51 protein-coding genes and 1 riboswitch are annotated in these 50,605 nt (G+C 69.0%); of the genes, 18 read left to right on the forward strand and 33 right to left on the reverse strand.

Annotated features, from left to right (window positions below; all coding sequences use genetic code 11):
• Positions 1-315: SAF domain-containing protein (locus tag H5T77_RS13740; protein WP_292650105.1), on the forward strand; the 315-nt coding region annotated here is incomplete at its 5' end.
• Positions 316-396: 81 nt separating this feature from the next.
• Here the strand turns inward: H5T77_RS13740 and H5T77_RS13745 are convergent.
• The 3 genes from H5T77_RS13745 to H5T77_RS13755 all read right to left on the reverse strand — a co-directional run bounded on the left by H5T77_RS13745 (position 397) and on the right by H5T77_RS13755 (position 3,063).
• Positions 397-990, reverse strand: coding sequence for a PIN domain-containing protein (locus H5T77_RS13745; RefSeq protein ID WP_292650107.1), 594 nt, complete (start codon positions 988-990; stop codon positions 397-399).
• 40 nt (positions 991-1,030) lie between these two features.
• The gene (locus tag H5T77_RS13750; protein WP_292650109.1) at positions 1,031-1,450 is read right to left on the reverse strand and encodes a helix-turn-helix domain-containing protein; all 420 of its coding nucleotides are present in this window, start codon (positions 1,448-1,450) and stop codon (positions 1,031-1,033) included.
• A 539-nt stretch (positions 1,451-1,989) separates the two neighbouring features.
• Positions 1,990-3,063, reverse strand: coding sequence for a PseG/SpsG family protein (locus H5T77_RS13755; protein WP_292650111.1), 1,074 nt, complete (start codon positions 3,061-3,063; stop codon positions 1,990-1,992).
• 115 nt (positions 3,064-3,178) lie between these two features.
• Here H5T77_RS13755 and pseB point away from each other — a divergent pair, with 115 nt between their 5' ends.
• The 4 genes from pseB to H5T77_RS13775 are packed head-to-tail and all read left to right on the forward strand — an operon-like array spanning position 3,179 to position 7,271.
• Positions 3,179-4,213 carry a UDP-N-acetylglucosamine 4,6-dehydratase (inverting) gene (gene pseB / locus H5T77_RS13760; RefSeq protein WP_292650112.1) on the forward strand — a complete coding sequence of 345 codons (1,035 nt, stop codon included), beginning with the start codon at positions 3,179-3,181 and terminating at the stop codon, positions 4,211-4,213.
• A gap of 2 nt (positions 4,214-4,215) precedes the next feature.
• Positions 4,216-5,337, forward strand: coding sequence for a DegT/DnrJ/EryC1/StrS family aminotransferase (locus tag H5T77_RS13765; protein WP_292650114.1), 1,122 nt, complete (start codon positions 4,216-4,218; stop codon positions 5,335-5,337).
• On the forward strand, positions 5,334-6,056 hold the full coding sequence (locus tag H5T77_RS13770) for a cytidylyltransferase domain-containing protein (RefSeq protein ID WP_292650115.1): 723 nt from the start codon (positions 5,334-5,336) through the stop codon (positions 6,054-6,056). Before H5T77_RS13765 ends, H5T77_RS13770 begins: the two co-directional genes overlap by 4 nt.
• 60 nt (positions 6,057-6,116) lie before the next feature.
• Entirely contained in the window at positions 6,117-7,271 is a 1,155-nt protein-coding gene (locus H5T77_RS13775) for a hypothetical protein (RefSeq protein ID WP_292650116.1), read from the forward strand.
• A gap of 24 nt (positions 7,272-7,295) precedes the next feature.
• Here the strand turns inward: H5T77_RS13775 and H5T77_RS13780 are convergent, their stop codons facing one another.
• Positions 7,296-9,611: a hypothetical protein gene (locus H5T77_RS13780; protein WP_292650117.1), complete on the reverse strand. Its 2,316-nt coding sequence runs from the start codon at positions 9,609-9,611 to the stop codon at positions 7,296-7,298.
• A 73-nt stretch (positions 9,612-9,684) separates the two neighbouring features.
• Here H5T77_RS13780 and H5T77_RS13785 point away from each other — a divergent pair, with 73 nt between their 5' ends.
• The 5 genes from H5T77_RS13785 (at position 9,685) to H5T77_RS13805 (ending at position 15,009) form a co-directional block, all read left to right on the forward strand.
• Positions 9,685-10,683 carry a glycosyltransferase gene (locus tag H5T77_RS13785; RefSeq protein WP_292650118.1) on the forward strand — a complete coding sequence of 333 codons (999 nt, stop codon included), beginning with the start codon at positions 9,685-9,687 and terminating at the stop codon, positions 10,681-10,683.
• Positions 10,680-11,696: an NAD-dependent epimerase/dehydratase family protein gene (locus tag H5T77_RS13790; protein ID WP_292650119.1), complete on the forward strand. Its 1,017-nt coding sequence runs from the start codon at positions 10,680-10,682 to the stop codon at positions 11,694-11,696. The genes H5T77_RS13785 and H5T77_RS13790 overlap by 4 nt, the downstream gene beginning before the upstream one ends.
• Before the next feature lie 14 nt (positions 11,697-11,710).
• The gene (locus H5T77_RS13795; protein ID WP_292650120.1) at positions 11,711-12,460 is read left to right on the forward strand and encodes a class I SAM-dependent methyltransferase; all 750 of its coding nucleotides are present in this window, start codon (positions 11,711-11,713) and stop codon (positions 12,458-12,460) included.
• A gap of 81 nt (positions 12,461-12,541) precedes the next feature.
• On the forward strand, positions 12,542-13,381 hold the full coding sequence (locus tag H5T77_RS13800; protein ID WP_292650122.1) for a hypothetical protein: 840 nt from the start codon (positions 12,542-12,544) through the stop codon (positions 13,379-13,381).
• Entirely contained in the window at positions 13,378-15,009 is a 1,632-nt protein-coding gene (locus H5T77_RS13805; RefSeq protein ID WP_292650124.1) for a hypothetical protein, read from the forward strand. Before H5T77_RS13800 ends, H5T77_RS13805 begins: the two co-directional genes overlap by 4 nt.
• A gap of 13 nt (positions 15,010-15,022) precedes the next feature.
• On the opposite strand, the gene H5T77_RS13810 is transcribed toward H5T77_RS13805, so the two are convergent.
• The 14 genes from H5T77_RS13810 to dacB form a co-directional block, all read right to left on the reverse strand.
• Positions 15,023-17,395, reverse strand: a complete 2,373-nt coding sequence (locus H5T77_RS13810) for a glycosyltransferase family 2 protein (protein WP_292650126.1) — start codon at positions 17,393-17,395, stop codon at positions 15,023-15,025.
• Entirely contained in the window at positions 17,322-17,696 is a 375-nt protein-coding gene (locus H5T77_RS13815) for a hypothetical protein (RefSeq protein ID WP_292650128.1), read from the reverse strand. The genes H5T77_RS13810 and H5T77_RS13815 overlap by 74 nt, the downstream gene beginning before the upstream one ends.
• Positions 17,687-18,367: a hypothetical protein gene (locus H5T77_RS13820; RefSeq protein WP_292650129.1), complete on the reverse strand. Its 681-nt coding sequence runs from the start codon at positions 18,365-18,367 to the stop codon at positions 17,687-17,689. Before H5T77_RS13820 ends, H5T77_RS13815 begins: the two co-directional genes overlap by 10 nt.
• Positions 18,368-18,592: 225 nt before the next feature.
• Positions 18,593-19,186 carry a hypothetical protein gene (locus tag H5T77_RS13825; RefSeq protein WP_292650131.1) on the reverse strand — a complete coding sequence of 198 codons (594 nt, stop codon included), beginning with the start codon at positions 19,184-19,186 and terminating at the stop codon, positions 18,593-18,595.
• 15 nt (positions 19,187-19,201) lie between these two features.
• Positions 19,202-19,639 (reverse strand): DUF3180 domain-containing protein, encoded by a 438-nt coding sequence (locus H5T77_RS13830; protein WP_292650133.1) that lies wholly within the window; start codon positions 19,637-19,639, stop codon positions 19,202-19,204.
• Positions 19,640-19,721: 82 nt separating this feature from the next.
• A complete protein-coding gene (gene folK / locus H5T77_RS13835; protein WP_292650134.1) occupies positions 19,722-20,288 on the reverse strand; it encodes a 2-amino-4-hydroxy-6-hydroxymethyldihydropteridine diphosphokinase in 567 nt (188 codons plus the stop codon).
• A complete protein-coding gene (folB, locus tag H5T77_RS13840) occupies positions 20,285-20,665 on the reverse strand; it encodes a dihydroneopterin aldolase (protein ID WP_292650135.1) in 381 nt (126 codons plus the stop codon). Before folB ends, folK begins: the two co-directional genes overlap by 4 nt.
• Positions 20,662-21,486 carry a dihydropteroate synthase gene (gene folP / locus H5T77_RS13845; protein WP_292650184.1) on the reverse strand — a complete coding sequence of 275 codons (825 nt, stop codon included), beginning with the start codon at positions 21,484-21,486 and terminating at the stop codon, positions 20,662-20,664. The genes folB and folP overlap by 4 nt, the downstream gene beginning before the upstream one ends.
• A gap of 31 nt (positions 21,487-21,517) precedes the next feature.
• Positions 21,518-22,156, reverse strand: coding sequence for a GTP cyclohydrolase I FolE (gene folE, locus H5T77_RS13850; protein ID WP_292650137.1), 639 nt, complete (start codon positions 22,154-22,156; stop codon positions 21,518-21,520).
• A gap of 19 nt (positions 22,157-22,175) precedes the next feature.
• Positions 22,176-24,239, reverse strand: a complete 2,064-nt coding sequence (gene ftsH / locus H5T77_RS13855) for an ATP-dependent zinc metalloprotease FtsH (protein WP_292650138.1) — start codon at positions 24,237-24,239, stop codon at positions 22,176-22,178.
• Positions 24,240-24,376: 137 nt separating this feature from the next.
• Complete coding sequence (hpt, locus tag H5T77_RS13860) at positions 24,377-24,928, reverse strand: hypoxanthine phosphoribosyltransferase (RefSeq protein WP_183547195.1); 552 nt, start codon at positions 24,926-24,928, stop codon at positions 24,377-24,379.
• A gap of 10 nt (positions 24,929-24,938) precedes the next feature.
• On the reverse strand, positions 24,939-25,922 hold the full coding sequence (gene tilS, locus H5T77_RS13865; RefSeq protein WP_292650141.1) for a tRNA lysidine(34) synthetase TilS: 984 nt from the start codon (positions 25,920-25,922) through the stop codon (positions 24,939-24,941).
• Positions 25,919-26,968, reverse strand: coding sequence for a zinc-dependent metalloprotease (locus tag H5T77_RS13870; RefSeq protein ID WP_292650142.1), 1,050 nt, complete (start codon positions 26,966-26,968; stop codon positions 25,919-25,921). Before H5T77_RS13870 ends, tilS begins: the two co-directional genes overlap by 4 nt.
• 24 nt (positions 26,969-26,992) lie before the next feature.
• On the reverse strand, positions 26,993-28,369 hold the full coding sequence (gene dacB / locus H5T77_RS13875; RefSeq protein ID WP_292650144.1) for a D-alanyl-D-alanine carboxypeptidase/D-alanyl-D-alanine endopeptidase: 1,377 nt from the start codon (positions 28,367-28,369) through the stop codon (positions 26,993-26,995).
• Between the two features lie 86 nt (positions 28,370-28,455).
• Between dacB and H5T77_RS13880 the strand changes: the two genes are divergently transcribed.
• The gene (locus H5T77_RS13880; RefSeq protein ID WP_179660198.1) at positions 28,456-28,947 is read left to right on the forward strand and encodes an inorganic diphosphatase; all 492 of its coding nucleotides are present in this window, start codon (positions 28,456-28,458) and stop codon (positions 28,945-28,947) included.
• A 126-nt stretch (positions 28,948-29,073) separates the two neighbouring features.
• Here H5T77_RS13880 and H5T77_RS13885 read toward each other — a convergent pair whose 3' ends face one another.
• The 7 genes from H5T77_RS13885 to H5T77_RS13915 form a co-directional block, all read right to left on the reverse strand.
• Positions 29,074-29,625: an AAA family ATPase gene (locus H5T77_RS13885; protein WP_292650147.1), complete on the reverse strand. Its 552-nt coding sequence runs from the start codon at positions 29,623-29,625 to the stop codon at positions 29,074-29,076.
• Between the two features lie 26 nt (positions 29,626-29,651).
• Positions 29,652-30,593, reverse strand: coding sequence for a type IV toxin-antitoxin system AbiEi family antitoxin domain-containing protein (locus H5T77_RS13890; RefSeq protein ID WP_292650148.1), 942 nt, complete (start codon positions 30,591-30,593; stop codon positions 29,652-29,654).
• A gap of 220 nt (positions 30,594-30,813) precedes the next feature.
• The gene (locus tag H5T77_RS13895; protein ID WP_292650151.1) at positions 30,814-32,727 is read right to left on the reverse strand and encodes an acyl-CoA dehydrogenase family protein; all 1,914 of its coding nucleotides are present in this window, start codon (positions 32,725-32,727) and stop codon (positions 30,814-30,816) included.
• Positions 32,728-32,758: 31 nt separating this feature from the next.
• Entirely contained in the window at positions 32,759-33,826 is a 1,068-nt protein-coding gene (locus tag H5T77_RS13900; RefSeq protein ID WP_292650152.1) for a phosphatase PAP2 family protein, read from the reverse strand.
• A gap of 61 nt (positions 33,827-33,887) precedes the next feature.
• Positions 33,888-34,868 (reverse strand): ABC transporter ATP-binding protein, encoded by a 981-nt coding sequence (locus tag H5T77_RS13905; RefSeq protein ID WP_292650153.1) that lies wholly within the window; start codon positions 34,866-34,868, stop codon positions 33,888-33,890.
• A 213-nt stretch (positions 34,869-35,081) separates the two neighbouring features.
• Positions 35,082-36,740, reverse strand: a complete 1,659-nt coding sequence (locus H5T77_RS13910; protein ID WP_292650155.1) for an ABC transporter permease — start codon at positions 36,738-36,740, stop codon at positions 35,082-35,084.
• Complete coding sequence (locus tag H5T77_RS13915; RefSeq protein ID WP_292650157.1) at positions 36,737-37,798, reverse strand: thiamine ABC transporter substrate-binding protein; 1,062 nt, start codon at positions 37,796-37,798, stop codon at positions 36,737-36,739. Before H5T77_RS13915 ends, H5T77_RS13910 begins: the two co-directional genes overlap by 4 nt.
• Positions 37,795-37,903: riboswitch (TPP riboswitch) on the reverse strand. Its footprint overlaps the gene before it by 4 nt.
• Before the next feature lie 31 nt (positions 37,904-37,934).
• On the opposite strand from H5T77_RS13915, the gene H5T77_RS13920 reads away from it, so the two are divergent.
• The gene (locus H5T77_RS13920) at positions 37,935-38,366 is read left to right on the forward strand and encodes a GNAT family N-acetyltransferase (RefSeq protein WP_292650158.1); all 432 of its coding nucleotides are present in this window, start codon (positions 37,935-37,937) and stop codon (positions 38,364-38,366) included.
• Here the strand turns inward: H5T77_RS13920 and H5T77_RS13925 are convergent.
• The 3 genes from H5T77_RS13925 to H5T77_RS13935 are packed head-to-tail and all read right to left on the reverse strand — an operon-like array spanning position 38,356 to position 40,176.
• The gene (locus H5T77_RS13925) at positions 38,356-39,405 is read right to left on the reverse strand and encodes an MBL fold metallo-hydrolase (RefSeq protein WP_292650160.1); all 1,050 of its coding nucleotides are present in this window, start codon (positions 39,403-39,405) and stop codon (positions 38,356-38,358) included. The genes H5T77_RS13920 and H5T77_RS13925 overlap by 11 nt on opposite strands.
• On the reverse strand, positions 39,371-39,823 hold the full coding sequence (locus H5T77_RS13930) for a hypothetical protein (RefSeq protein WP_292650162.1): 453 nt from the start codon (positions 39,821-39,823) through the stop codon (positions 39,371-39,373). Before H5T77_RS13930 ends, H5T77_RS13925 begins: the two co-directional genes overlap by 35 nt.
• On the reverse strand, positions 39,820-40,176 hold the full coding sequence (locus tag H5T77_RS13935) for a hypothetical protein (RefSeq protein ID WP_292650164.1): 357 nt from the start codon (positions 40,174-40,176) through the stop codon (positions 39,820-39,822). The genes H5T77_RS13930 and H5T77_RS13935 overlap by 4 nt, the downstream gene beginning before the upstream one ends.
• 16 nt (positions 40,177-40,192) lie before the next feature.
• Between H5T77_RS13935 and H5T77_RS13940 the strand changes: the two genes are divergently transcribed.
• Together H5T77_RS13940 and H5T77_RS13945 are read left to right on the forward strand one after the other, a co-directional pair.
• Positions 40,193-41,029: a putative protein N(5)-glutamine methyltransferase gene (locus H5T77_RS13940; RefSeq protein WP_292650166.1), complete on the forward strand. Its 837-nt coding sequence runs from the start codon at positions 40,193-40,195 to the stop codon at positions 41,027-41,029.
• A gap of 212 nt (positions 41,030-41,241) precedes the next feature.
• A complete protein-coding gene (locus H5T77_RS13945; RefSeq protein ID WP_292650168.1) occupies positions 41,242-41,940 on the forward strand; it encodes a YwaF family protein in 699 nt (232 codons plus the stop codon).
• Here H5T77_RS13945 and cds1 read toward each other — a convergent pair.
• Positions 41,904-43,004: an L-cysteine desulfhydrase Cds1 gene (gene cds1 / locus H5T77_RS13950; protein ID WP_292650169.1), complete on the reverse strand. Its 1,101-nt coding sequence runs from the start codon at positions 43,002-43,004 to the stop codon at positions 41,904-41,906. The two genes, H5T77_RS13945 and cds1, sit on opposite strands and share 37 nt — an antisense overlap.
• A gap of 161 nt (positions 43,005-43,165) precedes the next feature.
• Here cds1 and mqo point away from each other — a divergent pair, with 161 nt between their 5' ends.
• Positions 43,166-44,629 (forward strand): malate dehydrogenase (quinone), encoded by a 1,464-nt coding sequence (gene mqo / locus H5T77_RS13955; protein WP_292650171.1) that lies wholly within the window; start codon positions 43,166-43,168, stop codon positions 44,627-44,629.
• Between the two features lie 135 nt (positions 44,630-44,764).
• Here the strand turns inward: mqo and H5T77_RS13960 are convergent, their stop codons facing one another.
• Together H5T77_RS13960 and H5T77_RS13965 are read right to left on the reverse strand one after the other, a co-directional pair.
• Positions 44,765-46,120, reverse strand: coding sequence for an FAD/NAD(P)-binding protein (locus tag H5T77_RS13960; RefSeq protein ID WP_292650173.1), 1,356 nt, complete (start codon positions 46,118-46,120; stop codon positions 44,765-44,767).
• A 49-nt stretch (positions 46,121-46,169) separates the two neighbouring features.
• A complete protein-coding gene (locus H5T77_RS13965; protein WP_292650175.1) occupies positions 46,170-46,547 on the reverse strand; it encodes a hypothetical protein in 378 nt (125 codons plus the stop codon).
• 169 nt (positions 46,548-46,716) lie between these two features.
• Here H5T77_RS13965 and H5T77_RS13970 point away from each other — a divergent pair, with 169 nt between their 5' ends.
• Positions 46,717-47,745: a hypothetical protein gene (locus H5T77_RS13970; RefSeq protein WP_292650176.1), complete on the forward strand. Its 1,029-nt coding sequence runs from the start codon at positions 46,717-46,719 to the stop codon at positions 47,743-47,745.
• 11 nt (positions 47,746-47,756) lie between these two features.
• Here H5T77_RS13970 and H5T77_RS13975 read toward each other — a convergent pair whose 3' ends face one another.
• Both H5T77_RS13975 and H5T77_RS13980 read right to left on the reverse strand, forming a co-directional pair.
• Positions 47,757-48,107 carry an HNH endonuclease family protein gene (locus H5T77_RS13975; protein WP_292650177.1) on the reverse strand — a complete coding sequence of 117 codons (351 nt, stop codon included), beginning with the start codon at positions 48,105-48,107 and terminating at the stop codon, positions 47,757-47,759.
• Entirely contained in the window at positions 48,065-48,490 is a 426-nt protein-coding gene (locus H5T77_RS13980) for a hypothetical protein (protein WP_292650178.1), read from the reverse strand. The genes H5T77_RS13975 and H5T77_RS13980 overlap by 43 nt, the downstream gene beginning before the upstream one ends.
• Before the next feature lie 114 nt (positions 48,491-48,604).
• Between H5T77_RS13980 and H5T77_RS13985 the strand changes: the two genes are divergently transcribed.
• Complete coding sequence (locus tag H5T77_RS13985) at positions 48,605-49,420, forward strand: S-methyl-5'-thioadenosine phosphorylase (protein WP_292650179.1); 816 nt, start codon at positions 48,605-48,607, stop codon at positions 49,418-49,420.
• On the forward strand, positions 49,417-50,466 hold the full coding sequence (locus tag H5T77_RS13990; protein ID WP_292650181.1) for an NAD-dependent epimerase/dehydratase family protein: 1,050 nt from the start codon (positions 49,417-49,419) through the stop codon (positions 50,464-50,466). Before H5T77_RS13985 ends, H5T77_RS13990 begins: the two co-directional genes overlap by 4 nt.
• The last annotated feature ends 139 nt before the right edge of the window (positions 50,467-50,605 follow it).

Here is a 50,605-nt window from a genome sequence, read left to right on the forward strand (position 1 = left end):
GACGGCGCCGTCGACTCCGACTTCTCCCTGGAGCCACACGAGTTCGCCTCGCTCGTCCGCGAGACCAAGATCGCCTGGCAGGCTCTCGGCGAGGCCCGGATCGGCCCGAAGACTGTCGAGCGCGAGGGCCTCCGCTTCCGCCGCTCGCTCTTCGTCACCCGCGACGTACGCGCCGGGGAGAAGGTCGACCCGGACAACGTACGCTCCGTCCGCCCCGCCGACGGGCTGCCACCAGCCGACATCGACATCGTCCTCGGCCGCACCTTCACCAAGGACACCCCGGCCGGAACCCCGCTCAGCTGGGACCTCGTCTGATCCCCTTCGCTTCCTCCAGCTCATGCGGGATTCGGCGTGCCCTGTCTCAGGGATTAGGTCTCCCAACCAACCTGACGGATATCACGCACCAAGGAAGGAGCAATCGAGGGTCTGCAGGTGGATGCGGACGCGGTCGGCGAATTCGGGGCACTGGGCCGCGCGAAGGCGGGCGGGAAGGTCGACTTCGCCGTTGCGATCGAACCAGTACTTCAACTGACTCGCAATCACCGTACGAACGGCCGAGGGGCTGCTGGTGTCGACCAGGCAGAAGAAGTGGTCGGGATGTTGGGCCTCGTAAGGGAGGAGATCGAGTTCTTCGGGTGCGAGGTTCTCCCAGCCCTTGTCACAGGTGAGGACGGTGTCGATCCCGCCGTCCTTGGCTGCGGCGTGGACATGGGCATCCTCCTCGTCGGTGCCGCTCCAGGACCCATCAACGGTGTAGCGGTCGATGCGCTCGTCGACGCTGGCCAGAATCCGGTCGTGGATCAGGGTGATCTGCTCGCCAGCAGCGCTCGGGTTGGAGTCGCGGTAGCGGGCGATCGTCTCGGCGAGTATGTCGACGGTCGTGGACACGGTGAACATGCTGCCGCCGGATTCGAGCTTTAGCAGGAACAACCAGTCGCGCAACGTTCGTGAGTACAGGACGTTTGCATCTGGCAGAACCCGGGTGACCACGCGATGGAGGCTACCCGGGTTCTGCGTCGGATTGTCTGACTCAGCTCTGTTCGAGCTGCTCGGTCAGCTCGGTCAACTCGGTGAAAGCGCGACGCTGCTCCTCGAGCCGGGCGCGCTTGAACGCCTTGACGTCGGCCAGCTTCACGCGGTGGTGACTGCCAACGCGGTGGGCCGGCAGCTTGCCCTCGGCGATCAGTTTCATCAACGTCGGCCGGGAGACGCCTAGCTGCTCGGCGGCCACGGTCGTGGTCAGCTCCTCGGGCAGAGACCCGATGGTGACCGTGCCTCCGCGGGCGACGATCTCGAGCACCTGGGCGATCACCTTGGCGAGATCGACCGGCATGTCGGCACCGGTTGCGACATCGTGAACGGTCAGTCGTTCGGGGTGGCCAGCCAGTGCCTGAACGATCTCACCGGCCTGGCGCCGCTGCGTCGCGTCGACGATGAGGTTCTTAGTCATCGTGGTCATCCTCAACCCTCCAAAGTGTTTACACGTGCAAGTGTCACCAACTTCAGTTGTAAGTGCAAGTGCTTTCGGGTTCGGGCGCAGCATCACGCTCTCGCGCCAGGACTGTGCCGTCGACTCCGACTTCTCCCTGGAGCCGCACGAGTTCGCCTCGCTCGTCCGCGAGACCAAGATCGGCCGGCAGGCGCTCGGCGAGGCCCGGATCGGCCCGAAGACTGTCGAGCGGGAGGGCCTCCGCTCTCCGCCGCTCGCTCTTCATCACCCGCGACGTACGCGCCGGGGAGAAGGTCGGCCCGGACAACGTACGCTCCGTGCGACCGCATCGACACCGACGGTGCACACAGTTGGCATCGAGACCAGCCCCGCTCAGCCGGTGAGTCGGATGCGGCCTTGTCCAACTGTGTGCGCCGATGCACACAGTTGAGCCCCTGACTCCAGGACCTCGCGCAGCACATCGCCCCCGCCATGAGTGAACTGTGTGTCAGGCAGCGGCATTGACCACGCGGCCCCCAGTCACCGGAGCGGTGACACTGCTATGACCGCGACGTTGGGCCGCGCTGGAGCCGTTCGCGGTCGAGGGCGAGCAACGCGTCAGCAACCCGCGCGGCGCCGCGGCCGTCGACCTTGGCCCAGCAGGCGGCGCGCAACCGCTCCCGCAGGCGTACGTCGCCCAAGAGGACACGCAGGCGAGCGACGACGCCCTCGGGGTCGTCGCCTAGCTCGGCCAGGGTGGCGATTCCGACGGCCAGCGCGTCCTGGTCCATCCGGACGTACGCGTCCTGCTGGTTGTCGGCGACGCAGACGAACCCGACCGCCGCACCGAGGCAGAAGAGCTCCCAGGCCGAGGTGCCGGCGGCGCTGAGCACCACGTCGGCGTCGGCGACGAGCTCGGCCAGGTTGTCGGTCGGCCCGATCACCTCGATGACCTGCCCCGGCGCCGGGGTGATGTCGGCGGCCTCCGCGGCCAGCTCCGGGGTGGCCGCGATGGCGGTCAGCTCCACGGCGACCCCGGCTCGCGCGACCAGGCGGGCTACCCGGGGCGCGACCCCGAGGGCGTCCGTCCCACCGAAGAACGCCAGCACTCGCAGGGGCGCGTGCTCGTCGGCTGCGGACCTAGGCGCGCTCGGCCGCTGCCGGACGATGTCACGTCGCTGCTGGGCGTAGTCGAGCCCGCCAAGATGGGTGGCCCCCTCGGGAAGCGCCCGCACCGAGGCCTCCGCGCCCAGGTTCTGGTCGAGGTAGAGGTCGGCGGCCCGCCCGCGCAGGTCGCCGTCGACGAGAGCGAGCAGCGGCCACCGTTCCCGCAGGTCGGCGTAGACCGACGCCGGGAGGAGGTAGGAGTCGACGACCACCGACGACGGCTCGAGGCGGAGGAGAGTGGTGAGGAGGTCACCAGGCCCCGCGATCTCGATCCCCCGGCGCCGTACCTGCTCCGCGGCCCACGGCACCCCGGCCAGGTCCGCGACCATCACCACCCGCGCTCCGCGGTCGACGAGCTCCTCGCCGAGGGCCAGACAGCGCATGACGTGGCCGATCCCGACATCGGGCCCGGCGTCGCAGACCATCGCCACCCGAAGGTGTCCACTCTCGAGCACACCGATGGGCACGACTGCGCAACCTCCAGGTTTCGTCCGTTTCTGGCGAGGACAGCGTGTTTCATCCCTTGCGCACCGTATCGTTGGCGCGCGAGCCAAACCGAGGACCAGAGTAGAGAGCATCCCTGTGACCGTGCCGAATCCGGAAGCCCGAGAGTCCGCCGACCCGAACGCCCATCCCCTCGATGGCGCAAGCATCCTGGTCACCGGCGGGACGGGCTCCTTCGGGAAGGCGTTCATCCGCCATGTCCTGGACAACCACAACCCGAAGCGCGTCGTCATCTACTCCCGTGACGAGCTGAAGCAGTTCGAGTGCCGCCAGCTGTTCGGCAACGACCCGAGGCTTCGCTGGTTCATCGGAGACGTCCGCGATCGCGACCGCCTGTACCGGGCGCTGCACGGCGTCGACTACGTCGTCCACGCCGCCGCGCTCAAGCAGGTCGACACCGGGGAGTACAACCCGTTCGAGTTCATCAAGACCAACGTGCTGGGATCGCAGAACGTCGTCGAGGCCGCGATCGACTCCGGCGTCAAGAAGGTCGTCGCGCTCTCGACCGACAAGGCCTCCTCGCCGATCAACCTCTACGGCGCGACCAAGCTGACCGCCGACAAGATCTTCATCCTCGGCAACAACTACGCCGCCTCGTACGAGACCCGGTTCGCCGTGGTCCGCTACGGCAACGTGACCGGTTCGCGCGGCTCGATCATCCCGAAGTGGAAGGCGATGGCCGAGCGCGGCGAGGCGCTCGGGATCACCGACATGCGGTGCACCCGGTTCTTGATCACGCTGCCGCAGGCGGTGCAGATGGTGATCGACACCTTCGACCTCATGCAGGGCGGCGAGCTCCTCGTCCCGCACATCCCCTCCCACAAGGTCGTCGACCTCGCGAAGGCGGTCGCCCCCGACGCGAAGCTCGTCGACATCGGGCTCCGCCCCGGCGAGAAGCTCCACGAGGAGATGATCAGCCCGGAGGAGGGCCGCCGCGCGGTCAGCATCCGCGACGGCAAGTACTACGTGATCGAGCCGGAGAACCCGCAGTGGGGCTACAAGCCGATCATGGACGCCGTCCCGGTTCCCGACGGCTTCCACTGCGCCTCCGACAAGAACGACATCTGGTACGACGCCGAGGACCTCCGCACGGTTCTGGGGTCGGGGATCTGAGCATGCTGCCGTACGGCCGCCAGTCGGTCTCCGAGGAGGACATCGAGGCCGTCACCGCGATCCTGCGCGGGGACTGGCTCACCACGGGCCCGACGGTCGCCGCGTTCGAGCAGGCGCTCTCCGACCTCGTCGGCGGGCATCGCGCGGTCTCGTGCACCTCCGGCACGGCCGCTCTCCACATCGCCTACGCCGCGGCCGGCGTCAGCTCCGGTGACCAGGTGGTCACCACGCCGATGACGTTCGTCGCCACCGCATCGGGTGCCTCGCTGCTCGGCGCAGAGGTGCTCTTCGCCGACGTCGAGGAGGACACCGCCCTCATCGACCCGGCGGCGGTGGACGCCCTGGTGACCGACCGCACCAAGGTCATCGCCGCGGTCGACTACGCCGGCCATCCGGCCGACTACGCCGCGCTGCAGCCGATCGCCGACCGGGTGGGCGCGCTGACGCTCGACGACGCGGCCCACTCGATCGGCGGGTTCTCCCAGGGACGCCCGATCGGCGACCTCGCCGACCTGACCACGCTCTCGTTCTTCCCGACCAAGAACCTCACCACCGCCGAGGGCGGCGCGGTCGTCGCCAAGGACGCAGACCTGGCCCAGCGGGCCCACGAGTTCCACTTCGTCGGCCTGGTGCGCGACGCCGACCGGTTCCGCATCGCCGACGAGGGGCCGTGGCACCAGGAAGTCCACGAGTTCGGTCTCAACTACCGACTCACCGACCTGCAGTGCGCCTTCGGCCTCTCCCAGCTCCAGCGGCTGGCCGGGTTCAAGCAGCGGCGCGCCGAGATCACCGCCCGCTACAACGCCGCGCTCGCCGACGTCGACGGGCTGCGCGTCCCGGCCCAGCGCGAGGGCGTCGACCCGGCGTGGCACCTCTATCCGGTGCGCATCCTCGACGGCCGCCGCCGCGAGGTGTTCGAGAAGATGCGAGCAGCCGGCATCGGCGTACAGGTCAACTACATCCCGGTCTACTGGCACCCGGTCTACGCCGACCTGGGCTACCGCCGGGGGATGTGCCCGAACGCCGAGGCGTTCTACGCCGAGGAGCTCTCCCTGCCGCTGTTCCCCGACCTGACCGACGACCAGGTCGACGAGGTCATCGAGACGCTGATCGGATTCCTGTGAAGACCGCCGTCATCACCCAGGCACGCATGACCAGCACCCGTCTGCCGGGCAAGGTGCTCGAGGAGGCGGCGGGGATCACGATGCTCGAGCACCACCTCGCCCGTCTCACGGCGGCCGGCCTTCCGGTGATCGTCGCGACGACCACCAACCTCGACGACGACCCGGTCGCCGTTCTGGCCGACAAGCTCGGGGCCGGGGTCGTCCGCGGCAGCGAGCACGACGTGCTGTCGCGCTTCGCGCTGGCGGTGCGGGAGTTCGAGCCCGATGTCGTCGTCCGGGTGACCAGCGACTGTCCCTTGATCGACGGCGAGGTCGTACGCCGCGGCATCGACGCCTGGGCGGCCGCCGGCGATCCCGCGCTCTATGCCAGCAACGCCCTGGAGCGCACCTACCCGCGAGGCCTCGACTTCGAGGTCTTCTCCGCCGCGGCGCTGCTGGAGGCCGACCGGCTCGCCACCGAGCAGCCCCATCGCGAGCACGTCACCCCGTGGCTCTACGGCGACGACGCCCGGCCCAGGCTCAACCTGCCGTGGGAGCGGGACGCCTCGGCGTACCGGATCACCCTCGACACCCCCGAGGACCTGCGGCTGCTGCGGATCCTCATCGAGGAGCACGACGCCCATCATCTCGACACCTCTGGTCTCGTCGCCCTCCTGGACGCCCATCCCGAGCTGGTCGCGATCAATGCCCAGATCGAACAGAAGAAGGTCGGCGATTAGGATCCCTGGACACGCGGGACGTCGCGCCCTCCCTCTCAGCTGCGGCACTTGGAGCACCACATGCAGAAGACTCTGATCGTCCACTCCGGCACGTTCAAGACCGGGAGCACGGCGATCCAGACCTTCCTCGCCCGCGCAAGCCGCGAGGGGAACCTCCCTCCCGAGGTGGCCTACCCCACGATCGGCCGCGGCGAGCACAGCATCCAGCACCAGAACCTCTACTCCCAGCTCCTCGGCGAGGTGCTCTTCTCGCCCGCCCTCGGCACCTGGGAGCAGCTCGTCGAGTCGATCGCCTCCGGCAGCGCCGAGACCACGGTGATCTCGTGCGAGGCCTTCTCGATGCTCGAGCCCGAGCACATCAGGGCGATCGGCGAGTACGCGCGCGAAGCGGGCGCGAAGGTCCGTTGGGTCCACTACGTCCGCGACCAGGCGACGTTCTACAACGCCTTCTACGTCGAGCGGTTGATGGTGATGCGTCCTGAGCACGCCGAGCTGGTCGACCTCCCCTTCGAGGACTTCCGCGAGTGGTCACCGCTCGACATGAGCTTCCTCCACTACGGAGAGTTCGCGGACACCATCACCAGCGCCATCCCGGACGTCGACATCCGGCTTCGTCCGTTCATCCGCAAGGAGCTCCGCAACGGCAACGCCGTCGCGGACTTCCTCGACACGTGCGAGCTCCCGATCCAGGGTGATGGAGCTGGGACCAGCAACGTGGGATCCGGCTGGCGGACCGTCGAGACCGCCCGGCATCTGGCCCCGATCGTGGCTGCGGCACCGATGCGTGGTCGGCTCCGAGGTGCCGACTCGTGGAAGGCCACCCGGCTGAGGTGGATCCAGATCCTCCGTGGCGAGTACGTCACCTTGACCACCCAGCTGGGTTGGAACGACTCCAGCGCGGTCTACATGACCCCGGAGTTCCGCCAGGAGCTGCTCGCCGACTATCGCGAGGACAATCTCCTCATCGGCAAGCTCGGCGGCTTCTCCTTCACCGACATGATCGAGCAGAGCAGCTTCCCCGAATACAACATCGGCGACTACGCGACCATCCCTGGCGACGAGGTGATGCAGGTCGTCAAGCTGGTCATGCAGGGTCTGCACACGATTCCGGAGGAGATCCAGCAGGAGGTCGAGGCCGGCCGCGCTCGCCGGCGGGAACGGGAAGCCGAGAAGACCTCACAGCGGGGGCGGCTCCGTGGCCTCCTGCGCCGTTGACGTGGGCGTGATCGGGCCTCGGCGCTAGCGCAGGTCGAACACGGAGTAAAGCCCGCGCTTGAAACGCGGCTGGCCGAGCTCGCGGCGCAGGCCCGGGAGGTCGGCCCGATAACGACGGTCGACGACGATCCAGTCGACGTCGTGGTCGTCGCGCAGCGTGGCGATCGTCGCCGGTGACGGGTCCGTGATGGCCGCGTCGTTGGCCTCGAGCAGCTCCGGGTCCCAGAAGGGCAGGTACGCCGAGTTGTTGAGGTCCGTGGACGGCTGCCCGACGACCAACGGGTCGATGTAGGCCCACCCCTCCACCAGGACCCGGCGCTCGGCGTACGCCGCGATCCAGAAGTTCCGGCGGTCGCAGTCGGGCACGGGCAGACCGATGCAGTGGGCGTTGGTCGCGATCAGCTCGTCCGGCTGCGAGTGCCCGCGGACGAAGCGGGCGGCGGCGACTCCACCGGGGCCGATGATGTCCGTGTCGGGTGCCCGGGGAAGCGCGGGGCCGGCCACAGCGAGAGCGACGGTCTGCGGTGCCCCGGCGAGCATGACCCCCAGCACCAGCGCCACGATCGCCGGGAGCGTCGCGATCGTCGAGCGCTTGGCGTACATGAGCACGATGACGACCGCAACAGCCAGCACCAGCAGCCCGATGGCGAGCTGGGTCAGCAACGTCGAGGTGAAGACCGAGCCGTCTGCCGGCATGTCACCACCCACCAACAGTCTCGCGGTCACGAGGGCAAGCCCGCCGAGAGCGGCGCAGCCGACGAACCGGACGCCGTCGCGGAACGACAGGTCGACGGGGACGATGTCCGAGAGCGCGACTGCGGTGGCAACAGCGATGAACCCGCTGGCGCCCAGGAGAAAGTACGCCTGGCTCAGAGCCGGATGGCTCAGCACCATGAGCGCGCCGGCGCCGGCGGCCCAGGTGCCCGCCAGGAACACCCGATCGGGCCGTCGCCAGGCGCCGCGCACCAGGCCCACGATCAACGGGATGGCGACGAGGACGAACCCGACGGTGAAGCTGATCCAGATGGAGAACGGCGCCGAGCCGGGCAACGTCTCCCCCTCCGGCAGCATCAGCACGCCCAGCCGCTGGACCGTGCTTCCGTTGAGATCGATCGACGTCGCCCGGGTGCCGCCTCCGTAGAACACCTGCTGTGCGACCAGGAAGACGACGACAGCCGACCCGAGCGCCGCGGCCACGGTGAGGGCCGTCCGCCTGCGGCGCAGCACTGCCGAGATCACGAGCGCCAGGAACAGGCCGGCGATGATCGTCGGCAGCGCAGACGACTTCGCGCCGGCCACCGCGACCATGACGACCACGGTCAGCAGCCACGGCCCCCAGCGCCACCGATCGCTTCGGATCATCTCGACGACCAGCACCATCAGGACCATCTGGAGCGGCATCACGAGAGCGTGCGTCGGACTGTCGAACGCACGTGTGACGGAGTCGAAGGCCAGCTGCGCGGGGCTGACCAGGCTCGTCCAGCCGAAGAAGTCCGGAGTGGCACCCATGGCGAAGACGAGGGCAGCGACGAACCCAGGCCAGCTCCGTCCCGTGAGGCGGGTGGCCGCTGCGTACGCTCCACCGACCGCGAGCAGGACGAGCAACGCGATCGACAGGCTGCGCATCAGCACGATGAGCTCGATGTGGGTGACCGTCGCTGCCGACGCCAGGTGGACGTAGACCAGCCAGTGGTAGAAGAGCGGCGTGCCCTCCACCCACGGCATCTGGGCGGGAAAGTGGTGCAGCAGATCGCCGGCGATCGCCAGATGGAAGGGCTCGTCGACATACGGCGCCCGCAGCGCGTCGATCGGTCTGTGTGACCACATCTGGTTCGTGACCAGAAGAACTTGTACGCCTGCCACCGCCGCACCGGCCCACGACCACAGGCTCTCCCTGCCGATCACCACGGGCCCAAACCATCGGCGGCGCCGCCAGACGACGACCAGCGCGACGACGAGCACGGCGACGGGATAGCCGTAGATCAGCGGGGTGAGATCGAACAGCCGCAGCAGGAGGTAGAGCGGGATCTCCAGGACGAGCCCGAGGATGGTGCCGAGGATCAGGTCGTTCCCGAGGTTCGGCCCCGGCTTCGCGACCGCCCGCCACACCACGGTGCCCGGGAAGGTGAGGAACGCCAGCACATAACCGGCGAAGAGCAGCGCCTCGCCGATGCCGACACCGGCGATGCGCACCGCGAGCACGAGCGTCGCGACGACGACCAGCACCCCCGGCAGGAGACCGGACCAGGACCGGCCCGAGACGGTGCCGTCCGAGAACGTGCGGTCCGAGGGAGGCTTCGCGTCGGGTTCGGCGCCTACGGTTGCCGGGTCTGCAGTCACCCGCGCGATCATGCCAACAAAACACCTACACCGAGTACACCGAAACCACTCCGGATGCGCTATTTTCCTAGCGATGTCCCTCACCCACACCGTCTCTGTCGTCATCCCGGTCTACCGCGGTGCCGAGACGCTTCCTGGTGTGGTGAGCGAGATCGTCGACCTCGTCGAACCGTTCACCACCACGAACGGTCACGAGGGGCGCGTCACCGAGATCCTCCTGGTCCACGACCACGGCCCGGACAGCTCGGACATCGCCATCCGTCAGCTCGCGGAGAAGTACGACATCGTTCGTCCGATCTGGCTGAGCCGCAACTTCGGCCAGCACGCCGCCACCCTTGCCGGCCTGGCCTCGTCCGGCTCGGACTGGATCGTCACGATGGACGAGGACGGGCAGCACGACCCGGCGTACATCCTGCCGATGCTCGACACCGCGCTCGGCGAGCAGGCCGCGCTCGTCTACGCCCGCCCCACCAACCCGCCACCTCACGGGCCGCTGCGCAACCTGGCCTCGCGCGGATCGAAGGTCCTCATCGACCGCGTCATGCCCGGTGGCCGCGCCCGGCAGTTCAACAGCTTCCGCCTCATCCTGGGTGAGTACGGCCGCAGCGTGTCCGCCTACGCGGCCAACGGGGTCTACCTCGACGTCGCGCTGAGCTGGGTCATCTCCGACGTGGTGACGTGCCCGGTGGAGCTGCGCGAGGAGGGCGAGCGGCCCTCCGGCTACAGCTATCGCTCGCTGATGTCCCACTTCTGGCGGATGGTGCTCACCGGCGGCACCCGCCTGCTGCGTACGGTCAGCGTCTGCGGGGCCCTGCTCGCGACCTCCGGCATCGTCCTCGCGGTCGCTCTCGTCGTCGCGCGTCTGGCCGGCGGCGTCGACGTCCAGGGCTGGACCTCGCTGATGGCGGCCATCCTGGTCTGCTCCGGCGCGATCATGCTCACTCTCGGCGTGATCGCCGAATACCTCGGCATGGCCGTCAACATGGCGATGGGCAAGCCGCTCTACGTGGTCGTCAGCGACCCGGCGAACGGTCCGCTCCGCCACGGGCCCGGTCCCGGCCGGCCCGAATGATCGGGACCGGCGACGCGAGCAGACCCCCGACGCTCGTCGTCGGCAGTGGCGGTCTGCTCGGTCGCCACGTACGCCTCTCGCTGGAGCGCTCCGAGTCGCCCGTGAGCACGGTGAGCGTGCCGTGGCACGACCCGATCGCCGCCCGTGACGTCCTGAGGTCCGAGCTCACCTCGTTCCTCGGCTCGGCGTCTGCGTCGAGGGCGGGCGGACGCGTGAACATCGCCTGGTGTGCCGGTGCCGGCATCGTCGCCACGCCGGCGGACGAGCTCGAGACCGAGGTGTCGCTCTTCCGCGACGTGCTCGACGACCTGGGGGCAGCGCTGCCGCCCGACATCCGCCTCGCCTTCTTCTTCGCCTCCTCCGCCGGCGGCGTCTACGCAGGCTCGGCCGATCCCCCGTTCACGGAGCACTCCGAGCCTCGCCCGCTGGTGGCGTACGGCAGGGCCAAGCTGGCGATGGAGGAGGCGCTGACCGAGTTCTGCGCCGAGACCGGATCCGTCGCGCTGCTCGGCCGGATCACCAACCTCTACGGCCCGGGTCAAGCGCTCTCCAAGCCCCAGGGCCTCGTCTCCCAGCTGTGCCTGGCCCACCTGCGCGGCACCCCGCTGCCGGTCTGGGTCTCCTTCGACACCATCCGGGACTACCTCTACGTCGGCGACTGCGCCGAGATGGTCGTCGCGGCCCTCGACGGGCTCCACGAGCACGCCCGGAGCTCCGGCACGAACGCCGTCGTCAAGATCCTGGCCACCGGCACCGGCGTGACCCTCTCAGCCGTCATCGGAGAGACCAACCGGATCTTCAGACGACGGGCGAGGCTACGACTCCCGGGGGCCGGCACCCCCAGCCACACCCGCGACCTGCGGGTCCGCAGCGTCGTCTGGCCGGAGCTCGGGCAAAGGTCTCAGACACCTTTCTCCGTCGGCGTGCGTCGCACCGCCGACGAGATCGCATTGGCCTACGCTGCTGGGACGTCCGCACTCCCGACCCAAGTGAGCGAGATCTCCATCCGATGACCCAGCTTCATCCGATGCCCCAGACGGACATGCTGGTGGGCAAGGCCGGCGGATCTCCTTCGATCGCCCAGAGCGACTACTGGTGGTATCGAGCGCGCACCCGGATCCTCGAGACCGTCATGAAGCCGTACGTGGGCACCCCACGCCGATTGCTCGACGTCGGCAGCGCCGACGGACCCAGCGTCACCTGGCTCGAAGGCACCGCCGAGCATCACGTCTCCCTCGACGTCGACCCGCGCGGGCTGACAGCCGGTGGCGTGTGCGGCTCCGTGACCGGGCTTCCCTTCGCCGACGGCTCCTTCGACGTGGTCTCGGCCTTCGACGTCATCGAGCACTGCGATCGTGAGGACACCGCCCTCGCCGAGATCGAGCGCGTTCTGGCTCCCGGCGGCCGCTTCCTCATGTCCGTGCCGGCGTACAACTGGGCCTGGACCAGCCACGACATCCACAACCACCATCACCGGCGCTACACCCGGCGGCGGGCGGTCGAGGCGATCGAGGCCGCTGGGCTGTCACCCGTGCGAGCGACGTACGGCTTCACCGGGACGTTCCCGATGTTCGCCGCCCAGCGTCTGGTCACCCGGTTCAAGGAGCGTGGTCTGACCGACGCTCTCCCCGAGGGCGCCGTCGCTCCGCTCCCCACGGTCTCGCCTGCGACGGAGAGACTCCTGCTCGGCGCGACCCGCATCGACGAGCGGCTGCTGGGCAGGCTGGATCTGCCGTTCGGTTCCTCGGTGCTCGTGGCGGCGGTCAAACCACACTGAAAAACGCGCATACACTCTGACAAGCCTCGGCGTGCGACCTGAGCCGCCCGAGTCTGTTCGCTAGATCTCGGAGACTGACATTTGGACACGAGCAATCACTGGTACGGACATGCACACATCCTGTCCGAGTACTGCGGACTCCCCTTTGAGGAGCCGCGGCCGATCTGGGGCGTGCTCCAACACGGCTGGAACCTCCTTCACGGCTTCGGTCCGGGTCACGCGCCGCCCTACGGTTTCCCGAAGTTCGTCTGGTCTCACGCGAACCTGCGCCGCGGTCAGGCGATCGGCTGGCGCGACTACGCGGTGATCGGCGCGCCGTGGAACTACCTGCTCGACCTCAAGAAGGACACCGAGCCCGTGCCACCGGCTGATGAGCGCGAAGGAACGATCTTCTACCCGTTCCACACCTGGGACCACGGCCAGGTCAGCGGCGATCACGACCGACTGATCTCGCAGATCAGAGACACCGAGGACGGTCCGGTGACCGTCTGTCTCTACTGGATCGAGTACGAGATGCCGGAGGTCCGGCGCCGCTACGAGGACGCCGGGTTCCGGGTCATCTGCCACGGCAAGCGAGGCACCTTGCGGCAGGGCACGGACACCCGCTTCCTCCACAAGCAGTACGCAGAGCAGATCCGTCACCGTCGGGTCGCCTCGAACCGACTGACCACGGCGATCTTCTACGGAGCCTCGGTCGGCTCCGAGGTCGCGGTCTACGGTGACCCGATGACCTTCTCCGACGTCAGGGACGCCAGCGTGCGGGACGGGAACGAGCAGGCCAAACGCCTGTTCCCGGAGTTCCACGGAGTAGAGACCGATGCAGAGGAAGTACGCGCCACGACCGTGCGCGAGCTCGGGCTGGACGCCATGGCGTCTCCTGCCGAGCTTCGCGCGCTCTTCGGATGGGAGCCCACTGGATGAACGACATCGACACCGTCTCGAAGAGCGACGCCTACGAGATCGTCTCGGGAGACATGTACGACTGGTCTGATCTGACCAGCGCTGACCCGTGCCCTCGCGGACCGGTCCTGACCCGCGTCGCGGTTGCCACGGCGAGCGATGCCGCTCACCTCCTCGTCGTCGGTCCGCACGACCTCGGGCTGCTCGATGCCGTGGTCGGCCTCGCCTCGAGGACCACCCTCGTCCTCCGGACACACACCGACGCGCAGGTCGTGTCCGAGCGGTACGCCGACAGGTCTGTCGACGTCGTCTGCGGTGACCTTCGCTCCTGGACCCCCGATCAGCCGGCCGACGCCGTGATCGCGCTGGACGGGTTCGGGCGGGTCTCGTCGATCGATGCGGCCCCTGCGGACTGGCACACGATCTCCGTGCACCTCGCCCGCCTGGCGACACGCGACTCTCGTCTGGCAGTGGTTGTCTCCAACCCAGGATCCCCGCTCGAACAGCTCAGGGCCGTCGCCCCGGAAGCATCCAACGAGGATGCCGACTGGTCGTTCCCGATCCATGATCGTGCACACCCCCGGAGCCTCGTCGATGCGAGCGCACGGCTCGGAGGCCACGGATACGCCCTGTGGCCCGACGCCGCTTCTCCCACCTTGGCCGCAGCTCCCGACGCGTGCTCGGCTGCGCTCGCCATCGCTCATGGCCGACCCGCCGAAACCACCACGCTGCGCGAGCTGCAGCCCGCGCTGGCCCAGACGCTGGACACCTTGGGAGTCACGGCAGCCGCCGGCGGCTGGCTGGTCACCCGGGGCCTCACGATCGGGTCGGTCCTCGGGGTCGACCGGAGCGGCAACGAGACGTCATGGACCGCTCCCGACCGCTCCTGGCTGGTCGAAGCCATGCGCGACTCGGCACGACGGGACGCCTCGGGCCTGCGCAGCCGCGTACGCCGGCTGCGCGAGGCGGTGGAAAGCGACCCTGAGCGCTGGCGCGGTCTCCAGGTCGACGAGATCGGCCTCGACGCCGACCGTCTCGTGCCGGTCCACGACTCGGCGGTGAGACTCGGCGACTCCGCCGAAGAGATCCTGCTGGGGCTGCTGGACGAGCTCGCCGCGTTCATCTGCGTCGCCGGATGGCGGCACCCCTGGCCCGCCGGGTGCGGGCGGGACGAGCTCGCCGTCCTTCTCGCAGCGACCGTCGACACCGTGGTGACCCCTGCGGACGTACGCCGGGTGCGCGAGCGGAGGGAGTCCGCGCTCTCGTCGAACGGGATGGCTCCTGTGTTCGCCCGCCGGACGTCGCCGGCCGAGGCCGACACGAGCGAGCTGCGGAAGCTGATGGACGAGAACGAAGCGCTTCGTGGTCAGGTGACCTGGTTCAAGCAGCAGATGCGTCAGCGGCAGACGATGACCCACGAGGTCCGCACCGCAGCCCGACGCGACGTCGCTGCCCTCAACAGTCGGATCAAGGACCTGGAGGATCAGCTGAGCGCTCAGCAGGCCACCTCCATCACCCGGGCCGCCAAACGCGCCTCGAGCGTCCCGTCGCGGACCCGGGACCGCCTCGGACGCATTCCCGGCGCCCGACGCGCGGCTCGCCTGCTCAGAAGGGCTCTCGGCGCGCTCCGGCGCGCGGTCAGGCGCTAGTGGCGCGTGCCGGTCACGCCTCGATGGGCGTGACCGGCGCGAGCCGCAGGTGGATCTCGTCGGACCAGCCGAACTCGAGCTTCGCTGCCTCGCTCGCGACAGGCTGGGGCACCCGTTCCCCGAGCTCACGGGCCACGACGATCGGCTTGTGCTCGCGGCCGTCCAGCAACGACCACGACGATGTCGCACAGACATCGTGCTCGACGGCGGCGTCGCGCACCGCGCCCACCGGGACGGTGATCAGGAAGACCCCGTCACGATCGACCACGTCCAGCGGGATGTCGAGGGGTCTCTCCGGGGTCGGCCAGGTCCGGAGCAGCGCACCGGTGGATGCCAGCCGCGGACCGTCCGGACCGCGCAGGATCAGCTTCTGGCCCTGCCACCACGCATCATGAACGACCGGACGGTCGTGGGCCGCGGTGATGACGAAGCACCCGTTCGGATCGCGGGTGGCGTTCACCGCGCGCCCCTTCATCAGCGATCGAGAACCGAGGAAGTCCGGGTGCACCGGCAGCGGGGACGTACGCCCGTTCCGGACCAGCTTCACCCGGGTCGGCACGATCTCCTCCATGGGCATGTCCATCCCGGACTTCTCGAGGATGGCGTCGACGGGCACCGTCAACCGCCACGGGGTGATGCCTCGGTCGCCTCGTTCCCCGATGGTCAGCGGGTGAGTCACCACCGCACCGCTGCGGTCGGTGAGGGTCAGCTCTGCGTGCGCAGGAGGCTTGCAACGGAAGGCGCCCCGGATCTCGATCTCGTCGCCGAGGTCCGTGGTGTGGTCCACCCACGCGTCCGGAAGGTCGCGGACGGTGACGCCGAAGCCCCCCGGAAGGCGTCCTGGGCGACACCAGCGGTTGCCGATACGCCGCCAGCCCTGCCACCGCTCGCGGCCGTCTCCCGAGGTCGACACCTGGATCACGTCGCGTACATCGCGGTTGCGGATGCTGATCATGAGGCGCCATTGGCGATCGCCCGCCAGTCGCGATGGATCGATGCTCAGCTCGAGCGTGGACCTGTCGGACTGACCGAACGCGATCGCCCGCGGCCTGACAACGTGATCCACCGGGATCTTGGTGCCCGCGGGACTCTGCAGCCACACCTTGAAGCGCGTCCGTCGCGCGAGCGCGAGGGTGTTGACGCCGACGTTGACCCGGACCGCGATCCGGGACCCGCTCCACCAGGCCTCCGTGGCCACGGCCTTGGGCTTCAGGTAGGCGGGGGCCAGGCGGAAGACCGAGTCGGGGGCGCCGACGGTGGCGTCCTCGAAGGCCGGGAGCTTCGCGTACCAGCCGTCCTTTCGTCGGGCCAGCGGCGCCAGGGTCCCGTTCTCGGCTCGATACCGGGTCAACGAGATCAGCGCATCGCGTTGGCGGCGCTTCAGCAGGTCGAACACGAGTCGCTCGAACGGCCCTTGTCGATCGAGGATCTTGTCGTCGATCCGCGCCAGGTAGCGCGCGGCGAGGTCGAAGATGCGTCCGGACTCGTCGGCCGGGTGGTCCTCGATCGATCGGGCGAGCACCTGGACGTCCGTCGCGGTGAGATGCGACTTCACCAGGTCGGCGAGGTAGGGAGCCTGCTCCTCGACCATCTCGAACAGCATCTCGGCCGAACGTACGCGGTCCTCGATGTTGTCGAGGTGCCAGTGGCTCTGCGTGATCGATGCCTCGCCACCGTCGCGGTGACGCCAGTAGTAGACCGGCTCGGCGAGGACGTCGACCTGGCGGGCGCGGATGTGCGCGGCAAGGGCGACCGGGTAGTCCTCGTACAGCATGTCCGGGTAGCTGAGGCCCGCGGAGTCCCAGAAGTCGCGCCGGTAGACCTTGTTCCAGATGTAGCGGTCGATGCCCAGGATGTGGGTTCGTTTGCAGTGCGTCGCCATGCGGGTGGTGACGAACGGCCGCCGATGAGACCACGACTGCCAGACCGACACCGAGTCGAAGCGACGAGCGTTGCCCGCCACGAAGTCGGAGCCCGTCTTGGCCAACGTGTCCGTCATCAGCTCGTAGGCATACTCCGGCACGTAGTCGTCGGCATCGACGAACGCCAGGAGATCGCCCCGGCTGTTCTCGACGCCGATGTTCCGGGCGACCCCGACACCGACCTTCGCCGAGGAGACCAGCCGGAATCGCGGATCCACCGAAGCGAACCGATCGGCGATCTCGGCGGATCCATCGGTGGACGCATCGTCGACCATGACCACTTCGAAGTCGGAGAAGGTCTGGGTCCGAAGCGACTCCAGGCAGGTCTGAAAGTAGGGCTCTACGTTGTGGAACGGTATGACGACACTAAGTGCGGCCTGCGACCTGAGCTCACCCAACGCGGTTGCCGTCCTCGAGTCGTCGCAACCGCTCCTCGAAGCGCATGGCTGCGGTGATGCGGGCACGTACCTGCTCCTGCTGACGCTGGATCTCGGCCCAGATCGAGGCGGTGTCGACGTTGCCGCCCGCCGCGGCGCCGGTGGCGATGTTGCCCCGCTCGACGGTCTCGCGCAGACTCTCCAGGCGCGCTTCGAGGGCCGCGACCTGCGGGCTGACCCGAGCGAGCTCGCGCTCGAGGTCAGCGATGCGGACCCGCTGCCGGTCCGTGATCGCCCGCAGCTCCTCGATGATGGCCCGAGACTCCTCGGCGTCGGCAGCGGATCTGACTTTCCTGATGACCTCGCCGCGCAGTCGGTTCAACGCCATAGAGACACCCGTTCCTCCTTGAGCCAGTCGGTCATCACACGCGCCTCCGCCTCGATCCGATGTTCCCGTGCCACCGGCGAGGATCCGCCGACCTGGTAGGTCCACTCCGTCTGCCCCGGGTCGTCGACGAACGAGAACCCGGACATCCGGATGTCGGCCTCAGGGAACAGGCTGACCGCCAGCCACGCGGCGGTGAAGCCCGTGGTCGGCGCCAGCTTCTCGGTCCGCCAGGGGATGTCGAGCTCGTCGCCGATCCGCGGGAGCACCTCCGCGTTGGGGAGGGGTACGAAGCCCAGATCGGGCGGCCACGACATCGGCCACACCTCGGGACGGCCGTGGAAGCGCATCGGCTCGGCGAGGAGGTAGAGACGCTCCCGGTAGCGGTCGAAGGTGTGCCGCGTCGGGCGGGTGATCCGGTTCCAGACCACGACGTCTGTTCGCGACCCCTGAGCGCGCGGGCCACCGGGTTCGTCGAGCACGAAGCTGTTGACCCGGATGACCAGGTCTGAGTCGTCGATCGCCTGCGCACGCTCATCGCTGGGCCCCAGCGGAGCATTGCCGAGCACGGCGACCGAGGTGACCGGTGTCCTCCTGGCGTACGTCGCCATCAGGTCGCGCAGGTAGACGAGGCCTTCAGTGATCGTGACTGCCCTTTCGGCGATCAACGTCACCGGTTTCCCCCTTCCAACGACTCTCGTCGCAGCGTCACCACAGTTCGCTGGGACGCGACAGATGCGTCACCCGTTCCGGAAAATCCTAACGAGCCAGTCGTCCGGCAGTTACCCGCCCGAGTACCTGTTTGGGCATCGGGGCGTCATTTCGTGCGCTTCGGATCCGAATGCGGCGACGCTGTAGGGATCCCGTCACCATTCATACATCTGTGTGTCGGTCGCCGGTCAGGCGGACTGAGCCCCGCTCCAGCTGGTGCGCTCGGCCTCCAGCTCGGCGCGTACGGCGTCCAGCTCGGACTCCAGCTCGGCGACCCGGATGGCCGCCTCCGCGGCATCCGCTTCGACGGCCTGGAGCCTCACCTCGAGCTGCTCTCCGCGCATCTCGGCCTGGGCGGCCCGACGAGCTTCCTCGCCGCGGCGGCGGACCGCCTCGGCTGCGCGCTGGTGAGCAGCGGCCAGGGCTGCCTCGAGCTCCTCGACAGCCTGGACGCGGTCGGCGAGCTTGGCGTCCATGTGCTCGCGGAACTCGGCGTTCTCCTCGGCCCGCTTCTCGGACTCGACGCGGAAGGCCTGAGCCTGCTCGGCACGGTCGCGCGCCCAGTCGCGGCGGGTCTGGAGAAGCTCGGAGTGGGTGATCTTGGTTGCGGCTGCGCCACAGGCGAGCCCGAGAACGGCCGCGAGCACGACGACCAGCCATGACCCGGAGGCCACCGCAGCGGTGATCGTGATGGCGGCCAGCGCCAGCAGGGCTACAGCAACCGTCAGGCGTGTGCTGCGCTGACGCCTGCGTGTGACTGAAGTTGCGGATGGGGAAGGCATGCTTCCACGGTACGGCTAGTTTTCATCGGGTTTGCGGACCCGGCAGGCGTGTTCGAGGAGTCGAGCGGCGATGACGATCGTGGCCCCGGCGACCGCTGCCACGGCCGAACGCACCAGCCGATCCCCCGCGGTCGTGCTCATGTCGTAGCCCAGCCAGCTGATCGCGTAGCCCAGGTAACCGCCGGCAAGGAGCGCTCCGACCAAGGCGCAGGCACGGGCGAGCACGAGCCGGTTGACCGCCTGATGAGCCTCGATCCGCTCACCGCGTACCTGTAGCTGGCGGTGGGTGACCCAGGCCGTGACGCCCAGCGTTGCCGCGATCAGCAGCAGCAGCATCGGCTGCGCCCAGGTGATCACCGGCGCGACCCCGCGCCAGGCCTCCAGCACGGGATGAGTCAGCCAGCCGCCGACGATCCCGATGACGGCCCACGCCGTGATGGCTCCGCCCGACATCGGGCGGAGCCGGCGCTCGTCGTCGGCGGGATCCTTCTCAGGACCCTGGTCGGGGTCCTCGGGTGTCGCGCTCAGGTCCGGCTCAGAGCTCGAGAACGAGGTCGTCGCGGCGAGTGATGCCGCTCTGCCCGGACTTCTCCAGCAGCTCGGCGATCGGACCCACACCCGGCAGATCAGCGTTCGGCTCCAGGTCGAGCCACGGCTTGAGCACGAAGGCGCGCTCGTGTGCACGCGGGTGCGGCAGCGTCAGCGACTCCTCCTCGAGGATCTTGTCGCCGACCGAGATGACGTCGATGTCGAGCGTGCGCGGCTCGTTGAAGATACCGCTGCGCGAGCGACCGTAGGCGTCCTCGATGGTGAGCGAGCGCTCGAGCAGACGCGTCGGCGTGAGGGTGGTGTCGGCGAGGACGATCGCGTTGAGGTAGAGCTCAGCGCCCTCCGGCGAGTCGACCGGCTCGGTCTCGTAGACCGGTGAGACCGTGGTCACCCAGACGTCCGGGGTCTCGGCGAGAGTGTTCAACGCGTCCTGCAGATTTGCCAACCGGTCCCCGAGATTGGAGCCCAACGACAGCACCGCCCGTCGAATCGGCCGCATCTCCCCGGTGAGCGTGTCGGCGTCGATGATGTACGGGTTGGGTACCTCTGTCACGTGCTCTGCCTCCGGGTGATCGTCAGGGTGACGTCTTTGAACGTCGCTTCGATAGGCGCCCCCGGTTTGTGAACCGTAACACGTACCCAAAGCGCGCGGATGTCTGCAAGGCAAATGTCCGCGATCCGCTGGGCAAGCGTTTCGATGAGGTCCACCGGGTCGCGCTCAACATTGGTTTTGACCGCCATTGCGAGACTTCCGTAATCGACGGTGTCATGCAAGTCGTCCGTCTCCGCGGCCCTGCGGGAGTCGGTGCCGATGACCAGGTCGATGATGAACTTCTGCCCCTCACGGCGCTCGAAGTCGAAGACTCCGTGGTGGCCGAAGCACTCCAGACCGAGGATCTGAATTTCGTCCGCAGGTTCTGCGATGTTCATCGAACGGTCTCTCTCGCTTCGGTCGTCTCGAGTTTCGCTGTCGCCGCGAGGGCGTCCTTGGCGGCGCGTACGTCATGAACACGCGTGGCCCAGACGCCGCGTTGCGCAAGGAAGACGGTGATCGCATCGTGGGCGCTCTCCCGCTCGGTCACCGGGCGCGGCGTGCCGTCGGGTGCGGCCAGCAGGCGGCCGAGGAACGCCTTGCGGCTGGCGCCGATGAGCAGCGGGAAGCCGAGCTTGTGGAACTCCTCCACCCCCGCCAGGAGACGCCAGTTGTCATCGGCCGTCTTGGAGAAGCCGAGCCCGGGGTCGATCACGATGTTGTCGTCCTGGATCCCCGCCGACCGCGCCGCCTCGATCCGCTGCTCCAGCTCCTGCTTGACCGTGGCGACCACTCCGTCGGCGTAGACGAGATGGTCCTCGTGCTGCATCTCCGCGCCGTGGGCGCGCCAGTGCATCACGACGTACGTCGCGCCGTGGTCGGCGGCCACCTTCAAGATCCCCGGGTCGGCCAGGCCGCCCGAGACGTCGTTGATGATCTTGGCCCCGGCCTTCAGCGCGGCCTCGGCGACCTCGGGCCGCATGGTGTCGACCGAGAGGGTCGCCCCCTCGTGGGACAGCGTCTCGATGACCGGCACCACCCGAGCCAGCTCATCGGCGACCAGAGGCCTGGTCGCCCCCGGCCGGGTCGACTCGCCACCGATGTCGAGCAGGTCCGCGCCCTGCGCCAGGAGTGCGTGGCCATGAGCCACCGCATCGTCGGTCGCCAAGAACCGCCCACCGTCGCTGAACGAGTCGGGCGTGACGTTGACGATCCCCATGACCTGCACAGTTCGACCCTATCCGGCAGGGTCAGCGCGTTCCGCCCCGGATCAGGGCCATCGCCTCGGCCCGGGTGGTGGCGTTGGAGCGCATCGTGCCGCGTACGGCGCTGGTGATCGTGCGCGCGCCGGCCTTCTTGACGCCGCGCATCGTCATGCAGAGATGCTCGGCCTCGACGACCACGATGACGCCTCGCGCGTCGAGGAGGTCCATGAGCGCGTCGGCCACCTGGGTGGTGAGTCGCTCCTGGACCTGCGGCCGCTTGGCATAGACGTCGACCAACCGGGCGAGCTTGGACAGCCCGGTGATCTTGCCGGAGGTCGCCGGGATGTAGCCGACGTGGGCGACACCCGTGAACGGGACCAGGTGGTGCTCGCACATCGACCACAGCTCGATGTCACGGACCAGGACCATCTCGTCGTGGCCGAGATCAAAGGTCGTGGTGAGGACCTCCTCGGGCGTCTGGTGCAGCCCGCGGGTCACCTCCTGGTAGGCCCGGGCGACCCTAGCGGGGGTCTCGATCAGCCCCTCGCGGTCGGGATCCTCCCCGATCGCGTAGAGCAGCTCGCGCACTGCCGCTTCGGCCCGCTTCTGGTCGAAGGTAGGAACGTCCGCCACGTCCCGCTCGGGGACGTGGACGGGCGCTACCTCGTCGAAGGTCTCAGACATCTGATCGTCTTCTGATCGTTCAGGCGGGCGGGGTGCCCTCGGACGAGCCGGCCTCGGACGGCTTGGCGAGGTCGACACCGTTGGCGGGCTGGTTCCCGGACTGGACACCGGACTGTCGACCGGCGGCACGGATCGCCTTGGCGAGGTTCTCCTTGTCACGCTCGACGATCCACCGCGGGATCTCGACCGCGGGGCGGTCGGAGGGACGACGGGTGTCGGAACCGGTCCAAGCCGGGCGCGGGTCGCGGCGACGCAGCGGCACGAAGATCTCGGCGACCTCGTGCTTGGAGAGGGTCTCCTTCTCGAGGAGCTCCAGGACCAGGCTGTCGAGGACGTCCCGGTTCTCCTCGAGGATGTCGAAGGCCTCCTGGTGAGCGGTCGCGAGGAGCTTCTTGGTCTCGTCATCGACGATGGCCGCGACCTCCTCGGAGTAGTTCCGCTGGTGACCGATGTCGCGGCCCAGGAACGGCTCGCCGTTGGACTCACCGAGCTTGATCGCCCCCAGGCGCTCGGTCATGCCGAACTGGGTGACCATCGCGCGGGCGAGGCTGGTCGCCTTCTCGATGTCGTTGCCGGCGCCCGTGGTCGGGTCATGGAAGATGAGCTCCTCCGCGGCGCGACCACCGAGCATGTAGGAGAGCTTGTTGAGCATCGCCGAGCGCGTCTGGCTGTACTGGTCGTCGTCGGGCATCACCAGGTTGTAGCCCAGCGCCTTGCCGCGCGGCAGGATCGTGATCTTCTGGACCACGTCCGGGCCCGGAAGGGCTGCGGCGACCAGCGCGTGGCCACCCTCGTGATAGGCCGTGATGAGCTTCTCCTGCTCGCTCATCAGGCGGGTGCGCTTCTGCGGGCCGGCGATGACCCGGTCGATGGCCTCGTCCAGCGCCTTGTTGGTGATCAGCTTCTCGTCGCTGCGAGCGGTCAGCAGCGCGGCCTCGTTGAGCACGTTGGCCAGGTCGGCACCGGAGAACCCGGGGGTCCGTCGGGCGACGCCGTCGAGGTCGATGTCACCGGCCAGCGGCTTGCCGCGGGCGTGGACCTGCAGGATCTTCTCGCGACCGGCGAGGTCGGGAGCGTCCACCTGGATCTGGCGGTCGAAGCGGCCCGGGCGCAGCAGCGCCGGGTCGAGCACGTCGGGACGGTTGGTGGCCGCGATCAGGATGACCCCGCCGCGTACGTCGAAGCCGTCCATCTCCACGAGGAGCTGGTTGAGCGTCTGCTCGCGCTCGTCGTGGCCACCGCCCATGCCGGCACCGCGGTGACGACCGACGGCGTCGATCTCGTCGATGAAGACGATGGCGGGGGCGTTCTCCTTCGCCTGCTCGAACAGGTCGCGGACACGGCTCGCACCGACACCGACGAACATCTCGACGAAGTCCGAACCGGAGATCGAGTAGAACGGCACGCCGGCCTCGCCCGCGACGGCACGCGCGAGCAGGGTCTTACCGGTGCCGGGCTGGCCGTAGAGCAGCACGCCCTTGGGGATCTTGGCGCCGACCGCCTGGAACTTCGCCGGCTCCTGCAGGAACTCCTTGATCTCCTGGAGCTCCTCGACCGCCTCGTCAGCACCGGCGACGTCGGCGAAGGTCGTCTTCGGCATGTCCTTGGTGATCAGCTTCGCCTTGGACTTGGCGAACTGCATGACCCCGCGGCCGCCGCCACCCTGCATCGAGTTCATGATGAACAGGAACAGGATGATGATCAGCGCGAACGGCAGTACGAAGCTCAGGATCGAGCCGAGCACGGAGGGCTTGGCCACCTCGGAGTTGAACTTCTCGAGGTTGTCGCCCTCGGCCTGGGTCTTGCGCACCATCTCGATGAGCGTTTCCTGGTCACCGTCGACCCACGAGGTCGTGACCTCGGCGCTGCCCTTGCGGGCGTCCTTGACCAGGGTCGCCTTGATCTCCTGGTCGCCGTCGACGAACGTGATCTCCTTGACCTGGTCCTTCTGGATGAACGACGTCAACTGATTCGTGGTGATCTCGTCGCCACCGTTGCGAGGTGCCAGATACTGCAGCGCCAGGATCACACCGAGCACTGCCAGGACGATCCACAGCCAGGGACCTTTGAATATGCGCTTCACAGGCTTCTTTCAACCGTTACGGGGTCAGACATGCACGCAGGTCCGCGTGCCTGCCATATAGAACGACGGTACACGCCAAATCGTGCCCGCCCCATCTGTGCGGTTCCGCTGTCCGCGTAACAGGATGGCTCCGGGTGTCAGGAGTAGACGTGCGGAGCGAGGGTCGAGATGTCGCGCAGGTTGCGGTATTTCTCGTTGAAGTCGAGGCCGTAGCCGACCACGAACTCGTCGGGGATGTCCCAACCGACGTACTTCACGTCGACGGGCATGCTGACCGCCTCGGGCTTGCGCAGCAGGGTGGCGATCTCGATGCTCGCCGGGCCGCGGCTGGTCAGGTTGGAGGTCAGCCAGGTCAGGGTCAGGCCGGAGTCGATGATCTCGTCCACGACGAGCACGTGCTTGCCGGTGACGTCGGTGTCGAGGTCCTTCAGGATCCTCACCACGCCGGACGACTTGGTGCCGGAGCCGTAGGAGGAGACGGCCATCCAGTCCATCTCGACGTGGCGGTTCAAGGCTCGGGCGAGGTCGGCCATGATCATCACCGCGCCTCGCAGGACGCCGACGATCAGCAGCTCCTCACCCTCGTAGTCCTTCTCGATCCGGCGGGCCAGCTCTTCGACCTTCGCCTGGATCTCGTCGTGGGTGAACAGGGTCTTCACGAGGTCGTCGCCGACGTACTCGGTGTCCATGTCCGTCACTCTAAGGGCTCGGTGTGAACGGTCCCGATTCGAAGACGATACGACCGTTCGTACGCTTCGCGCGCAGGTGTCCCGGAAGGTCGATCCAACGCTGTCCGCGCCAGCCGGTGACCAGCTCGTCGACGGCCTTGACGTGCTCACGGGTGAGCTCCGTGGGCGGGCTGCCGGCTTCGAGGGCGGAGAGCCGGAGGACCCGGGTGCGGACGGCGGACGGATACCCGGCGAGGGTCTCGACCGGGAGGGTCCCGTCGAGGTCGCGGTGCATCGCCTCGGCGATGTCGTCGATGAAGTCGGCGTCCTCGCGGAGCTGCTCGGCGGTGCGGGCCAGCGCGTCGGCCACCCCGGGGCCGAGGTCCTCCTCGAGGGTCGGCAGGACTCGGTGGCGGATGCGCGCGCGGGTGTAGGCGAAGTCGCGGTTGTGCGGGTCCTGCCAGATGTCGAGTCCCTCGACCTGGCACGCCGTCTCGGTGTCGATCCTGGTCGTCGCCAGCAGCGGACGGCGATAGCGGTCGAAGGCTGCTCTCATCCCGGAGAGGCTGCGCGCACCCGAGCCCCTGGTCAGGCCCAGCAGGACCGTCTCGGCCTGGTCGTCGCGGGTGTGGCCGAGCAGGATCGTGCTCGCGCCGAGGCGCTCGGCGAGCTGGTCGAGGACCGCGTAGCGAGCCTGTCGTGCCGCGGCCTCGGGGCCGTCACCGTCGACCTTGACCTCGATCGTCGCGGTGACCGTCTCGTCGACGCCCATCACGGCGAGCTGTCCGACGACCTTCGCGGCCTGTGCCCGGCTGCCGTCCTGCATCCCGTGGTCGACGGTCGCGCCGATGACGTGCAGGCCCAGCTTGTGACCCTCGAAGACGGCCGCGGAGGCCAGCGCCATCGAGTCCGCTCCCCCGGAGCAGGCCACGATCACCTTTTCCCCCGGCTCGAGCTGCTCGAGCGTGGCACGGACGGGACGACGTACTGCGGCGATGGAGGGGTGAAGACTCACAGGACCCGGGTCACCCAGGCGTCCGGGTCGACGATCTCAGCCTTCGACGGGAGGTTCTCGGGGCCGACAAAGACGGCGTTGAACTCTTCCATGCCGACCCGGTCGACCACGTGGCGTACGAACTTCGCGCCGTCGCGGTACTGCGCCATCTTGGCCTCCAGGCCGAGCAGGCGACGCAGCACGCGGTCGAGCACGCCGATGCCCTGGCGACGCTTGTTGAACGCCTTGCGGATCGTGGTCACGCTCGGGATCACGCCGGGGCCGACGTCGTCCATGACCACGTCGGCGTGGCCCTCGAGCAGCGACATCATCCCGGTGACGCGGTCGATGATCTCCTTCTGCTCGGGCTTGGCGAACGCGTCCACGATGCTGCCGTTGCCCTTGAGCGCGTCGGTGACGCGCTGGAGCCCGCCGTCGAAGATCGAGGACGGGTCCATCGCCTCGGAGAGGCCCTCGATCTGAGCGAAGAGATGGTCACGCATCCACGGGCTCGCGGTGAACTGGACGCGGTGGGTCTCCTCGTGGAGGCAGACCCACAGCCGGAAGTCGGTCGGGTCCAGCCCCAGCTCGCGCTCGACGTGGACAGCGTTGGGCGCGACCAGCAGCAGCCGGCCGGACGGCCCGAAGAAGGGGTCGAACTGACCGAGGATCTTCGAGGACATGAACCCGAGCAGACCGCCGACCTCGGCGGCGCTGACCTTGGAACCGACCGCCTGGGTGAGGGCTCCCGGGGCGCGCTTCTCCGTGATCCGGTCGACCACCGGCGAGATCACGGTGGCGAAGGTGTCGGCGTTGGCCTGGATCCAGCCCCGCCTGTCGACGACCAGGACCGGCGCGGTGTCGCGGGGCGCGTCCAGGCCGGTGAAGGCGCGCACGAACTCCGTCGCCTTCGCAGCGTCCGCGCGCAGTTCCTCGACGGCCTGCCTGGCCTCCTCGCGCGAGACGATCGGGCCGTCTCCGGCGACCTTCGCACCTAGGCGTACGGCCAGGTCCCAGTCGACCATTGTCGCTCCAGCGGGCCTGGGGTCCTCAGCACGATGGGTCATGCGTACGACCGTAGCCGACCAGCCCTATGCCGAGCATCGACACGTCGCGACCGCCGTCATCGCGTCGTCGAGGGCGTCACGTACGTCCAGGGTCTCCTCGGGCTTGAACCCGTCGGCCATGAGTACGACGACGAACGGGGTGCCGCGGGCGTCGACCGCGACGCCGGACAGCCCGGAGACGCCGGTGAGGGTGCCGGTCTTGGCCCGGACGCGGCCACGACCAGGCTCGGCGTCGAAGTTGAACCGTCGGGAGAGCGAGCCGATCCAGCCGGCGACCGGGAGGCCGGTCATCGCCGGCGCGAGCTCGGGACGGCCGGAGCTGGCGGCGGTCTGGAGCGTGCTCACCAGGAGCGCCGGCGGGATCCGGTTCTGCCGGGAGAGGCCGGACCCGTCGAGGAGAACCAGGCCGCTGGTGTCGATGTCGAGATCCTTCAGCGTGGCGGTGACCGCCGCGGTGGAGCCGTCGAACGTCGGCGTACCGGCCGCGAGCCCGACCTGGCGGGCGAGCACCTCGGCGAGCTGGTTGTCGCTGTACTCCAGCGTGTACTCGACGATCTCGCGCAGGGTGTCGCCCCGGTGCACGGCGAGCTGGGCGCCTGCCTTCGTCCCCTTGGCCGGCTTGCCGGCGACCTTCACGCCGTGCTTCGCCAGAGCCCTCTTGAACTGCGCGGCCGCCTGCATGGACGGGTCCTGGCTGTAGCCGCTCGCCTGCGAGCCGCCGTGGTCGACGAGCAGCGCGGTGATCCCGCCAACCTCCTCACCCAGGTAGATGCGTCGCCAGGTGGGGTTCACCGTTGGGCCTTCGAAGAGACTGTCGTCGTAGGCGAGGCGCACCGTCCTGGTCGCGCCGAGCTCCCGGGCCGTCTCCGCGGCGAGGGTGTCGAGGTCGCTGCTGGTGAGAGATGCGTCACCACCGCCGACGAGGGTGACGGTGGTCCCCTGCAGCGTGGTGCTGGTCTCGAAGCGGCGCTCCGGGCCGTACGCCTCCAGCACCGCCACGCTGGTCAGCACCTTCGTGACGCTGGCCGGGGTCGCCGCCCCGGTGCCGTGGCTGACGAGCGGGTCGCCCTGGAGCGGCGCGATCGCTGCCTTGAGGTGCTTGCCGAGCCGCTTGTCGCGGACCATCTCGCGCATCACCTGCTCCAACGCGACCCGGTCCGGCCTCCCGGGCGCTCGCGTCTGCTCGCCCTCGACCGCCGCGGGGCTCACTGCGGCGATGCTCAGCGGTGCCGGCGGCGGGGTCGGCGCGACGTTGCCGCTGGCGTAGCGCACCCATCCCAGGGCGTACGCCGCTGCCGCAGCTCCCACCAGGAGCGCGAGCACCAGCGGCACCACGACCACCAGCTTCCCGCGGCCGTCCGGCTCCTCGGTGGGCCACTTCGGCTCGCTTTGGGGCTTCACGGATATCCTCCTCGATGCCGGATCTGACGCTGATCGATGTCAGACTGTCCGGCATTCCGTTTTTGGGTTCGTCTGGAGGCAGAGAAGTGACGCAGGAGTTCGACGTACTGATCGAGGTCCCCAAGGGATCCCGCAACAAGTACGAGGTGGACCACGAGTCGAACCGGCTTCGACTCGACCGCGTGCTGTTCACCTCCATGATGTACCCCGCAGACTACGGCTACATCGAAGACACCCTCGGTGGGGATGGTGACCCGCTCGACGCGCTGGTCCTGACCCCCTACCCGCTCTTCCCCGGTGTGCTGGTCGAGGCCCGTCCGGTCGCGATGTACGTCATGGAGGACGAGAAGGGCCAGGACGAGAAGGTCCTCTGCGTCCCCTGCGACCCCCGCTTCGACCACATCCAGGACCTCGCGGACGTCGACGAGTGGACGCTCAACGAGATCAAGCACTTCTTCGAGCACTACAAGGACCTCGAGCCCGGCAAGACCGTCAAGGGCTCCGACTGGGTCGGCAAGGCCGCCGCGGAGGCGGAGATCGCCGCCTCGATCGACAGGTTCAAGAACACCGCTCACTGAGGCGGTCGCGAATGTTGACCGAGGTAACTCGGTCGGGGCGCGGATGCTCACCGAGGTAACTCGGTCGAATCGCACTTCCTTCGTGGAGTTCCACGAAGGAAGTGTTCGTTTACCGAGGTAACTCGGTCAGCATTCACCCAGCAGGGCGTGCAAGGCGCCGTACGTCGCGTCCACCTCACCCACGACGCTCGGCACGACCTTCGTCGCGGGGCGTCGCGCCACCAGCTCGGTGAGCTTGGCGACGTACGCCCGCAGGTGCTCGTCACCGCCGGACTCCGCGACGATCTCGCTGACGATCGGGTGCCAGGGGTCGTTCCCGTCATCGCGTCCATGGAAACGGCTGACGGCATCGCCCTCGACGGCTTCGAGCATGACCTCCACGAACTCGGCGCCGGCATCGTGCGCCGCCCTCTCGAAACGTTCGAGCTGGCTGACTCTGGCCAGCAGCTGCGGAAGCACGACGTCGCCCGAGTCGCTGAGGTAGCCGCGGACCATGCCCAGAGCTGCCGGGCGGATCCGTGCGCCGGCACCGACGAAGTCGTCTCGCCACCCGCTGACGAATGTACGCAGTAGGTCGATGTCGCACACCAAGGTGCCGGGGTGATCGGCAGCGAAGCGCCTGGCAAGCGTCGACTTTCCGACTCCGGGCATTCCGTTGATGAGGATCAGCCTGGCCACGGGGCCAGTCAAGCATCCCCGCTCGATCAGCTGGCGATCCGCATCCGGGACTCGAAGCGGGACAGCGTCCGCCTCGGACTGTCCAGGTCATCCCAGACGACACGCACGAATCCGTAGTCCGTGATCTCTCGAATCTCGTCCTCGCGCCGCTTCTCCTCGAACACCGCGTCGCTCGGCGACTGACCGGGCCTGAGGAACTTCCCGTACTTCACCTTGCCGTCGAACTCGCCGAACAACCGGAACTGCGGCCAAGCCCAGTCGACGATGCCGACCAGCGAACCGTCCGCGCGGTAGACCGGCACCTGTAGCTGCGGGCGCGGCAGACCTCCGATGCGGAACAGCCACAGGCATCGCGACTCCCCGATCGATCCCGACAGCGGATCAGCGTGGGCGACAGCGGTTCCGAGCGGATGGCTCAATGGCCACTGGTTCATCCGCCTGTATCCGGCGATCAACTCGTCCTTTGTGAACGCCTTCGCTCGAAGGCCGGCATCGAGGACGCACTGAGTGACCTCATCGTTGGCCTGGAGGCTCGTCTCGAGCGCGCATCGCACGGCAGGCAGCGTACGCAGCCCATCGAGTGTCTCGATCTCGTCCTCCGCGACGACACCCAGGTGATGGACCACGTCTCCCTCGAGCGGTCTTCCTGCGCCATCGAGCCTGGTCACATGCACCTTGGCGAGATCCACACCCCACAGGTCGATCCCGTGAGCGACCATGCCTGACACATGACTCAGAGCGATCTTGCTGCCCAGCGAACGCTGCACGGCTCGAGACCGCACCCGGTGTCGCCCAACCGGGTCGAGCGCTGCCCATTCGTCGGCGAACACGTATGCCCCGCGCCTGATCCGATGCCAAGCGCCCTGACGGACGACCGCGGTGATCTCGCGGTCTGCATACCCGGCGTTCTTGGCTTCACGGCGGGTGAAGAAGCCTTCAGCGGCGGTGATGAGTCGTAGTGGGTCCATGCGATCCAGGGTTCGCCTCCACTCCGACATTTCCGACCGGATATCGGCTCGCTGTGGATAACCCACGCCCGAACGTCCCCTGTGGACAGCCAGCGGCCCGCTAACGCACGAAGCGCCGTTGGATGCTCACCGAGGTAACTCGGTAGCCGCGCGCCTACATCGCGGAACTCCACGAAGGAAGTGACGCTCGACCGAGTTACCTCGGTGAGCATCCGCCCCCTCAGCCCAGCAGATCCTTCGCCCGCAGCAGCGCCTCAGGAACCCCGAAACCGTCGACGAGCAGCCGAGCGTGAGGCCGCAGCTCGCGGCAGAGGCGGTTGACCTCGGCGATGATGGCCTTGGAGCGCTCGGAGGAGAGGCGGCCGTGCTCCATGAACCATGCCCGGTCGGCCTCGATGACCGAGAGCGCGCTGAGGTCGCAGAGGAGGTCCATCAGATCGCGGACGGCTCCCTCGGGGAGCTCGCGCACCTTCGCCCGGAACGCCTCGTGGATCAGCCGCTCAACGTGCGCGTGCGCGACCCCGATGACATGGTCCTGCACGGTCGAGAAGACCGCGCCGGGCTCCCCGCCGGCCTTGACGCCCGACTGCAGCCGCCGGGCGACGCCGGCGAGCATGTGCTCCTCGCGGAAGCGCAGCATCGTCAGGTGATAGTCGGAGTCGAGGATGTCCGGCTCGCGCTCGCCCGCGATCGGCACGACGTCGCGGACCCGTTCGAGCAGCTTGTGCACGGCGGTCCGCTCGAGGACCGTCTCGACCGCGAGACCGGCGACGAAGCGCACCAGGTCCAGCTGGTCCATCTCCTCGAACTCACTGGAGTAGTCGGTAAGCAGCCCCTTGGCGACCAGCTGCAGCAGCACCGTGTTGTCACCCTCGAACGTCGTGAAGACGTCCGTGTCAGCCTTCAGCGCCGTGAACCGGTTGGCGGCCAGGTAGCCCGCCCCGCCGCACGCTTCACGGCACTCCTGGATCACCCGGGTCGCGTGCCAGGTCGCCAGCGCCTTGGTCCCGGCTGCTCGCGACTCGAGCTCGCGCCGGGCGTGCTCCGAGGTGGCGACGCCGGAGAAGACGTCGTGCAGGTCGTCGCGTACGACCTCTTGCGCGAAACGCAGCGCATAGGTCCGCGCGACCAGCGGCAGCAGCCGCCGCTGGTGCTGGCCGTAGTCCAGCAGCAGCGACTCCTCGGCGTCCGCCGACGCCTCGAACTGCCTGCGCCGCAGGGCGTAGCGGACCGCGATCGTCAGCGCGACCTCCGATGCCCGGATCGCGGCGCCACCCACGGAGACGCGACCCTGGACGAGCGTGCCGAGCATGGTGAAGAAGCGCCGCCCGGCCGACTCGATCTCGGAGACGTACTCACCGGCCTCGGTGACGTCCGCGAAGCGGTTCAGCAACGACGTACGCGGCACCCGCACTCCCGAGAACCACAGCCGTCCGTTGTCGACGCCGTTGAGCCCCATCTTGGGTCCGTCGTCCTCGATCCGCACCCCGGGTGCAGCCGCGCCGTCGATCCGGATCGGCACCACGAGAGCGTGCACACCACGCTCCTCACCGCCGACCACGAGCTGCGCGAACACGACGGCGAGCTCGCCGTGGGCCGCGGCGTTGCCGATGTAGTCCTTGTACGCATCCTCCTGAGTCGTCTCGATGACGAACTCCTGCGTGGCCGGGTCGTAGGTGGCCACGGTCGCCACCGCGGCCACGTTGGAACCGTGGCCGTGCTCGGTCATCGCGAAGCAGCCGAGCAGCCGCCCGGCGACGATGTCGGCGAGGTAGCGATCGTGGTGGCGTTCGGTGCCCAGCTGGAGGATCGCACCGCCGAAGAGCCCGAACTGCACACCCGACTTAACCAGCAGCGACAGGTCGCCGCCGGCCATCTCCTCGAAGGCCGCGATGGAGGCGCCGACATCACCGCCCCCGCCGTACTCCTTCGGGAACCCGAGCCCGGTCAGGCCGCTCGCGGAGACGTCCAGGAGCTCCTCCCGGACCCGCTCGCGATACTCAGCGCGGGGCAGCTCCTCGACCTCCTCGAGGAAGTCGGCACGCTCGGCGAGCGCCTTGCGTACGTCCTGTCGGACCCCGGCGTAGCGGCCGTCGAGAAGTGCGGTCAGGGATGTGGCATCGATGGCGGTCACGCCACCAGCCTAAGCCCCGACCAAGCCCGGATCAGGTCAGCTCGTGGGCGACCTTCGACTCGCGGTCGGCGATCTCCTCGGACTCCGCGACGAGCCGCCGCACGCCCTTGCGCTGGAACTTCTGGTTGGCCACCAGCCCGCCGAAGTAGTACGCGACGAGCGCGATCATGCAGCCCGCGATGTCGTCGGCGAGGTAGTGCCAGCCGAAGTAGATCGTCGCGACGACGGTGATCCCGAAGTTGATCCACCCGGCCCAGCGGGCGATCTTGTTGTTGATCGTGGCCTGGATCATCAGGGCCATCAGCAGGGTGATGCCGCAGTGCAGCGAGGCGAAGCCACCGACCGACTGCACCACGTTGGCGTCGACGTCGAAGAGGACGTGCTGTCGAGTGAAGACCAGCGACTCCATCAGGCCGCTCGTTGGCGTGTCCGGCAGGTCGGCGTAGAGGTATGGGTAGTTCAGGCCCGGGCCGACCGTCGGCAGGCAGTAGTAGGAGACGGTGCCGAGGATCCAGGCGATGCACTGGGAGCACACGAACCAGTAGCCGTAGGCGAGGTTGCGCGACCACACCAGCCAACCGGCGACGGCGAACGGCACCAGCGGCAGGAACCACATGTAGATGTAGGAGAGGAACCAGGCGACCCAGCCGGTGCCGAGGATGTCGTGGAGCAGGATCGCCGGGTCGGCACCGAAGAGCACCGCCTTGTCGATCAGGTGGAGCTCATGGTCGAACTCGTAGGTCTCCGGCACCACGAACGGCAGGAACGACTTGAGGTTCCGGTAGCAGACGTAGACCAGGTAGAAGCAGACGATGCCCATCGCCACGAGCGTCAGCCGCTCACGGGTCCAGTGGGTGCGGACCCGCTCCTTGAAGATCGGCCCCATCTCCTTCCACCGGAACTTCGCCTGCCACAGCGTGCGTGGCACGAGGTCGACGAGGATCGCGGCTCCGACGAGGAGGGGAAGGCGGAGCCAGGACGGTCCGAGGAAGCCCTCCGGGTCGAGCATGCGCTTGTCTACGATCTGCGCGGTCACGACTGCGATCAGACCGAAGATCAGCGCGCTGCTGACGAGAAAGATCTGAGCGCGGCGATACATAGCCGCTAATTCTAAGTGGCGGGTGGCTAGCGTGCCCATTCCTGAGCGCACCACTCCTTGGTCAGGACCCGGGGATGGCCAGGCGGTTCGGCTCGACCCGCAGTCCGACCCTCTCCCCCGGCGCCGGTGCCGAGTCGGCGACGGCGTCGACCTCACCGACGTCGTCGAGACGTACGACGAGCCGATGCTGCTCCGGCGTAGCCCTGGCCGAGACCACGGTGCCGGTGAGCGGGCCAGCCGGGTCGGCGACGAAGGCCGAGCGGCGGAGCGCCACCGCTCCGGCCGGATCCATCCCGGCGGCCTTCAGGACCGTGTACGCCGCCGGCCCCTCGAGCACGCGCGCATAGCCCAGGAACAGGGCTGCCCAGGTGTCGACCGGTGCGGCCCACACCTCCTGGAGCGTCCCCTGCTGCACCAGACGACCGTCGCGCAGGAGCGCGATCCGGTCGGACACCGCGAACGCCTCCTCCTGGTCGTGCGTGACCATCAGCGCGGTGGTGCCGGCCTCGTGCAGGATCCGGCGCAGGTCGCCCGCCAGACGCTCCCGCAGTCCCGCGTCGAGCGCGGAGAGCGGCTCGTCGAGGAGCAGCAGCCGCGGCTCGACCGCGAGCGCCCGGGCGAGCGCGACCCGTTGCCGCTCGCCGCCGCTCAGCGTGCCGGGAAGGCGGTCCTGGTAACCACCCAGACCCACGAGGTCCAGCAGATCATCGACCCGCTTCCTGCGCTCGGCGCTCGGAATGCGGCGCAGCCGCATCGGATAGACGACGTTGTTCGCGACGGTCAGGTGCGAGAACAGCTGCCCGTCCTGGAACATCAGCGCGAACCCGCGCTTGTGCGTCGGCACCCCGCGCAGGGCCCGCCCGTCCCAGCTGATCGCCCCCGTCGCCGACTCCAGCCCGGCCACGGCCCTCAGCAGCGTCGACTTCCCCGACCCCGACGGCCCGAGCAGTGCCAGCACCTCCCCGTCGGCCAGCTCCAGGCTGACGTCCTCGACGGCGGTCTCCCCGTCGTACGTCACCGACACCTCACTCAGCGACAGCATCGCAACCCCGATCCTGCCGAGACGACCGGAGCGAGGTCGAGCGGCGAGCTTGCTCGTCCGCTCGCGCCGAGCGAGGGAGTGACCGCGCGAAGTGCGGAGACGTCAGCCCCGTCGGCCGAGACGTCAGGTACGTCGCTCGAGATGGCACCGTCGCGACCTCTCGGCCGACGCGAGTGACGCCTCGGCCGACGGGAGTGACTTCTCGGCGTACGTTCACAGTGCTCCGATCGACGGGACGCGGAGACGCTCGACGAGGAGCATCACGACGGCGGTGGTGGCGGCGAGGACACAGGCGGCGGCGAGAGCCATGCCGTAGTTCTCCGAGCCGGGACGGGAGAGCAGGCGGAGGATGACGACCGGGAGGGTGGGGCGCTCCTCGCGGACGAGGAAGGAGGTCGCGCCGAACTCCCCCAGCGAGGCCGCGAACGCGAAGCCCGCGGAGGCGAGGAGCGGCTTCCAGACGGCAGGTACGTCGACGGTCATGACCGCGCGCAGCGGCCCGGCCCCGAGGCCGGCAGCGGCCTGCCGGAGCCTGTCGTCGACAGACGCCAGCACCGGCACCAACGTCCTCACCACTAGGGGCAGCGCGACCAGAGCCTGGGCCAGCGGCACCAGCCAGGGCTCGTCGCGGAAGTCGAGTGCTCCGGATCCGAGGGTCAGATAGAGCCCGAGCCCGAGCGTTACCGCGCTGACTCCGAGCGGCACCATGAAGAGCCCGTCGAGGACGCCCCGCACTCGCCGTTCGGCACGCGTCCGGGATCGCCGGGTCACTGCGAACGCCACCAACAGCCCGAGCGTGAGCGCGATCACGGAAGCCTGCACCGCGACCGCCAGCGACGTCGTCAGCGCGGTCGTGACCGGCACCGGCAGCGGCGGGTCGAAGCCAGGAGTCTGCAGAGCCACGTAGTTCCCCAGACTCCACCGGTCGTCGACCCGCAGCGACCCGAGCAGCAGCGCCAGCAGCGGACCGGCGACCAGCAGGACCAGCACCGACGTCGACAGCAGGACCGGGAGGTCCCGCAGCGAGACCCGTCGGCGGCGTGGGACGACCCGCGACTGCGCGGGGTCGGCCACCGAACGCAGCCGACCGGCCACCACCAGCAGTCCGATGACGACCACGAGCTGGAGCACCGACAGCACCGCGGCACCGGGAAGGTCGAACAGGGTGAAGGTGAGCTTGTAGATCTCGGTCTCGATGCTGTTGTAGCGCACGCCGCCGAGGGTGAGCACGATCCCGAACGCGGTGGCGCAGAAGAGGAAGACCACCGAGGCCGCGGAGACGATCGCCGGACGCAGCGCAGGCAGCGTGATCGTCCAGAGGACCCGCGCAGGACCTGCCCCCAGCGCGGCCGCGGCCTCCCCCGGGCGGGGGTCGAGCGACTCCCACGCCGCCCCGACCGCCCGGATCACGACGGAGGCGTTGAAGAAGACGAGCCCGAGGATGATCGCGGTCGGCGTGCCGTCGAGCCCCAGCCCGGCCAACAGGCCGGCCTCGCCGATGAGCTCACGGAAGGCGACCCCGACGACGACGGTGGGAAGTACGAACGGCACCAGCAGCCCCGCCCGGATCACCCGCTGCAGCGGAAAGCTCAGCCGGTGGAGGGCGAAGGCGGCCGGCAGCCCCAGCGCCACGCTCAGCACCGTCGCCAGGCCCGAGGACCACAGCGTGAACCAGAGCGCCCGCTGGACCTCCGAGCGCTGCAGCACCCGGATCGCGGCCGCAGGGTCGAACGAGCCCGAGGCGAAGAGGCCGCGCTGCACCATCCCGGTGACCGGCAGGACGAAGAAGACCGCCAGCACCGCTACCGGGAGGGCAGCGAGCGCGACCAGGGTTGCGACGCGTCGAGTCGAGCTCCCCAAACGAAAAGTCACCGTGCGATCGTGTCACTCCAGGTCGCCAGCCACGCCTCACGGTTCTTCTCGATCTCCTCCGGCTCGACGGAGAGCGGCGAGGTCGGCTGCTGGGCGAACTTCGCCCACTCGGCCGGCAGCTCGACGCTCGAGGAGACCGGGTAGACGTACATGCTCTCCGGCAATGCCCCCTGCACGCTGTCGGAGAGCATGAAGTCGATCAGCGCCTGGGCGCCCTCGGGGTGGTCGGCACCCTTCAGCACACCGGCGTACTCGACCTGCCGGAAGCAGGTGTCAAGCAGCGCCTTGGTCGTCGTCTTGCCGTCCTTGACGGTGAAGGCCGGCGAGGAGTCGTACGACACGACGATCGGCCGCGTCCCCTTGCCACCGCCCTGGGTGAAGTCGGAGTAGTAGGCCTGGTCCCAGCCGTCGACGACCTTGGCGCCGTTGTCCATCAGCTTGCCCCAGTAGTCGGCCCAGCCGTCCTCGCCGTACTCGGCGACGGTCGCCAGCAGGAACGCCATCCCCGGCGTCGACGTCGCCGCGCCCGGGGTGACGAAGAGATCCTTGTACGCAGGCTCGGCCAGGTCGTCGAGCGACTCCGGCGGCGCCAGCTTCTTCGCCGCGAACCACTCGGTGTCGATGTTGACGCACACGCTGCCGTGGTCGACCGGGGTGAGGAAGTGCTCCTCGTCGCCGGGCAGGTTGAACTCCTCGACCCCGGCCGGGATCGTCGAGGGCGTGTAGGCCGCCAGCGCCCCCTCCTTGATCGCCCGGCTGGCGAAGGTGTTGTCCACGCCGAAGACCGCGTCACCGTCGGGGTTGCCGGTGTCCAAGGCGATCTTGGTGGTCATCTCGCCACCGTCGCCCGCGTGCCGGATCTCGGCGGTGTAGCCGGTCTTCTCGGTGAACTCGGCCAGCACCTCCTTCGGCAGCGTGAAGCTGTCGTGGGTCAGCAGCACGACCGACTTGTCGTCGGAGCCGCTGGACGGCTTGGCCTCGGGCTCGTCGGACGCGCCCCCGCACGAGGACAGGAGGAGCGCCGAGATGGCGGTGGCAGCGATGGCAGGCGTACGCATGCGCATTTCTGACTCCCTTCGCCGGTGTCAACCGGAGCAGGTTCGGAGGGTCTGCGGCGCTGTTCGCCACACTCTCAGGCCTCGCGGCCTCCCCTGTCTGTTCCCGCCAACACTACTGCTTGCGACAATCCACCCCATGACCGACGTCGCCATCTCGTCCTTCGACGACCTCTCCCCCAAGACCGCGTACGCCCTGTGGCAGCTGCGCCAGCAGGTGTTCGTCGTCGAGCAGGACTGCCCGTACCTCGACCTGGACGGCCGCGACCTCGAGCCCGGGACGCGTCACGTGGTCCTGAGCGACGGTGACCAGCTCGCCGGGACCGCCCGCGTCCTCGACGACGGCGACGTGTGGCGCATCGGCCGAGTCGTCCTCTCCCCCGCCCACCGAGGTAAGGGCCTTTCCGACGTGCTCATGAAGGCCGCCATCGAGGCCGTCACCGACCGCGACATCGTCCTGGACGCTCAGTCACCGCTGGCCGGCTGGTACGCCAGGCTCGGCTTCGCCGCGGACGGCGAGGAGTTCCTCGAGGACGGCATCCCGCACACCCCGATGCGCCTCAGGCGATAGCGGCGAAGAGGACGCTGGCCTCGGTCTCCTCACGGGTCGCCTGACCCCGCGCCACGAGCAGCTCGAGGTGGGCCTTGGTCTCCATGACCGCGAGGCCGGCGTTGAAGTAGTCGAGCTCGGCGAAGGCACGCTCGTGGCGGGTCCAGCCGAGGTCGTTGGCAACCTCCAGCGCCGAGCGCCGGCCGGCGCGCAAGGACGCCAGCGACTGGGCCAGTCGCGACTCGTGATGGGCGAGGAGCTCGTCGACACGGGAGTGAGACGACGAGGCGACCGGGCCGTGGGCGGGGAGAAGCCGCAGGTCAGGCATGGACCTGACCTTGGTCAGGGAGGCCATGAAGTCGCCGAGGGGGTCGACGACGGGCACCGGCTCGAAGCCGATCGACGGCGTGATCGTGGGCAGCACGTGGTCGCCGGCGAACAGGACCGAGCCGGCCAGGTCCGCGTAGACGTAGTGGCCCTGGGTGTGCCCGGGGGTGTGCACGGCATCGACGTCCCTGCCGGCAACGGACAGGCGTACGTCGCCCTCGAGCCACTGGTCGGGCATCCGCCAGTGGGACAGGTCGGGCGCGGGCGGCGGGTTGGCGGCCCACTTCGCAGCCAGGTCGGGCGCACCGGCGTGGGCGAGGAGCCGGTCGGTCGAGACCCAGCCGTCCAGGTCGCCGTTGGTGAGCTCGAGAGTGGGGCGGTCGCCGGCACCGAGCAGCACGTCGGCTCCGAACTCCTGACCGAGCACCGAGGCGAGCGTGTAGTGGTCACGATGCACGTGGGTGACCAGGAACCGCCGGATGTCGCCGAACTCGAAGCCGAGCTTCTTCAGGCCCGTTTCCAGTGCCGTACGTCCCTCGGTGATCGCCCAGCCACCGTCGACGAGCGAGAGCCCGTCGTCACCTTCGAGGACATAGATGTTGACCGCCTTGAGCCCGTCCATCGGCAACGGGAGCGGGATCCGATGTACGCCGTCGGCGACCGTCCACGCGCCCGGAGCCGACCAGTGTTCCCCCGAGTCAGGCGAGATTGCGGTGGCTGTCGACTGACTCATCGGCTGATCGGTCTCCTTCGGGTCGACCTCTCCAGAGCCAGAGCAGACCCAGGATCGGCAGCAGGGCAGGAACGAAACCGTATCCGCTGCCGAACCTCGACCATACCGATGCGTCCGGGAACCAGGACGGGACCGCCAGCGAGAGCGCCCCGACGAGGATGACCCCGGCCAGCTCGATCCACAGCATGATCTTCGCGAACCCGGCCGAGCCGTTGGCCGCTCGACGGATCGCGAACCAGCCCGCGACATAGGTCGCCGCGGCGACCACAGAGAGCGTGTAGGCGATCGGCGCCTCGTCGAACCGGGTGAAGACCTGCACCAGCGACCGGGCGCCGGCGGCGAGCGCGAAGATCGCGTAGACCGCCAGCAGCACCAGGTGCGGACCGGAGCGGGTCTTGGCGGTCGACGTCGTGCTCACCGAACCATCATGACGCGTACGGCCACGACCCCGGTCGCCAGGGCCGCCGCCGCGATCACCCCGGAGGACCACGTCGAGCGGTCCTCACGCATCGCCTGCAGCGCCAGCGGCATCAGGCAGACCATCGCCCCGAGATAGCCGAGGAAGGTCGACAGGGACTCCGGCTTGCGTCCGGCAGACCAGGCCGCCAGCGCGCCGACCGCGAGCACGACCGCCAGGATCTCGAGCATCCACGCCACCTGGTCGAGCCACTTCGGCCGGGGCGCCCTCAGCACCACGCCGAGAGCGGCCGCGATCGTGACGAACGCGGCATATCCGGCCACGATAAATCCGATCAGAGTCACGGCGTCCACGTGCCAATCTTCTCCAATGACCTCCACATCTCCCGATCCGGGGCTCGTCGCCCGCCTCCGCGTCGCGGGCTGCGTCTTCGCCGAGGACGAGGCCGCCCTGCTCGAGGGCGAGCCGGTCTCGGCGCAGGAGCGAGAAGCGATGGTCGTACGCCGCCTCGCCGGTGAGCCGCTGGAGCTGATCCTGGGATGGGCCGAGTTCGACGGCCTGAGGATAAAGGTGGCCCCAGGAGTGTTCGTCCCCCGCCAACGCTCAAAGCTGTTGGTCAACCTGGCGTCGTGTGCTGCCAAACGTGCGCTCCAGCGCACCCCTGGCAGCACACCCCGGGTTGTGGATGTTGGGTGCGGCACCGGAGCACTGGGTGCCGCGATCGCGGCTTGTGTCCCGGACGCGGAGGTCTGGGCGACCGACATCGACCCGGCCGCGGTCGAGTGTGCTCGGAGGAATCTTGCTTCGGAGGGGGGTCTCGACAAGCTCGACCACCGGAGCCCCCGGGTTCTGCTCGGGGACCTCTTCGACCCGCTGCCCCGCGACCTCGCCTTCGACGTGATCGTGGCCAACGCTCCGTACGTCCCGAGCGACCAGATCCAGAACATGCCGCCGGAGGCGCGCGACCACGAGCACCACGTGGCTCTTGACGGCGGGGCGGACGGGCTCGACATCCAGCGACGCGTGATCGAGCAGGCGCCGAAGCATCTGGCTCCTGGCGGCGTACTCATCATCGAGACCGGCCAGGAGCAGGCGCCCGTCACCGCGAGCCTGATGCGGGAGCAGGGCCTGGTCACGGAGATCCACCACGACGAGGACCTCTACGCGACGGCCGTGACGGGCCTGAAAAGCGAGGCGTCCCTCTGAATGCACACCACCCCCGCGGTGTGCATTCAGAGGGACCACCATCGAGCTGGCGGCTGTGCCCTTTCGGGGCCACGGATCAACCACCAGCCTTGGTGTGTGAGGTCGTCCACCCCCCACCGGTGGACGACCTTCACGCCGATGAAACGGGCCACCTGCGGACCCATGACGTGGATTGGGAAGAATTTTTTCGGGAATCCCGTCAGACTTCCGATATGCAGGCTTACGGTCTGACCCATCTGGTGCCGTTGTCCCTGCTCACAGCGGGGATCGTGGCCATGGTCTGGCTGGGCAGGCGGCAGCGGTCCGAGTCGGGACCGTCGAGATTCTCCCGGGGCTTCGCGCTCGCGATCCCGCTCACGACGATCCCGCTGCAGGCCCATGAATGGGTCACCGACTTCGATCTCTTCATCGATCTGCCGATCCATCTGTGCGACCTGGCGTGGATGGCGGCCGCGGTCGCGCTGTGGACCCACCACCCCTACCCGACCGCGCTGACCTGCTTCTGGGGTCTCACGCTGACCACGCAAGGTGTGTTCACCCCGGACGTGATGGACTTCCCGGACGTCAGCTACTTCACCTTCTGGGGCCAGCACCTGATGATCGTGCTCGCCGCGGTCTACCTGGTCTTCGGGCTCAAGCTGCTTCCACGCTGGCGCGACTACGGCTGGGTGGTCGCGACCACCGCGGTGTGGGCCGCCGCGGCGTACGTCCTCAACCTCGTCGTCGACGCCAACTACGGCTACCTGCGCTACAAGCCGGAGTCGGCCTCGATGCTCGACCTGCTCGGGCCATGGCCGGTCTACATCCTCAACGAGATCCTGCTCGTCGCGGGGATCTGGGCGTTGATCACGCTCGGACTGAGGATGTGGGCGCGTCAGGACGGGTCGACGAGGAGACCGGTGCGCTCGTAGTCGGCGAGCGCGGCGGCGTACGGCGCCAGGTCGATGCCCTTCTCGGCCACCCACGCGTCTTCGTAGTAGGAGGAGCGGTAGCGCTCGCCGGAGTCGCACAGCAGCGAGACGACGCTGCCCTCCTCGCCGGCGTCGACCATCTCGCGTATGACCCCCAGCGATGCCCACACGTTGGTGCCCGTCGAGGGGCCGACCGAGCGGCCCATCCGGGCCGAGAGCCAGCGCATCGTCGCGATCGACGCCGCGTCGGGGACCTGGACCATGTCGTCGACGACACCGCCGACGAAGGACGGCTCGACCCGGGGCCGCCCGATCCCCTCGATCCGCGACGGCATCCCGGTGGCGTAGTCGGAGGTGTCCGTCTCCCAACCGCCGTAGAAGGCGGAGTTCTCCGGGTCGGCGACCATCAGCTTGGTGCAGTGGCGGCGGTAGTGGAGGTAGCGGCCGATGGTCGCGGAGGTGCCGCCGGTGCCCGCCGAGACGACGATCCAGGTCGGCACCGGGTGCCGCTCCTGCGACATCTGGTCGAAGATCGACTCGGCGATGTTGTTGTTTCCGCGCCAGTCGGTGGCCCGCTCGGCGTAGGTGAACTGGTCCATGTAGTGGCCGTCGCACTCACGGGCCAGGCGCTCGGCCTCGGCGTACATGTCGGGGGCCTTGTCGACGAAGTGGCAGCGGCCGCCGTGCCACTCGATCAGACGCACCTTCTCCGCCGAGGTCGAGCGCGGCATCACCGCAACGAAGGGCAGCCCGAGCAGGCCGGCGAAATAGGCCTCGGAGACCGCGGTGGATCCCGAGGAGGCCTCCACGACCGTCGAGCCCTCGTGGAGCCAGCCGTTGCAGATCGCGTAGAGGAACAGCGACCTGGCCAGGCGGTGCTTCAGCGAGCCCGTGGGGTGGACGGACTCGTCCTTCAGATAGAGGTCGACCCCGCCGCTCGCGCCGTCGCGGACCGGCAGCGGGACGGCGTGCAGGTGGGTGTCGGCCGAGCGTTGAGCGTCGGCCTCGACGCGGCGTACGGCTTCGTCGATCCAGGCGCGGTGGGAGTCAGAGAGGCGAGGCACCGCCCGAGCGTAACTCCACCCTGATCCACCGCCGACATGTGCCGTGGGCCACAATGAAAGACCTGATCACGATCGGGTCCGGCAGTGAAGTTGCCCACAAGTTAGACCGATCTAAGGACCCCGATTAACCATTACGGCCTCAAAAGCGAGACAAAAGACCTGTGGACGAACCTCTTGACGTAGTGCTGATCGGCGGCGGCATCATGAGCGCCACCCTGGGCGTGCTCCTCCAGGAGCTGGAGCCCAGCTGGTCCATCAAGATGATCGAGCGGCTCGACACGCTCGCCGGGGAGTCGTCCGGCCCATGGAACAACGCCGGCACCGGTCACTCCGCGCTGTGCGAGCTCAACTACAGCCCGCAGCGGCCCGATGGCTCGGTCGACATCTCCAAGGCCGTCGGCGTCAACGAGCAGTTCCAGCTCTCCCGGCAGCTGTGGTCCTTCCTGGTCGAGAGCGGCCGCATCCCGGACCCGGACAAGTTCATCCACACCGTCCCGCACATGTCCTTCGTATGGGGCGCGGACAACGTCGACTACCTGCGCAAGCGCTACGAGGCGCTCAAGGACCACGCGCTCTTCCCCGGGATGGAGTTCTCCACCGACCCCGAGGTCATCCGGGGCTGGGCTCCGCTGCTGCTCGAGGGCCGCTCGGCCAAGTCGCTCGCCGAGGAGCCCGTCGCGGCCACCTGGACCAACGCCGGCACCGACGTCGACTTCGGCTCGCTCACCTCGATCCTGACCCGCACCCTGGTGGACAAGGGCGCCGACCTGGAGACCGGCTCCGAGGTCACCGGCCTCCACCAGACCATGGACGGCTTCTGGCACATCTACGGCCGCAACGAGTCCGGCAAGTACCACCTGCGCTCGCGGTTCGTCTTCGTCGGCGCGGGCGGCTACGCCCTGCCGCTGCTGCAGAAGGCCTCGATCCCGGAGATCCGCGGCTTCGGCGGTTTCCCGGTCTCCGGCGAGTTCCTGCGCACCTCCAAGCCCGAGCTCGTCGCCCAGCATCGCGCCAAGGCCTACGGCAAGGCTGCCGTCGGAGCCCCGCCGATGTCGGTGCCCCACCTCGACACCCGCCACGTCGACGGCAAGACCCACCTGATGTTCGGTCCGTACGCCGGATGGAGCCCGCGCTTCCTCAAGTCCGGTTCGCTCACCGACCTGTTCCTCTCGGTCCGCCCCCACAACCTGGTGCCGATGCTGCGGGCCGGGCTGACCAACATGGACCTCACCGTCTACCTGGTCAAGGAGCTGCTGCGCTCGCCGAGCAAGAAGTTCGACGACCTCCAGGACTTCTTCCCCGCCGCAGACCGCAAGGACTGGGACCGGATCATCGCCGGCCAGCGGGTGCAGGTCATCCGCCCCGACGGGGTGCTCCAGTTCGGCACCGAGGTCATCACCGCCGAGGACGGCACCATCGCCGGCCTCCTCGGCGCCTCCCCCGGCGCCTCGACCGCCCCGGGGATCATGGTCAACGTCCTGCGCCGCTGCTTCCCCGCCCGCTGGGACTCCTGGCAGCCCCAGCTCAAGACGATGATCCCGGCCACCGGCCCCGAGCTGAGCGCCGACCCCGAGCTCGCCGCCGAGACCTTCGCGCGTACGGACCGCCAGCTCAACCTCGGCTGACCCCGCCCTGCCGAAGGGTCAGCCCCGTCGGCCGAGACGTCACTTAGGTCGGCCGAGTTGGCAACCCAATGCCCATTCGAGCGACCGGAGTGACGCTTCGACCGACGGGAGTGACGTCTCGGCCGACGCGGGTGACTACTCGGGGGTGAGATGGGCGGCTACGGCAGCGGCCTGGTTCCGGATCTCGGGGATGGCGGTGGCCTCGTAGAGCGCGCCCTTGCAGGGCGGGCCGACGGTCAGGAGATCGGGTACGACGCGGCCGTCTGCCCCGATGACGTGGCCGTCCTCGGTGACGTCGATGCCGAGGCGGAGTGGGTCGGGGGCGATCAGGCCGCGCTTCTGGAGTGCGAGCAGGAGGGGGTTGTCGGTGCGGGTGATGTCGGGCGAGGGGCCGGTGCAGTTGATCACCGCGGTCACCTCGTGGTCACCGTCGGCCAGGGAGACGACCGGCCGCTCGGCGGCGTCCGTCCGGCAGCCGAGCACCCCACCGCCGAGGACCTTCAGACGTCCCTCGGCCTGGTAGGCCTTCAGGAGGGCGGCGATGCGCGGGGCCATGCGGTGGCGGCGTACTTCCCACTCGCGGGCGTAGAGGTCACGGAAGCGGCGGCGCTCCAGCTCGGGCAGGCGGCGCCAGATCGACTGGGTCGGGCCGCGGAGGCCGTCGATGACGGCACGCCAGTCGACGCCGAGGCCGGTCGCGTGCTCGATCTGCGCGCGTACGAGCGCGGCGACGCCGTCGGCGGTCAGCGGGCCGTCGGGAACCGGGGTCACCCAGGAGGTGAACTGGTCGTCGACGTGGGGGCTCGGGACCAGGCCGTGGCGGCTCACCATGATCACCCGGCGGGCCGGGGAGTCGTCGAGGAGCGTGACCGTCGTGTCGATGGCGGTGAGGCCGGTCCCGACGACGAGCACGGTCGCGTCCTCCGGCAAGGCACTGATCCGGGCCACGTCCCACGGGTCCGAGAGGTTCCACGGAGCCTCGGGCAAGCCGGCCAGCGGCTGGGGCGGCGGGTTGCCGTAGGCGAGAACGACGGCATCCGCCGCGTGGCCCTCATCGTCGTCGCTGGTCAGGACCCGAAAGCCCGGACCGATCGGCTCGACGTCGATCACCGTCTCGCCGACAGTCTCCAGCGTCCCCGGACCGGCCTCGGCGGCCTGTGCGAACCGATCGCGCAGATAGCGCGAGTAGTCGCGCCGGGGCAGGAAGTCGGTCGGCCCGAGCTCGACGCCGGACGTTGCCGCCCAGTCGAGCAGGTCGTCACGATCGTCGGGGAAGCCGGACATGTTGTTGGCCCGGACGTTGAGGAGATGACGGCCGTCGGTCGTCGAGTACGCGACCCCGTACCCGGCCTCGCCCCGTGACTCGAACAGCGTCACCGACGCGCCCCGGCGGAGCAGGTTGATCGCGGTCAGCGTGCCGCTCGCTCCTCCTCCGACGATCGCCACCGTGAGGCTGGTGGTCGGTTCGGGAGGCACGGCATCTGTCGTCACCCAGTCAGCCTAACTTCGCTAAGCGACGTTTGTTCAGCGGGTTAGTTGCCTAGCAGGCTTCCCGCAGTCGCGGGATCCTAGGAATCCCGCCGAGCCGCTTGTTGTAGCGGACGTGGTCGGCGTAGCCCTCGAGCAGCGTCCACAGCGCCTTGTGCGCCGGCCACGGGATGGCCTCACCGGGGAAGGCCCAGGACGAGCCGAAGCCGATCCAGACCGGGACCCAGTCCTTGGCGCAGTCCCACTCGCCCCGCTTGGACATCAGCAGCCGGTGACGCACCTGGAACGCGAGCCGCTGACCGTCCTTCACGATCGGCGCCGCACACACCCGCCACAGCGGCATGTCGAGCGACATCAGCTCGATCTCGATGTCGCCGAGAATGCGCGGATCCACCAGGACCGTAGCGACGTTCTCGTGCGGGCGCCTCATACAGATCACGCTAGCGCCGAGCACCGACATCCGCTGGCCGATCCGCCAGGAGCGAACATCGGGACTGATTCACCACCCCGCCGGACAGAACGTATGGGTCGGGCCTATCATCCTCCCCAGTCTCGATCGGGCAGGGAGGCCCGAGTGGAGGATCGAGAAAGGACCGACGTTGGCACCCTCGCGGCAACCCAGAACGGGTGAAGAGGCCGAGAAGTACGCCGCGGAGCATCTGCATTCCCTCGGCTGGCCCGACGCCGCGCCCTCGGGCAGCACGGCGGCCGCGGACGTCGACATCATCGGCGGCCGTCCCGACAACGTCGTCGTCGCACAGGTGATGCTCACCCGCACCCCGACCGAGGCGCGCAGCGTGTGTGCGGCCCGCGGCGCGGGCTACGCCTACGACGCCCGGACGGTCGCCCTGTTCAGCCGCGCCGGCTTCACCACCGACGCGGTCGAGTGGGCCGACAAGGTCCGGGTGGCGCTCTTCGAGTTCGCCGCGGACGGCTCGATCCGGCCGCACGGGAAGCATGCGGCCGAGCTGGTCACCACCGCAACCGCACCGGCGCCGACCCTCGGCCGCGCGCCCGAGCCGGCCCCCGGCCGCCACGTCGATCCCACGCGCACCGGCAGCTTCAACTTCACCGGGAAGATCCCCTCGGTCAGGCCCCGCCGGAAGGCTGCTGAGAAGGTCACCGAGAAGGCCCCCGAGAAGGCCCCCGAGACGATCACGGTGAAGGTTGCCGCGAAGGTCGCTACGGCGATCGCGCCCGACCCGGCCCCACCGGTCGCGGAGAAGATCGCCGGCCCGACGACCGGCCAGGTCCCTGCGTACTCCACCATGAGCATCCCCAAAGCCCCGACGCCACCGGCCGACGAGCGCTGGGTCCCGGACGGGCTCGGTCCGATCCTGGACGCCATCGCCCGGGCGTCGGAGCTGCCCGTCGTGCTCGTCCTGGGCTCCGACCAGCGCGCCGAGTGGGTGCGGCAGACCTTCCAGGTCGGCACGATCACGGTCACCGACGAGAGCGTGCTCCCGATGCTGCTCTCCCTGGTGACGGGCCGGGAGTCGCAGTACGCCAGCGGCGAGTCGTATCACAAGGTCGACGGCCTCAAGCCGCAGGGCGAGCGGGCGCTGGAGTCGTGGCGGGCCTGGGAAACCTACGACCGCGCGATGGCCATCTACCGCCGCGCGGTCTGAGCGTCCCACCCTCAGCAGTAGCCGAGCATCTCCTCGAGCGCGCGCCGCTCGCTGTCGTCGACCGCGAGCGACCAGCGCGCCTTGGTGTCGACCCAGCGAGCGGCGTACGCACACTGGAACCCCTTCCGGGGACGCCAGCCCGCGGGGTCGTCGTCGCCCTTGCTCATGTTGGTCGGGCCGTCGACGGCGAGCAGGTTGCCCAGGTCGTTCGAGAACGAGCGCCGCCGGTCCTCGGACCACGCGCTCGCGCCCGACCGCCAGGCCTCGGCGAGCGGCACGACGTGGTCGACCTGGATCGCCTGTGCCTGGCCGGGCTCCTTCAGGTCGGTGTCAGGCGGCTGCCGGTGTAGGGGTCGACCCACGTCCCGGCGAGCACGTCGTGGCCGCATCCTCCCTGCGGCCGGGTCCGCGCCTCGACGGCATCGCGCAGGAGCACGTCGTCGCGCTGGTTGCATCCGTTGCCGTCGCTGTCCGCCCAGCCGCCTCCGAACGACGAGCGGGCGTAGGCGACCAGTCCGTCGGGGCGTCTCGCGACCGTTTCCAGCGCGGCGAACTCACGGCGCACCACGCGCGCGTCGGCGGGCGCCGGTGAAGGCGCCGCGGTCGCAGCCGGCGGCGTACGTCGTGCCTCCGGCACACCTTCCGGCACGTCCTCCGGCGCGTCATCGGGCAGCCACAGCGCGACCGCCCAGCCGGCGGCCGCCAGCAGGACGACCAGCACCGCCAGCGACGCACGCCTACCCATGCCGTCGCATTGTGCCCGCGACCACCGACATCGACCTGCCTGCGAGGTATTACCGATCGGTGACGGATGTGCCGATCCCTGTCACCCGGTCAGCAGCACTGGCAGAGTGAAGGCATGACTGCGCTGGACATGGGACAGACCCCCCTCGCAGAGGTCGGGGTCATCGGCGGGACCGGGCTGTATGAGTTCTTGAACGATGCCCAGGAGGTGAAGGTCGAGACCCCGTACGGCGCTCCCTCCGCGCCGGTCACGGTGGGCACCGTCGCCGGCCGGTCGGTGGCCTTCGTGCCACGCCACGGCCGCTCGCACGAGTACCCGCCGCACACCATCCCCTACCGCGCCAACCTCTGGGCGCTGAGATCGCTCGGCGTGACCCAGGTGCTCTCCCCCAGCGCCGTCGGCGGTCTCCGGCCCGACGCCGTCGCCACGGGTGACCTGGTGACGCCCGACCAGCTGGTCGACCGCACCTGGCGACGGATCCCCAGCTACGTCGAGACCGGCGCCACGCACGTACCCCTGGCCGACCCCTACTGTGCGCGGATCGCCAAGGCGTACGTGGCCGCCGACCCGTCGGTGAAGACCGGTGGCACGCTCATCGTGATCGAGGGCCCGCGGTTCTCGACCCGAGCGGAGTCGGTCCACCATGCCGCCCAGGGCTGGACGCTGGTCGGCATGACCGGTGCCCCGGAGGCGGCGCTCGCCCGCGAGCTGCGGATGTGTTACGCGCCGTTGTGCCTGGTCACCGACATGGACGCGGGCGCGGCCGAGGGCGAAGGCGTCGACGAGGACGACGTGTACGCACTCTTCGCCGCCAACCTGGAGCGGATGCGCACCATCCTGGCCGACACGATCGACGGCCTGCCCGACCCTGCCGGCTGCCCCTGCTCGACCTGGGCCGAGGGCAAGCAGCTCGCCTACGAGATCCCATGAGGGTCCTGCTCACCGGGTCCGCCGGGTTCATCGGCACCGCCATCGGCCGGGTGCTGGAAGAGGCTGGCCACGAGGTCGTACGCGTCGACGTGCTGCTGCCGATGGCCCACGGCGAAGCGGCCGCGGCACCGCCCGGGACGCACCTCCTCGACGTACGCGACGCCGACGGCTGGGGCGACCTGCTGGACGGCATCGACGCGGTGTGTCACCAGGCCGCGGTCGTCGGCGCCGGAGTGACCGTGGCCGATCTTCCGCTGTACGCCGCACACAACGACCTCGGCACCGCCGCTCTCCTGGCCGCGATGAGCGCGCACCGGGTCTCCCGGCTGGTGCTCGCCTCGTCGATGGTCGTCTACGGCGAGGGCCGCTATGTCTGCCCGACCCACGGCGACCGCGTCCCGCCGGCGCGCTCGCGTGCCGCGCTCGACTCCGGCGACTTCGAGAACCACTGCGCCCTCTGCGGCGGCGCACTGGACTGGGCGGCAGTCGCCGAGTCCGCCCGGCTCGACCCACGCAGCTCGTACGCCGCCAGCAAGGTCGCCCAGGAGCACTACGCCTCCGCGTGGGCGCGTCAGGCCGACGCGACGGCGATCGCGCTGCGCTACCACAACGTCTACGGGCCGCACATGCCCGCCGACACCCCCTACTCCGGGGTCGCCGCCATCTTCCGGTCCTCCCTCGAGCGGGGCGAGGCTCCGCAGGTGTTCGAGGACGGTGGCCAGCAGCGCGACTTCGTCCACGTCGACGACGTGGCGCGCGCCAACCTGGCGGCGCTGGAGGCGACCTCCGAGCGGTCACCCGGGAGCCTGTCGGCCTACAACGTCGCCTCCGGGCACCCGGTCACGATCAGCGAGGTGGCGGCGCTGGTCGCGCGCGGCACCGGCCAGTCCGAGTTGGCGCCGGTGGTCACCGGCCGCTACCGCATCGGCGACGTACGCCATGTCGTCGCCTCGCCGCTGCTGGCTGAGAAGGAGCTCGGCTTTCGCGCCGAAATCCTGCCGGAGGTCGGTCTCCCCGCCTTCGCCACCGCTCCCCTGCGGTCCTAGGTGATTGATCGCCCCCGCTGGTCGAGCCGCCGGAGCCGCTAGGCGAAGGCGTGTCGAGACCAACACAGTCCCCTGTCGCGCTCGATAGGACCGTGTTGGTCTCGACACGGATTCGTTCGTTCCTCACGAATCCGGCTCG

The organism is Nocardioides sp. (assembly GCF_014360585.1).
In the GTDB taxonomy this organism is placed as follows: Bacteria; Actinomycetota; Actinomycetes; order Propionibacteriales; family Nocardioidaceae; genus Nocardioides.

Bases quoted from the DNA above. Each gene is read 5' to 3' on its own strand.
- H5T77_RS13985 (WP_292650179.1), top strand. From the start codon at position 48,605: ATGACTGCGCTGGACATGGGACAGACCCCCCTCGCAGAGGTCGGGGTC.
- H5T77_RS13900 (WP_292650152.1), bottom strand. From the start codon at position 33,826: ATGTATCGCCGCGCTCAGATCTTTCTCGTCAGCAGCGCGCTGATCTTC.
- hpt (WP_183547195.1), bottom strand. From the start codon at position 24,928: ATGGACACCGAGTACGTCGGCGACGACCTCGTGAAGACCCTGTTCACC.
- H5T77_RS13830 (WP_292650133.1), bottom strand. From the start codon at position 19,639: ATGTCGGGCGGAGCCATCACGGCGTGGGCCGTCATCGGGATCGTCGGC.
- H5T77_RS13905 (WP_292650153.1), bottom strand. From the start codon at position 34,868: ATGCTGTCGCTGAGTGAGGTGTCGGTGACGTACGACGGGGAGACCGCC.
- H5T77_RS13965 (WP_292650175.1), bottom strand. From the start codon at position 46,547: ATGAGGCGCCCGCACGAGAACGTCGCTACGGTCCTGGTGGATCCGCGC.
- H5T77_RS13805 (WP_292650124.1), top strand. From the start codon at position 13,378: ATGAACGACATCGACACCGTCTCGAAGAGCGACGCCTACGAGATCGTC.
- folB (WP_292650135.1), bottom strand. From the start codon at position 20,665: ATGAACATCGCAGAACCTGCGGACGAAATTCAGATCCTCGGTCTGGAG.
- H5T77_RS13870 (WP_292650142.1), bottom strand. From the start codon at position 26,968: ATGACCCATCGTGCTGAGGACCCCAGGCCCGCTGGAGCGACAATGGTC.
- H5T77_RS13775 (WP_292650116.1), top strand. From the start codon at position 6,117: ATGCAGAAGACTCTGATCGTCCACTCCGGCACGTTCAAGACCGGGAGC.
- H5T77_RS13990 (WP_292650181.1), top strand. From the start codon at position 49,417: ATGAGGGTCCTGCTCACCGGGTCCGCCGGGTTCATCGGCACCGCCATC.
- H5T77_RS13945 (WP_292650168.1), top strand. From the start codon at position 41,242: ATGCAGGCTTACGGTCTGACCCATCTGGTGCCGTTGTCCCTGCTCACA.
- H5T77_RS13815 (WP_292650128.1), bottom strand. From the start codon at position 17,696: ATGGCGTTGAACCGACTGCGCGGCGAGGTCATCAGGAAAGTCAGATCC.
- H5T77_RS13825 (WP_292650131.1), bottom strand. From the start codon at position 19,186: ATGCCTTCCCCATCCGCAACTTCAGTCACACGCAGGCGTCAGCGCAGC.
- H5T77_RS13920 (WP_292650158.1), top strand. From the start codon at position 37,935: ATGACCGACGTCGCCATCTCGTCCTTCGACGACCTCTCCCCCAAGACC.
- H5T77_RS13785 (WP_292650118.1), top strand. From the start codon at position 9,685: ATGTCCCTCACCCACACCGTCTCTGTCGTCATCCCGGTCTACCGCGGT.
- H5T77_RS13925 (WP_292650160.1), bottom strand. From the start codon at position 39,405: ATGAGTCAGTCGACAGCCACCGCAATCTCGCCTGACTCGGGGGAACAC.
- H5T77_RS13940 (WP_292650166.1), top strand. From the start codon at position 40,193: ATGACCTCCACATCTCCCGATCCGGGGCTCGTCGCCCGCCTCCGCGTC.
- H5T77_RS13765 (WP_292650114.1), top strand. From the start codon at position 4,216: ATGCTGCCGTACGGCCGCCAGTCGGTCTCCGAGGAGGACATCGAGGCC.
- H5T77_RS13795 (WP_292650120.1), top strand. From the start codon at position 11,711: ATGCCCCAGACGGACATGCTGGTGGGCAAGGCCGGCGGATCTCCTTCG.
- folP (WP_292650184.1), bottom strand. From the start codon at position 21,486: ATGGGGATCGTCAACGTCACGCCCGACTCGTTCAGCGACGGTGGGCGG.
- H5T77_RS13790 (WP_292650119.1), top strand. From the start codon at position 10,680: ATGATCGGGACCGGCGACGCGAGCAGACCCCCGACGCTCGTCGTCGGC.
- H5T77_RS13980 (WP_292650178.1), bottom strand. From the start codon at position 48,490: ATGGGTAGGCGTGCGTCGCTGGCGGTGCTGGTCGTCCTGCTGGCGGCC.
- H5T77_RS13750 (WP_292650109.1), bottom strand. From the start codon at position 1,450: ATGACTAAGAACCTCATCGTCGACGCGACGCAGCGGCGCCAGGCCGGT.
- H5T77_RS13915 (WP_292650157.1), bottom strand. From the start codon at position 37,798: ATGCGTACGCCTGCCATCGCTGCCACCGCCATCTCGGCGCTCCTCCTG.
- folE (WP_292650137.1), bottom strand. From the start codon at position 22,156: ATGTCTGAGACCTTCGACGAGGTAGCGCCCGTCCACGTCCCCGAGCGG.
- H5T77_RS13890 (WP_292650148.1), bottom strand. From the start codon at position 30,593: ATGGACCCACTACGACTCATCACCGCCGCTGAAGGCTTCTTCACCCGC.